This window comes from Pedobacter sp. B4-66, from assembly GCF_018492665.1.
In the GTDB taxonomy this organism is placed as follows: domain Bacteria; phylum Bacteroidota; class Bacteroidia; order Sphingobacteriales; family Sphingobacteriaceae; genus Pedobacter.
Map to the genome: position 1 here is coordinate 57,672 of NZ_JAFVME010000010.1, position 57,671 is coordinate 115,342.

The following is a 57,671-nucleotide window of genomic DNA, read 5'->3' on the forward strand; positions in this document are numbered from 1 at the left end:
TTAAGCCTTCCTCATCACGCAAATCAAGCGAAGCATAGGACACAACGGAGCCTTCTTTTTCAAGTGAAGTAATAGTTTCCAGAATCTGATTATTTTTATAAATGCGACTCGTTTCCTTTTCTATTTCTGATGGTTTTTTAATCCCACCCTGTTTGATTAGGTAAGCTCTGATCTCTTCTGTAGTTTTCATAGCCGCAAACTGCTCCAATCCATTAGTTCGTGGATCAGGAGAACGACCGACCAAAATATATCTGCAAGGATATTCCTTTGCAAAATGCGTTGTTAACTTAGCAGTAATACCCTGTGCCCCCCCAAGAACCAACACCACAGCATCTTTACTCAATTGAATATGAGAATCGGACAATCCTGTTATCAATTGTGAAGGAATAAGTTCAAGTGTTTGCCTTTGAGCCCCATCATATATAACCTCAGAAGGCACATCAGGATTCAAAATCTCATTTAAGGTAATCACAGCAATTTCCTCTGCAGAAGATTTTGTTGTTAAACTAACAATCCTGCATTTAGTGTTTTCGTATTCCTTATCTAAACTTTTAAACAAACCTGAATAACCCTGAAAATGCCTTAACATGGCAGTATCTGCTTCATTATTCATATGACCTTTGGTATCCGAAATCAAATACACCCATTTCATCTCCTCAAAGTTCAACTCTTTAATCATTGCAATATTGTCAATAATAGTAGCCTTATCCGGCGAGGCAAACATGTTCAGCATGATTAAACCTTTATAGCCTGTTAAGCTATCTTTAGCAGAAACAATATCTACAGTTGCACCTTGCGCCTCAAACAATTCTTTAATAGCTCCCGCTTGTAAACCAGCATCATCAGTTACTGCAAAATGAATTCCTTTTAAGGCCGAAGTATCTTTATTTACAAGCTCTGAAGGCGTAAGCTCAAAGCGAAGTCTTGACAAAGCCTCATTATAGCTGTTAGCACTTTCTTGAATAATCTTTTTAGCTTCTGTAACAGTTTCTGCACCTTCAGTTTCTATTTCAGAAATCCAATTTACCAGACCATTAAGCGTTTTAATAGCTGCAAGTTTTTCCATTAAATCGTCGCCACTATCCTCACTTTTATTAAAGCCAATCTTTACTTTCAGCTCGCCGATGATTTCCATACGTTTAATAGAATCTATACTTAAATCCGCTTCCAGATCAAGATCCATACCTAGCATATCCTGAGGATAACCGGTCTTGTCACTAACAACCGAAAGTATAGCTGATTTAATATCGGCAAGTGTAAATTTCACATTACTTACTGCTACGTTTACATCTAATGCTTCAACCTCCTCCGCAACTGGCAATGCCGACGCTGTATTTTCATTAATCCAGTTTACTAAACCATTTAGGGTTTTAATACCTGCCAGTTGCTCCATAAAAGCATCTTCATTTTTATCAGCATTACTAAAACCACCCAGTTCTGTGCGCAAAGAGCCGATAATCTCCATACGTTTAATAGAATCGATGCTTAAATCAGCCTCTAAATCCATTTCCATACCAAGCATTTCCTGAGGATAACCAGTTTTATCGCTTACAATGCTCATTAAAACTGCTTTAACATCAATTTTTACGGCTACCGATTTTACAGGAGCGGCAACTGCCGACTGAACTGCAACTACTTGCGGTGCAGCTGCAATCTGTACACTTGATGTAGGTTGCACTACGGCTGGCGCAGGAACATACATTTGCTGAGGCATTTGCATGTTAGGCGACTGCTGAGCTAAAAACGTTAACATTACATCACGTTGCGCCTGAATCATCATCTTCATGCTGTTCAGATACTCCTGCATCATTTGTTCGGCCCCATTAGAGGGTGTATTTATATATTCTGTTTTCAATTCTGTTCCTTTTAGTTTAATTGGCTGTACTATTGGCAAAGCTCCGTTAGCAGGTAGCTTCCCTACAGATGGAATAGCGTGCTGCCCATTCACATACCAAACTGTTTTACTCCTTTTGTACTGTCCCGGTTCATCAAGATTTAAAAGTTTGCCATTACGTCCTTCAAACAATTTTTCCAATTTAACATCACGTCCTGTCGCCATATAGGTAGCAATTGTACAAAGCAGGTGCGTTATCTTATTATGGCTATTGTCCTCTGCGTAAAGCAAAAGTTCATCTCTGCCTAAACATGCTTTTGCAAGAGCAGTCAATACCTTCCCAGGCCCAACCTCAATAAATATTCTTGCCCCATCCTGGTACATCTGTTCTACCTGCTCAACAAATTTCACAGGTTTTACAAGGTGATCGGTAAGTCTTTCCTTTACGGCCTCAGCTCCTGTAGGATAACGAGCCGCAGTGGTATTAGACCAAACCGGCAGGTTCAGGTTAGTAAATTCAACCTCATCAAGTACATTTTTATAAAGTGCTTTTGATTTAGCAACCAACGGACTGTGGAAAGCACAAGCAACTTCTAGCGGTCTGAAAGAAATTTTAGCAGTCTTAAGTACCTCAGCAAGGTTTTTAATTGCCGGTGTTGTACCTGCAATTACCAATTGAGTGGGCGAATTATAGTTTACAGCATAAACATCCTTCATTCCATCAATAACCTTGAATATTTCATCTTCCTTACTTGTTACCGCAATCATAGCGCCGGTATCTTCACCTTCTACAGCATCCAGAATAGCTTTAGCACGTTGTTCACTTAAAAACACCAGTTGATCTTCATCAAAAGCACCTGCAAAACACAAAGCAGGTAACTCCCCATAACTATGACCGGCAACCATATCAGGTTCAATACCTAAATCTTTAAGGAAATTGGCAATTGCCAGATCAACAATACCCAATAGCGGCTGAGCCATACGGGTATCCTTAATTCTTTCTTTTTGAGCTTTTAAAGAAGCTTCATCAAATACGGTATTAGGGAAAAGAACTTGCTCATATTCAATCTGGTTCTTTAACAGTTTGCGCATAGCAGGGAAAATCACAAACAGATCTCTAGCCATATTAATACGTTGACTGCCCTGACCAGGGAACATAAACGCAACCTTACCTTCTCTCCTTTTAGTGATGTAAGTATCTTTACTTTCAACACCAGACAAAGCCAGATCAATCTTCATGATTAGGTCTTCAACCCTATCAGCCACAATACTTAATTGTATCTGTTTAGTGTTTCCAAGCGCCAAACTGAAGGCAATATCTTTTAAATCTATATTGTCATTTTCATCCAGTAAAGCCTTCACATTGCTCAATTGCTTTTTGGCTTCTTCATAAGTATCACCTCTAAAAACGAAAAGCTCAGATGGTAATGAAGTTAATGCTGGAGCCTGCTCAGAAACTTTATGATCACTTTCAATAACCGCATGGAAGTTAGTCCCTCCGAAACCAAAAGCACTTACTCCTGCGTAACGCTTATCTTCCATCCAAAGACCGGCTTCGGTATGGAAAGCAAAAGGACTTGTACTACTATTATAATAACTGTTCGGCTTTTTTAAATTAATGGTTGGAGGTTTTACCCCATGGTAAACAGACAGTGCAGCTTTTATTAAACCTGCTAAACCGGCAGCACATTTCGTATGTCCGATCTGAGTTTTTACTGATCCGAGGTGAGTTTGATTAGCCCTTGCGCCCGATTCATTTAACATATCGGTTAACGCACTAAGCTCAGTTCTATCACCCACTACTGTACCTGTTCCATGAGCTTCAACTAACCCAAGAACTGATGGCGAGATACCTGCCTGGCCATAGGCACGTTCAAGTGCCCTAACCTGACCCGATTTACGTGGTGCAGTTAAACCAAGACTCTTGCCATCACTAGAACCACCAATCCCCTGAATTACAGCATAAATTCTATCGCCATCTCTCAAAGCATCTTCATGCCTTTTTAATACTACCATAGCAACACCTTCACCCAATGCAATGCCATCTGCCTCAGCATCAAAGGTTGCACATCTTCCCTTGCGGGATAAAGCATGTGTGCTGGAGAACATCAGGAAGTCGTTGATGCCATTGTGCAGGTCGGCACCACCGGCAAGTACCATATCTGATTTTTCAAGAAACAATTCCTGACAAGCCAAATCAATAGCTGCTAAAGATGAGGCACATGCCGCATCTACAGTATAATTACGCCCACCAAGATTTAACCTGTTGGTAATACGTCCTGAAATCACATTCGCTAAAATCCCCGGGAAAGAATCTTCTGTTGTTTTTGGCAACAGCTCATCCAACTCTGCCGGCATTTCGCCAAACACCTGTTTAAAGAACCCTCTGAAACTGTAGCTGTTCGCAAGGTCATTTCCACCTTCAGCACCAATAATTACAGATACATTCTCTGCATTAAAGCTGCCATCTTTATAACCGGCATTCTCCATTGCCTGTTTGGCCACCATTAAACTCAATAATTGAGTTGGTTCAATTGCAGCTAACGACTGTGGAGGAATACCATATTCCAGTGGATCGAAATCAATTTTAGGAATAAAACCACCCCACTTAGAGTGAGACATATCTTTATCTGTTGATTCCGGGTTATAATACAGCTCTTTATTCCAGCGTTCATCAGGTACCTCAGTAACCGAATCATTACCCAAAATAATATTACGCCAGTATTCTTCAATATTTTTTGCTCCCGGAAAAATACAAGCCATACCTACGATGGCTACATTTAACGATTTTTCTTTAGCCTCAGGAATTGCAGACAACTCTGCATTTTCGATATATTTATAGTTGCCCTCGGCAACATCCTTATGTAAATCTAAAACAGAAACAACCTCATTACGCATTGCCGCTATCTGGCCAATCATGTACATACCAAGATGTAACTGATCCGTTTCAGCAATTGTCACCAACTTATCACCCTGGCGTTCAATTCCTTTTGCAGCAATACGAAGACGACCAACATTTAAACCTTCCAGTTTTGCCCAGATTTCTTTTTTATCTATACCCTCTTTCTGAAGCTTTTCTTTTTCTTCATTAAAAAATGCTGCAAATGGAGAATTTAAGCATCTTGTTTCATGACCCGGTGCTGTTTCAAGCAACACTGTATCGTTAGATGCCATAGCTTGCTCCTGAAATTTATCCTGAATAGCACCTGTAGCAACCGCTTCTTTAGTATACAAATAAGAAGTACCCATTAACACCCCAACCTTTACACCTTTTGCTGCCAGTGACGCCGCCATTACAGCAATAAATGCAGTAGATAAAGCATCATGGATTCCTCCAGCAAAAAACACACTGATCTGTTCCGGCTGATCTTCTTTTAATAGTCGCTCAATTTGCTTCTCCCAAAGCACCATGCTCGACAATGGACCGACGTGCCCACCACATTCTCTTCCCTCAAAAACAAAACGTTTGGCACCTTCCTTTAAAAACATATCCAAAAGAGATACCGATGGCACATGAAGAAAAGTTTTAACACCTAACTTTTCAAGCGGTTTAGCTTGCGATGGTCGGCCACCCGCAATTAATACCACAGGAGGCATTTCTTGTTTTATATACTCCAGCTGCTCATCGCGCAGCTCTTGAGGAGCAAAACCCAATATACCAACACCCCAGGTTTTATTTCCGGCAAGTTTTTTTGTTTCACTAATCAGTTCCTTTGCACGATCACCTTTCAGCAGTGATAATGCCACAAAAGGCAATGCCCCTGCCTCAGCAACCGCATTGGCAAAAGGTGCAACATCACTAACCCTTGTCATGGGCCCCTGTGCAATAGGATAAGTAATATTTAAATCCTTAGCCAAAGCATTACGAGGACTAATCACATTGATTGATTTAGCTTGATTAAGGTGACCGTAAACAGCTTCTTGTATGCCAAATACTAACTTATCTAATTTTTTATAACGATTTACAAGATCTACTGAAATAGAAATATCTTGTCCCATCGGGAGGAACGATTTCTCCAAATCAAAACCATTGAAATAGGGTTCAAGGTCTTTTTCTGTAGCATTATCAACAAGCACAGGTGAATTTGGACGTACCAATACACGGCAATTCCCAATAAGTCTGGTCTCATTACCGCTTAGTTTTTCGCAAGCTTGCTTTATGACTGTGGGCACACTGCATTCAGGGAACAATGTAAGCTGACTATCTAGCACAACTCCTGTTGCACCTGAAGCAATTAAAGCAGCAGCGGTATGTATACCAACTCCACCCTGTACATATATATCTATATTTTTAACTTCTTTGGCGATGCGTTGAAATAATACATACGACGATTCGTAAGCTACCTTTCCGGCACCTTCATTACCTTTTACGATGATACCATCAGCACCTTCTGCCTGGGCTTTTTTAGCATCTTCAACACTGCAAACCTGATAAAACAGTTTTACCTGCTTTTTTCTGGTGATTTGTATTCCGTAAGGTAAGATGATCATTGTTACCTGTTCTGGCAAAATGATATCCTTAAAATCGTCCGAAATCAGGCACACGCCAAATCCTTTCGAACATTTGTTTGACAACTGCTCTAACGCATCAGCAGCTACGGCTTTATCTCTTCCGAGATGAAGCACAGGAAATGCCTTCGCATTTGACACCGCATGAGCAAGATTTACATCAGGCCGTTCAAGTGGAGTTATTCCAATAATTATGGGAGTTTTCATGTTGTTGAGGGATGATTAGGGTTCAACTTCGAGTATTCATCGAATATCAGTTAAGATATCCTACAGAAGCAGGATTTTTATACAGAAAAACACCATGATTTTATTCAAAGTAGCTCTATATCAAGAAAATTATGCGTTTTCAACTAAATATTTCAACAACATTTTAAAAAACACATTGAAAAGCTATAATCCTACGCTCTTGTATGCCCAAAACTACAACTATAAAGAATCAATACCTCCAAAACAACAAAAATGAACAAAAAGAATAAATGCAAAAAAGGCCAAATAAATGCATTTGAAGCGATAATTTAACAAACCTTTAACTCCCAGATTAAACCTGGTAATAAAGACAATAAAAATTCGTTTTGGCCGGTGCTTAATTAAGGATTTAAGCCTTTATTTTCAAAAAAATTCAGCGAAACACAAGTTCTTAATATAAGTCGCGTTATTAATGCACGAATGTATTGGCATTTTAAGATATAATTAATACCTTTTGTGCACATAACAAATGAACTAAATTTTATAAAACTCAAATGAAAATTACAAAAACACTTTCGCTCCTTGCAGTTATCGGACTTTTATCAATCACGATGTATTCGTGCAAAACAAAAAAAGTAATAGCGAAACCTACTCCGGCTCCAGTAGAGAAGCCAGCACCTGTTGAAGAAAAACCAGCACCTGCACCGGCACCGGAACCTGAAAAACCAGCTCCAGCACCGGAACCTGATTTTAACTTCAAAAACATCCAGTTTGAATTTAACTCTGATGTTCTAAAAACGGCTTCTTTCCCGATTTTAGATAAAGCAGTTGCTGAAATTAAAAAAGACCCAACAGCTAAATTTGTTTTGAATGGTCACTCTTCAGCAGAAGGAAGCCCGGCAAGAAACATGTCCTTGTCAGTTGACAGAGCAAACTCTGTAAAATCATACCTTGTTAATGCAGGTTTAAATGGCGCAAACTTTACAGTTAAAGGTTATGGCGAAAGTCAGCCGGTAACATCAAATGATACCGAAGCTGGAAGAATGTTAAATAGAAGGGTTGAAATTAAAGCTAATTAATAACCCTATTAAAATTTAAAAAAGGAGGGAATATCTTGCCAAAATCAGCAGATTAATCAAACTTAATCTGCTCCGGTCCATCAACTTTGGATATATGGCAAGCACAATTCCCTCCTTTTACTTTTATTATTGCCGACTTAGTTTGTGTACCAAGCGTTCCACTGACTTTAATCTCATCCCCAGTTTCTGAAAGTTTTTTAATATAGTTATCACTCACTACTCTATATATACCCGCTTCAGAATTAATATCACTACCAGAAGCAGTGCTTAGCGTATCCTTGGTCCTTTGATTTACGGCACTGTATTTTTCAACAGCCACCCCTTCTCCATTCTTGTTTACAAACTTCACAATTACCGTTGCAAAGCTTTCATCGCAAATTTTATCCTGACAATTTGAATTATCCGTTTTACTACATGCTGTCAGCAATATCATACAGATTCCAAAAAGAGGAATAATTGTTTTCTTGATCATAAACGACTATTTTACCCTTAAACGTTAAAAGTAACCAAAACGCTACCAGCAAAATTTGAGATTGTTATTCCCACCTATAATATATAGGCCTAGATGTTATCCCCTTTTGATTTCAAAGTAGAAAAGATTTATTTGTCGATTCGCAGGGCTTCAATTTCCGACATATACTTGGTTAAAGCTTCTTGATAGGTAAGTTTTGCATGCTCAGGATCTGTTAGGAACGTCTTAAAGTCTTCGAGATCATTTACAGTAAAACCCATTCTTACAAACAGTTCTTTATCTGTATCCCATTCATCCAAATTCACTTTTTTCGCTTTCATAGTCCTATAAAGCAACATTCCCTTAGCGAAATCTTTATAAGATTCGGTTTCCCTAAATGCAGTTAACATTTCGATCAATGTTCTGTAGGTTGCAGGCTTTCCTAACCTTGCCTGATCCAGCATTAAAGCACCCAAAATTGGTCCTTTAAAAAACGTGCTGTCTATGCTATCAAAATTACCGCAATGTTTTAAGATCTGTATATCTCTCTTAAGCATCACATCCTGTTCAGCAGTTTTATGCTTTACAAAATAGGGTTCAGTATCAAGTATTTGCTCACAGTCGATTTTATCTTGCTGAGCAAAAGACGAAGAATTTAAAGACGCTACCAAAAGGGGTGCAAGTAGAAAAAAGACAGATAATTTCATAAGGCACAACAAAGTTAAGTAACTCGGCCATACTCCCAACACAAAATGATCGTTGTAGTTGTTAAATCTTAGAGATCACTGACCAGGAGAGAATTATTGAGTTCTAAAGACACGCCGGTTTTTTCTCCATAAATTTGGGGATGAGAAGCGCAATGTTTTTTTTCCTTATCTTACGATCTAATTTATTACAGCAATTATAAATGAGTACAAAACCTTCTATATGGCAGCGCATGGGCATTCAGGATTGGTTCTTAACCAATAATGGAAGCACATCATCGGGCAAGTCGAAACCGCTTACACCTAACCTGGTTTACAAATATATTATTGAAGAATTTCGCAAATCCATTGCAGAATTGTCATTTGCAGAACGGGTAGTTTTTTATCATGAATTTATTGTTTGCCTTAATCCGGATGATTATCGTGAATTTATAGACAATAAAAAAGGTATTCTTGGTTTGATATCGCAGGAGTCTGTAAACAACTTCTACCAAATACTTAACAAGCAAGCTGAAGATGGTAAAAAGGTTGAACCCTCGAGTAATAAATGGGTATTCAGGTTTGTGTCTCATCCAGATTACAAACCGGGCGACATTAGTTTTATTGGAAAACTATTGCCAGACAGCCAGCAAAAGGAAGAGAACCTCAGGGTTACTTTTATACCGCGCCAAACCGGACTGGCGCAAACATTTGACATCAATAATGACATCCTTAAAGACTTCATTTTTTATAGTGAAGGTTATTATGAGATTCCTTATGTTGACATCCAGAAACCTGAAGATAAAACACCAAGTGATAGTCAGAGAGTTGTTTTGGCACGCTTCGAAACTACCATACCAGATAAAGCTTACTCTGGTCAGAAATTAGAATATCTGATGAAATCAGATGATATTGTGGTTTCGGGCAACGAAGAAACGAGAGAAGAAAGCAATGTATTCAAAATCCCATCCGAATGGGTAAATACGCCTCATTTAAAAATAAGGTACAACAGAGCTGAAGATAAATTCTACCTTGCCTCTTTTGGCGAAAAAACAATTTTAAATGAAAACCTGATTGAAAGAAGCGACATAAACGGCCCTAAATGGTCAGAATTGCCTGTTAATTCAAGGATTATATTAAATGGAATTATTGGTGTTAACATATTTAAGTCCTAATATATGTCGCACATCTTATCTATAGCGTTATTCATTATATGCATCATTTTATTGATTGCACATTTTAGAGACATAAAAAATTCGCCCAAATAAAATGGATAGAAATTATTTTGGACTAACCGATACAGGAAAAGTAAGGGACAATAATGAGGATACTTTTATTGCTGAAACAACGGCAACAAACGATCTTGTTATTGCCTGTGTTATAGATGGAGTTGGAGGTTATTCTGGAGGGGAAATCGCTTCGGGGATTGCCAGACAGTCAATTTTGCAACATTTGAATAGTCAGCGTAAAGATTTATCCTCGCTGATGAAGGATGCCATTATTGCGGCCGACGAACAAATTATGATCGAAAAACATAAGGTAAAGGAACATGAAAACATGGCCTGCGTACTTACTTTAGCTGTTATCGATCTTCAAAAAAACCAGCTGCATTATGCACATGTAGGTGATACCAGGCTGTATCTTTTAAGAGATGGTTCACTTATTAAAATATCAAAAGACCAATCTTTTGTAGGTTTTATGGAAGATAGTGGCCGACTTACTGAAGAGCAAGCCATGAGTCATCCCAAGCGTAATGAGATTAACAAAGCCTTAGGCTTTGGAGCAAAAATAGCCGCACAGGATGATTATATTGAAATTGGCCAGTCCCCATTCCTACCAGGTGATCTGTTGTTACTATGTAGTGATGGGTTATCTGACATGGTTAACAAACAAGGGATTACAGATATTTTAATTAAAAAAACCACTTTACAGGAGAAAGCAACTGAGTTGATACAAGCCGCTAACAATAATGGCGGACGAGATAACATCACTGTTGTATTGGTTCAAAACAATAAGCAATCATTGGTACACGAGGCTACGAAACCGTCGGTAAAAATGGAAAAGCCAAAACCTGCAGTTAATCATCAAGCTGTTGCAACTTCCACACCAAAACAAGAAATCTCTATACAGCGGGATCTCTCACCTACCGTAATTCCTGTTGTCCAAAAAAAGAACACAGGCTTGGTAGCTTTATTATCTGTATTGTGTTTAATTCTGCTAACATTCTCGCTTTACATGCTTTGGCAAAACCACATTCGTGCGAACTCCATAAAGCAACAAAAGCTTTCAGCGTTACAGCCGATTCGTAATGCTCAGGAAACGAAACTTCAGGACACGATTAATAAACTGATTGGAAACACGCTGATTATCTCAGATTCGCTATTCAAATCGCCAATTATATTGAATGAGGATATCCATTTTAATAAGGATACGCTTTTTATAATTGCCAAAACGCCTATCATCATCAGAAGCGATTCTGCATATAAAGGCAGTGCGGTTTCCATTAAACCCATCAGTAAATATGTGTATTTAGAGAATATTACTTTTGAGAATTTCCCTACTGCCATATTATCGCAAAACAATGTGTTACAGCTTAAAAACATACAGTTCAACAACTGTATTAAATCCATAGAAACTACTTACACATTGCCTCCAAATAAGTACATCAATGGAAAAATACCTGCCACCACTTTTAAAATAGATTCTTTACCAACACCTGTAACTCATTAGTATGCAGAGCAGGAAAATAGAGCGTATTTTTATTATACTGATATCCATCGTATTGGGATCATTATTCTTTACACTTTTTAATACACTACAAAACAATTTTTCAGATGTGGATACCCGTTTAAACAATGGGACTATGATGAATCTGAATGAGAAAAACCCAGGTGAGCAAATAAGGACGCTACTTGAAAAGGGCTATTATTTTGAAGACAAGAAGGATGTTAACCTCATTGCACAAACTGTAGCAAAAGGGGTAAAATATTTTAAAGAACCTCTGGACAATGTTGGGGAGCTCAATAAAAGTAAGTTCTTTGTTGAGGCAGATTATGCTTTTACAGTAGGTGGGCAAAACTTTAAGAAACGTGTTAGTGACTCGAGAGCGTTACTTGGATATACAGGAGAGGATTCTTTACGCTTTACGCAGGAAAGAAACCACCCACCTCAACTGCCTGCACAAACAGATCTTAAACTCGGCGTTCATAACATATCAGGTAATATTATAGACACTGCAGGTAAGAATGTATCGGGCGTTCTGATTAAATTGCAAATGATACTGCCACAAGATAGTGCATACATTGATGATGAAGTAGAAGTAAAATCTGCAGGACTAACGGCATACGCGCGGACAGACGCCAACGGTAAGTTTGCATTTTTAAACTTACCGGAAGACAAAGCTTTTGAATTATTACCACTAAAACCCGGCTTTCAATTCGGGAGATCACAAGGAATACAAGAACTTCAAAAAGATGCCTCATTCACATTTAAACAAACACAACATACCATAAGGCTATTTTCGGCCAGAGACTTTAAGATTCTAAAGAAAGAAAAATCGTTAATCGTACGAACACCCATTGAGTTCAACAAATGGTTTTGGATCATTACAGGAAGCTTTTTTGCCGGTTTTTTAATATTGCATTTTCTATTAAGTATTAAATTCCCTCAAGCTGATCAGCTGATTTTGCCCATCATTATGCTGATGACGGGTTTGTCGTTTATCGCCCTGCTCAGTTTACAAGACCCATTACGAGATCGGTTTTTAGCTAAGGATACACTTGTTTTCTTTGGCATGGGCATTCTTACCATTATTATATTGATGCTGGTTAAATTCCGGAAATTTAATGTCGACTCCAGATTTTATCGGATGCTTGTGCTCAATAAAAACTCCGGAAAGGCCAACGGCTGGCAATGGGCAGGATTAGCTTTGGCGCTACTTGCTTTAACAATCGTTTTTGGTAGTGGCCCTGAGGGTAGCGGCGTAAAAGTCAACCTATTTGGTGTTCAACCCAGTGAAATTGTAAAATATGCCATTATTTTATTCCTTGCAGGCTTTTTTGCCAGTAATGAACGCTTTATCACCGAATATCGCAGCTGGCAAAAAAGATGGTATTTCTTTTCTTTTGCTTTGATTGCAATGGGTATTGCTATTCTGATGTACCTAATTCTTGGCGATTTGGGTCCTGCAATGGTGGTGTGTTTTACATTTATCATCCTATTCTCTTTCTCCCGCGGTGATTTTATGATGATGCTCATCGCCATCATTACTTATACATTAGCCGTTTGGTTTTTAAACATCTGGATAGCCAGTCTAATAACTGTAGTAGTGATTGGCCTAACGATGTTCTTTAATAAAAAACAGACCAGTGAATCGGCAATAATGGTAATCATGATTATCGCAGGTTTTTTACTGATAGATCAGGTTCCATATCTTGATAAACTTATCCCCGGCCCTGTTAACCGACTTACCGAGCGTAAATCTATATGGCAAGACCCATGGAATAATGAGGTTTATGGTGGAGACCAGGTAGCAAACGGCATATGGGCAATGTCGGGTGGGGGCTTAACCGGTCAGGGTGTTGGCGAAGGCTACGCTAAAACAATACCAGAGGCCCATACCGATATGATATTACCTGCCATTGGCGAAGAATTTGGCTGGACGGGTATTGTGAGCATATTCGTGCTATTCCTCATTTTCCTGAACAGGTCAATAATTATAGGCCGACAAACGGGCACTCCATTTCTATTTTACCTCTGTGCGGGTATTGGCATAAGTATGTTTGTTCAGTTTCTGCTCATTGCGGGAGGTTCCACAGGAGCCTTACCCCTATCAGGAGTGGCTTTGCCTTTTATCAGCTATGGAGGTTCATCACTGGTAGCCAATATGATGGCAGCCGGCATTTTGCTTTCGGTTTCTTTAATTAGAGGAACCAAGGTACAAATGGACTTCATCACCAAACAACAGGACAAGAATTTGGTACCGGCTCTTTTATCGGCCAGTATTGCAGTTCTTCTTTTAACTGTAACCATATCAAAATATATTGCCAACAATAAGAAATGGGTGGTACAACCTTCACTTGTGGCTGATAAAAGTGGTTCGCGGATGTTCAGTTACAACCCTCGTATTGCTATTCTAATGAATAAACTAGAGGCAGGCCAGCTGTATGATAGAAAAGGAAGAATCCTTGCAACAAGTAATCCTGATTTTGTAAGAAAACAGGAGGATACCTTAAGAACCTCAGGCATTAACTACAATCTTGATTCGGCAATGCACAAAAGAGTAGACCGATATTACCCTTTTGAGGAGCAAACTTTTTTCTGGGTAGGCGATGCAAACACAGGGATATTTAACGGCAGTACTAACGGCTATTTTGCCGAGTACGAGCATGCGGCAGAGCTTAGGGGTTTCCATACACCGATTACCTCTTTCAATACAAAGGCAAATAAATACAGGGAAGATCGTTTTCTGCCAAGGGGTGTAAAAGAGATGACGGTAAGCAAAAGAGACTATGCTGCGCTAGCACCTTTATTACTAGCAGGTATTAACAGTACTGAAGTTGCATCTTTCAAAAAAAGAAACAGGGATGTAAAATTGACTATAGATGCGCGTTTACAATCAACCATACAGCATTCTGTTGCATTGGATACCTCAGTGAGAAAAAGCAGAGTATCCGTTGTCATTATGGAAGATTTGACAGGAGATGTACTTGCATCATCAGTGTACCCTTTACCTCCGATTAAAGATTGGGAGCTTTTAAACATGACCGCCAACGAGCAGAATAAACTGTCGGGATGGTATACCAATGCTGATCTTGGATTTACTTATGCCACACAACCCGGTTCTACAGCTAAGGTATTAACAGCAATGGCAGCCTTCAACAAGTTAGGTATAAATGCAGCAAAAAGATCGTTTACGGTAAGCTCGTTTGAAAGAATAAGAACCAAAGGCATTGAGCCCGATGAAACAGGAAATATTAATCTTGAACGTGCAATTGTAAACTCAAACAACGTTTATTTTATTAAATTAGCTAATGAGGAGCATTTGCAGGAAGATATGGCTGCGCTATATATGAAAACCGGGATGTTCCTTAGAGGTGTAGGTGGTTATTACTTTGATAAAGACACCAACAATACCAAACAGGAGAACAAATGGATGGATCTTTGGCGTAAAACTGAGTTTAATACCAAACCAAAATATGATCCTTCAAATATCCGTCGCACCAGAGCTAAAGGTATTTCGGGAATGGCCTGGGGACAGGGTGAGCTAATTGCTACCCCGGCATCTGTAGCAAGATTGATATCGGGTGTAGCCAATAAAGGCACATTAGTTGCTAATCGTTATGTCTTAAAGATCAGCGACTCAACTACTTCTGTTAATCCGGGTATTAAATTGGCTAATGATCCGCAATATGCGGCCTTGCTTACAGATTATATGTTGAAGCAAAGCGCCAATAAAAGATATACGTTAGGTATTACTGTAGCCGGGAAAACAGGAACACCTGAAAGGATCTGGAAAAAGGAACGAATTAATGATGGCTGGTATGTATTCTTTGCACCAAAGAAATCAGATCCGGGACATATTGTTGTTTGTATACGCATTGAATCGACCAGAGGCTCTAGCAGAGCTGTTCAACTTGCAGGAAAACATGTAGTCCCAGCATTATTGAGCCTTGGATATATTAAAGATTTTAAGCCGGAACCTGTTAAGGTTATTGCAAAAGAAAACATAGAAGTTAAAAAAGACAGCATCAACTAGTATAAAGAAAGGATATAAAATATGTTTAACCTATTTAATAAAAATGCCTCCGAAAAGCCTCAGGATGTAAAAGCCATCAGAGAGGCTATACTTGTTTTCATAAAACAGGAACTCCAAAAAATGGAAGGCGGAGAAGGAAAACATATTAAAGGTTTCCAGCTATACATTGCATGTATGCCGGTAGAAAAATTCATGTACGAATCAGCCGTTTTTGCTGAGGAGGAGGATCACTTTAAAAATGAAGTGCAAAGGATAGCAGATGATTTCGCAATTGACCTACCTCATACCTGGACAATGGAAACAGTCTTTATTGACGAATTGCCTCCGCAGTCTATTAAAATGGTTAACCTGGAAGTAGCACTTCATATAAAAACACCTGAACATGCCGCTGTTCAAAAATCAGGAACTGCATACATCAGAATTTTAAATGGCGAGGCTGAAAAAGTGGAATATGTTCTTAGTTCTGCAGATGGAAAGATTAATATTGGTCGCGAAAAACAAGCGCAGGATAGTGATGGCTTCATTAGGATCAATAACATTGCCTTTCCTAATGCCAGCACCAATGATTGCAATAAATATATCAGCAGGCAACATGCACATATTGAATGGAATAATGACAATGCCGCTTTTATGCTATTTGCAGATGAAGGTGGTGTTCCTCCACGAAATAAGGTAAAAATACGATCCATCAGAGATCATAATTCCGTAAAACTTACGTTCACAGAACTTGGGCATGCCTTACACGAAGGAGATCAAATAATTTTAGGAGAATCAGCTGTTTTAGAATTCAGTTATCACTCAAATCAGTAATTAATAAAACCAATGGCAAAAGTATTTACTATAACAGAGGGGTTGGAAAATATGGGTGCATTGCGCACCGGTGGGCAGGGTTCTGTATATAAAGGTAAGAGGATGGGTGCTATTCTTTCTGCCGTAAAACTACTGCCTACACCTATCCACGCAGAAAATGCAGAGGATAAGAATTTTAGGGATTTCCAGAATGAGGTAGAGAAACTAAAGAAAGTTAACGAAGATCCTAGCCCTAATGTGGTGAAAATATTAAACTCAGGGCTTACAGAAAGCGGGTCGCTGCCATTCATAGAAATGGAATACATAGAAGGCCCTGATCTGGAAGATCTGTTAAAACCTCCGCACAGTCCGATATTTACTATAAGAGAAACCATAAAACTGGCCGACCATTTGGCCAATGCCCTTGCGCATTGCCATAAAGTAGGCGTTAAGCACGGCGATATTAAGAGCAACAACATTAAATTTAATACAGAAACGGGTAATTACATACTGCTTGATTTTGGTTTGGCTGTAATGTCTGATGAGCAACGTCGTTCAAGTTTACGTCATGCAGGGGCAGTAGAATTTATGGCGCCTGAACAGCATGATGGCATAATGCTATTCCAATCAGATATTTATAGCTATGGCATTATTCTTTATGAGCTATTAGCCGGCACTGTGCCTTTCCCTCTCATCAATAGAGTAGAAACATCACGTAATATGGTGATGCTTTCGCATATTGAAAAGCAAGTACCGGATTTGATGGAGCTTCGCCGAAACCGATTACCTGCAGAATGGTCTGAAGAAAAGAAAGCTAATGAAATGATGGTTCCTACCTGGTTGCTTCAAGTTATCGAAAAATGCCTCCAAAAAGATCCTGAGAAAAGGTTTCATGATGGTGTTAGTTTATACGAAGCGGTTAACAATAACAATCAGAACGTACTTAACAACAAACAGGTTACTGCTGTAATAAATGAGTTAAAAACTGAGAATGAACGACTAACCAATTTGGTTGAGCAGTACGAAAAAGCGAGCAAAGCAAAAGCGTATATGATTACCGGAATTATAATATTTGTTTGTTTAACTACCTTTGGCATAAATTTAGTCCTGAATAAACGGAGTACAAATGCGGTGACCGATAGCACCAATATTGTAAACAAACCAATACAACCGATAAAGAATCATTCTAAAACTGCACCTAAAAATACAGTTTCACCCGTTATACCGAAACAGAACAAGGATAGCCTACGTACTGTTCCGGTAAGTAAAAAGGATTCTATCAAACCAAAAACAACCAAGGACGGATTGAGCAATGATGTTCCTGAATTTTAATAAAATAGCAAAATCACTATGAGCAAAGTATTTACCATAACAGAAGGATTAGAGAACATGGGTGCCCTACGTACTGGAGGACAGGGTTCTGTTTATAAAGGTAAAAGAATGGGGGCCATCATTACTGCGGTAAAGATACTACCCACTCCTATTCATACTGAAAATACTGACGATAGAAATTTCAGGAATTTTAAGAATGAGGTTGAAAAACTAAAAAAAGTAAATGAGGTTCCTAATCCAAATGTGGTTAAGATTCTCAATTCGGGCTTAACAGAAAGCGGATCTTTCCCTTTTATTGAAATGGAATATATTGAAGGGCCAGACCTGGAAGAGCTGTTAAAACCACCACACAATCCAGTATTTACCATAAGGGAAACAATAAAACTTGCAGAACAACTTGCTAATGCACTTACCCACTGTCACAGGGTTGGCGTTAAACATGGTGATATAAAAAGTAATAATGTAAAATTCAATACAGATACTGGCAACTATATTTTACTGGATTTTGGACTTGCAATCATGTCCGACGAGCAGCGCCGCAGCAGTGTAAGGCATGCAGGAGCTGTGGAATTTATGGCCCCTGAGCAGCATGACGGCGAAATGTTTTTTCAAACTGACGTGTATAGCTACGGGGTAATACTTTATGAACTTCTGGCAGGAACAGTTCCATTTCCACTTATAAATAAGGGAGAAACTGCACGTAACTCGGTTATGCTTGCACATATGGAGAAGCAGGTTCCAGATTTGTTAGCACTGCGAAGAGCACAATTGCCGGAAAACTGGTCTGATGATGTAAAGGTCAGAGAAATGAACGTACCTGGCTGGCTCCTAGACGTAATAAAAAAATGTTTAGAGAAACAACCTGAAAGGAGATTTGCTAATGGAATGGACCTCCAAGAAGCGATATTACACCACAGCCATCACAATCCACCTGTAATTGCAAAACCAACAGAAACAATAGCGAGTGCAGTTTCTGTACCAAAATCTTCCGGAGTACGCGTTTCAACACCTTTGTTTGTTTTAATGATATTGGCAATTGCGGGGCTAGGCATGGTTTCAGCCTATTCTTTATTTTTTAAAGATATTGAACCTAAAAAGGAGCTGGTAATCGATTCTCCACATGTTGCTCAACAGGACACTACTACTCAAGCCGAAGAGGTTTTTCCGGATGCGACCACAGAAATTAAACCTATTATTTTGGATACGGCAGCTCAGCAAGCAGACCAGGATAGCTTAAAAAAGGAGTTTGAACGTCAAACAGGTGCTAACACACCTAAACCTACGCCACCACCAGTTACGAAGCCTAAAGAAGGGCCGCAGGAGCCAGTGATATTTAGTGAAGGCAAAAAATACAGAATCCCCAAAACCACACTTTACTTTCATGAATCCCCAAACAATGATGCGCCAAGACAAGGAATATTCGGACTATGGGTTAATTCAAAATTCGAGGTAATTGATGAACAGGGTAACTTTATTTATGTAACACTTACAGATAATGATGGACAGGTAACAAAGGGTTGGTTAAAAAAAACAGACTTGAAGGAAGTTCCACAATAAATGCTTAAATTTCAGTACCAAATATTAAGCATCTCATTCTATGGCAAGGACTACTCCGCTTTCCGTCAATTATGCTGTACTTAAAAGTGCGCTGGATCGTCGTTTCCTTATACTTAACTCTTCTGTTAATAAAATAATATTTATTAGTCTGGTTACTGTAATCAGTCTGCTTTTCATGTACACCTTCGTCCCGTTCAATATTAACAGATGGTATGAGGACGTAAGTAAACTTGATTTACTTAAAATATTTAGCATCTTTTCGCTTACTGGAGGCTTGACTCTTATGCTTTCTCAATTTGTATTGAGGAAGTGGCTGCGTTTCGAATACCTTACTTATGGGCAATATTTCTTCTGGTTCCTCGGAGAAATAGTAATTTTAACCTTTGGCATTATGGGTTGCGACTGGCTGCTTAACAATCATCCTGACCTATCAATAAGTAATTACCTGGATACCTTCAATTATACCCTGCTAATAGCCATCCCGCCGTATATAATTTCACTGCTTATTTTGTTTGGTGCACAGCAGTACAAACTTGCGCACAACCTATCTTTGATAGCAACTGAGCCTAAAACATTTTCAGATAATCTGCTAATCGGTGATGAGAATGGAAAAATCATATTAACCCTTCATCCCAATAACATTTTGTTCTTTAAATCTGAAGACAATTATGTTGATGTTCATTACCTTCTAGGTGGAGAAGTTAAAACAGAGCTTATCCGTACCACATTAAAAAAGATTGAGTCTACTTGTAGTTATTCCGGACTAATAAGAGTTCATAGGTCGTATACCATCAATATTAAAACAGTTTCCTCCTCAAAGAAAACACATAAAGGTTACGTGCTTCAGTTTGATCCTTTACCTGAGTTACAGATTCCTGTATCGGCCTCACATCAAAAACATTTTGAGCAATACCTTAGTAACACAACTTCTACGTTCCCACTCACCCCATTATAACCCTATTTCGCCCCAAACATATTCTAATCATTGTTAGGAGATAGTTTTGCAATCTATATTGCACTAACCAAAACCAAACACAATGAAAGTAACCAGACTATTTTTATTGATCCCTTTTCTCTTTTCATTTGCCAACCTAAACGCTCAGGTTATCAAAGGAACGATTAAAAACAGCGCCACACAGGAAGCTGCACCGGCGGTATCTATTCTTGTAAAAAACTCATCGGAGGGCACTTACTCCGACGACAGAGGAAGGTTTCAACTGACCATTAAAAAGAAGCTACCTGTTGTCCTAGTCATCTCTTCTATTGGTTTTGAAACTAAGGAAATCGATGTACAGAGTACCTCTACCCCATTGGAAATCTCTCTTAATCCGAGCTCTATACTTGGGCAGGAAGTGGTGGTATCGGCCAGTAGAGTTGTACAGAAAAAGCTTTCATCTCCTGTAACGATAGAACAAATCAGCAGCAAGGAAATCAGCAACTCGCCCCAACTAAACTACATGGACATGATTCAGGGTTTAAAAGGCGTCGATGTAACTGTTTCCAGTATTGGTTTCACCAGTATTTCTACCAGGGGATTTAATACCAGCGGTAATACCAACTTTACCCAAATTGTAGATGGGATGGATAATCAGGCACCAGGCCTTAACTTCCCTCTTGGTTCTGCTATTAGTTTAACCCAACTTGATGTAGATAATATTGAGGTACTTTCAGGTGCTTCATCTGCACTTTACGGTTCAAGAGGTTTAAATGGAACTATGGTAATGACCGGAAAGGATCCATTTAAATACCAGGGCTTAAGCGTCCTGATTACGCAAGGGGTAAACCACGTTAAAAATAGTAATACTTATGATCCCGTATCTCCTTCTCCATATTATGATTGGGCAATACGCTATGCAACAAAGATCAACGAAAAATTGGCCTTTAAAATTAACTCTCAATATACTCAGGCAAACGACTGGGTGGCTACCGACAGCACCAACAAAAACGGCCCGGGCAACAGATTTACTGACCCCAATTATAATGGTGTAAACTTTTATGGAGGAGCTACCAACGCAGATATTAATCCGTTCTTACAGGGAGCACTGGCAGGGGATCCGTCCCTTGCTCCACTTATTGAACCTTTGCTGGCTAAACCTAACTACGTAGCCAGAACAGGATATCCGGAATATGGATATCTTGATAACAAGGCCAAGTTGTTTAAGGTAAATGCAGAATTAAGGTATAAAATAAACTCTAAACTGGAAGCCATCATGTCTGGCACCTACGGTACAGGAAACATTGTATACACCAATGATACCCGCTACCAGCTAAAGAATTTTAAAGTTGGACAATACCGTGCAGAACTGAAAAGTGATAACTGGTTTGTACGTGCTTATACCACTTCAGAAAACTCTGGAAACACCATAATTGCCGGCCCAACAGCCCAATACATTAATGAAGCATGGAAAACAAGTTATGATGGCGCTACAGGAGGGTGGTATCCGGAATATACCGGTGCTTTACTGGCCTCACTTGCCGGAGGCGCAAACTTAAACGATGCACACCTGGCCGCCAGAGCAGCTGCAGACCAAGGTCGCGCGCAGTTAGGCTCGCCAGAGTTCCTTGCACTTAAAAACAAAATTACCAATACCCCAATTTCAGAGGGCGGTACTTTATTCTTAGACCGCAGCAAGCTTTACAATGCTGAAGCACAATACAATTTTACAGACGTAGTTAAGTTTATGAGCGTAATAGCCGGAGTTAACTGGCGCTTATATAGCTTAAACAGTAAAAACACTTTATTCCCAGATAAGGATAAACCAATTAATGTAAAAGAGTACAGTGCGTACATTCAGCTTGCAAAAAAACTAGCAGACGACAGATTAAGTTTAAGCACCTCTTTCAGGTACGATAAAAACACATTGTTTTCTTCACCTAAAGTAACATCAAGAGCTTCGGCTGTATATGAACCTGTTAAGGAAAACTTTATCCGCTTCTCTTATCAAAATGCTTATAGCTTTCCATCAAACATTCAAGCTTTACAGAATACCCTTAGTGGATTTAACAGCTACTCATCTGGAGGATCTTCATTCTTGCTAAACGATACTTATCAATTCAATAAATACCCACCTTACACGCTAGAAAGTGTAGGTAAGTATCAACAATCAGGCAATGCATCAGACTTAAAGAGATTTGAGTATAACGATATTAAACCTCAATCTGTAAATGCCTTTGAATTAGGTTATGCCGCATTAATTGGCAAAAGGGTAATGTTTGATATATTAGGATATTTCTCTACCTGGAAAAACTTTATCGGTTATGCCAACGTAGCAAATACCCCCGGAACTGATGATGTAAATGCCTTTAAAGATCACAGCACTTATGTGCAGTATAACATTGCTTTTAATGGTGGTCAAATGGTAAATACCTATGGCTATGCAGCAAGTGTAAGTGTTGACTTATCGCATAACTTCTTAGCCAAAGTAAATTACTTTTCAGACCATATTAAAAACAAAAACAACAGTCAGATAAACAACTTTAACACGCCTAATTACCATGTTAACATGGAATTTGGTAACAGCGGTTTTGGCAAAAAGCAGGAATGGTCATTCGGCACTACCCTACGCTATAAACCAGGCTACTTTTACGTTGTTTCCGGAGGCTTAGCCGCAGGTAAAGTACCTAGTTCGGCAGTTATTGATGCTCAGGTAAGTTACAAACTTATTAAAGCACGTTCTGGAATTAGACTAGGCGCAACAAACATCACCAACAAATACTATTCAACCGGCATTGCCAACCCAAATATTGGCGCTGTCTATTATGTAACTTATGCATACAACATCCTTTAATATGAAAACCATACCTTCATTACTAATAGCGTTTCTTGTTACAGCATCCTTATTTTCCTGCACAGGAAATAAGTCTAAGCAAGATGGAAACTATAAAACAACACTAACCTTTAAACCAGGAGAAGAGCAAAAGATTGCTGAGGCTTTCTTGTCGATAAAAGACAGCACCCTCATTTTACTAAAACAGGGTACTTATAAATTCGACAACCTGAGTATTGCACAGGTAAACCACATCATGATTCAGGGTGAGGGACATGACAAAACTATTCTGGACTTTAAAGAGCAGAGCCAGGGTGGAGAAGGCATTAGGGTAACTGATGTAAAAGGTTTTGTAATTGATGGAATGACCATTCGCGATTCAAAGGGAGATTTATTAAAAATCAACAAGAGTCGTAATGTAGTTGTCACCAATCTACATGCTGTTTGGAGTAAAGCAGATTCGACCAGTGGTGGCTATGCCATCTACCCGGTAATGTGCAAAAATGTGTTGATAGAAAACTGCTATACAGAAGGTTCTTCTGATGCAGGTATTTACGTAGGACAAACAGATAGTGCAGTAGTAAGAAACTGTAAGGCGGCCAAGAATGTTGCCGGTTGTGAGATCGAAAACACTTCTAATGCACAAGTATATGACAACGAATTCTACAACAATACCGCAGGTTTCTTAATCTTCGACCTACCAGATCTTTCCAAAAAAGGTGGTCATGTTAAAGCCTATAACAATTACATCCACGACAACAATTTCAGAAACTTTGCTAAGGCCGGTAGCTTTGGCACCTCATGGGGCGTAGGTAATGCCTCGCCAGGAAGTGGAATTATTATATTGGCCGCATCAGACATCGAGATTTATAACAACAGAATTATTAACAACAATTCATCCTCTATAACTATCGCTTCCGGCTTTGCTGTTGATGAGAAGGCCGCAGAGAAAATAAACGACAACTACTTCCCTATTTCTAAAAACATTAATATTCATGGCAATACAATTGAAATGGGTCCTAAATTTCCTGAAGCAGCTTATGAGCACCGTATCGGAAAAATACTGGTAGCAGTTGAGCAACAGCTAAATGCAAGTGATCCAACAAGAAAAAACAAACGAATCCCTTTCATTATGTATGATGGTATTTCGAGCAATATCTTAACTAAAGGAACAGGGATTAACCCGGATTCTATTTGCATAAAGCAAACGGGCGACAACCTATTTGTAAACGCTGACTTTTTAAACATCAGCAATCCTAAAAACTGGAAACCAAACACCGACATTACCCCTTATATCTGCAAGTAAAACTAGTATCAATGCGTAAAACTTATCTTCTAGGATCTATTCTTCTTTTCAGTATTTCACTTTCAATTTTAAGCGGACAGGGATGTAAAAACAATACAGGTCGGGCAGTACAAAACAGTGGCTTTGTATTTAAAGAAAAACTGTCTGATTATGGTTTCTTTAAAAACAAACTAAAGGATCTTGATCCTAATGAAGGGGTTTTGCACTACGACATCAGCACTGCTCTCTTTACTGATTATGCTGTTAAAGACCGCTTCATTGTTTTACCAAAAGGCACAGCAATGAAGTATACCAAAGAAGGTGCACTTGATTTTCCAGATTCAACCATCATTGTAAAAAACTTTGCCTACACCAATGTTAGTCATGAGAAGATAATGATTGAAACCAGGCTATTGGTTAAAGACCCTACTGACAAGAACTGGAAAGTGATGAATTATTTATGGAATAAGGAACAAACAGAGGCAGTTAAACACATTACAGGAGCTAAAATTCCTATTACCCTATTGGACAATGATGGCAATAAGCTATTAACAAATTATCAGGTGCCAAATACCAATGATTGTAAGCGCTGCCACATTAAAAATGATGTGTTGATTCCTATTGGTCCAAAGGCAAGAAACCTTAACATTACTGTTGCCGGGCAAAGTATCAATCAACTTAAGGCATGGGTAGCAAAAGGAGTATTAAAAGGATTACCTGATACTGGAGCCGTAGCCGTGTTACCAAACTCATTTGATGCAAAGCACTACAGTCTGGATCAGCGCGCAAGGGCCTACCTCGACATCAACTGTGCACATTGCCACACCAAAGGAGGTGATGCGTACAACACAGGATTGTTTTTAGAATACGAGCAGACTAATCCTAATCATTTAGGAATAAGAAAAGCCCCAGTATCTGCAGGTGGTGGTGCAGGTGGCTTAGATTATGATATCATCCCTGGAGATGCTACTCATTCTATTTTGGCGTATAGAATGAATAGCACTGAGCCGGGTACAGCAATGCCTGAGCTTGCCAGAACCCTTCCTCATAAAGAGGGTATAAAGTTAATTAGGGACTGGATCAACAATTTAAAATAATTACATAAACACTTCACTATTTAACCACCATTTGCTTTTTGCTAACTGTATGTGCGCTAAAGTAACCCAATGCATTACCGCTAATATTTGAAGGTGGATTACCCGGTGTTATTCCTCCAGGGCTGCCTTGCGTTTGCTGACTTAGCGTATTCCAATAAGTAAATAGGTTCTTATCTATACACTGCATTTCAACATCTACATTATCCCCTGTTTTTAGCTCATTATCATCATCATTTTTCCCGGCATAAAACAAAACAGTAGGTACATCATTTCCATCGGTAAAACGATCATTTTCTGCATAAACACGCTTTGATTGATTCCCATTAACTTTTAACACAAATCTGTACTGATTGGCAACTCCGGCAGGGTCTTTATAATGTACTTGCGTTTGCTTCTGTTTTTCACTTCCAAACGCAAACACCTTAACATCGAGCGAATCAATTACCACTGAGTCGGGCATGGTTGAAGAGGCCGTATAAAGCGTATTGTTTACATTTACTTTAAGCGTATAAGTACGCCCTGGCTCTCCTTTTAACTGCCCAAAGGTATAGCTACCCGGAGCACTTTCAGTAAAGATCCATGAACTACCTTTATCATCAGTTACATTTACTATAGCCCCCTTAACTACAGGATAAGTATTAGTTTCAGTATAAGGTACCGACTGGCTTATTTTAATAGTTTGTTGCCCCAATTGATTGGTTATATTACCCTCTATCACCAATTGGTTTGCAGAAGTATTAAGCTTAACATCTATTACCTTTTCACATGAGCTGATGCTAAAAGACACGGCAATTAATAGACTTAAATATTTGATTTTTTTTAGCATCACTGTTAAAATTTAAAGTTATAGGTTACTGAAGGAATAATACCAAAAAGACTGATTTGTACTGCTTCAGTACGTGTTGGATCATTCTCTTTATCTCTGAATTGAATAGCATAAGGATTCTTACGGTTTAATGCATTGTACACACTAAATGTCCAGCTTGATTTGAATTTCTTAGTTTCCTTAGCTTTTAATGTTGCACCGATATCCAAACGAGAGGTATATGGCATTCTGTTAGCATTTCTTTCAGTATAATAATAAGTGGTAAGTCCACCTACATTATATTTTCCGGCAGGATAGGTAACAGCATTACCCGTGCTATAAATGTAGTTGGCAGACAACGACCAACGGCGACTAAGGTTGTACATGGCAACTAAAGCCAGGTCATGTGTACGATCTTGCTTTGCATTAAAATACTTGCCGTTATTGATTTTATCAAACTGACGCTCAGTTTTTGAAAGCGTATAGCTAAGCCATCCGGTAAGTTTACCTTTACTTTTTTTACCATAAAGTTCCAGGCCATATGCCCTCCCTTGTCCATACAGCAATTCAGATTCAACATCTTTATTTGCGGTAAGTTCGGCAGCATCTTTATAGTCTATTTGGTTTTGCAGCCATTTATAATAAACCTCGGCCGAAAACTCAAATGTATTGCTCTCACTATTTTTGAAAAACCCTAGTGCTACCTGATCTGCAATCTCCGGCTTAATATTATTACTGCTCATCACATATTGATCTGTTGGAGAACTAGTGCTCGAATTAGTAAGGATATGAATATTCTGTGTATTGCGGTTGTAAGATGCCTTTATTGAGTTTTTCTCACTCAAACTATAACTCGCTGAAAAACGTGGCTCAAGATTAAAGTAATTTTTAACAAACTCACCGCTTTTATAGGTTGATGATGAACTAACCTCTCCTGAACCGTTGTAAGTATTAATTGTTCCGGGCCCTAGAAGGGAAAACTGACTAAGTCTTAAGCCATACAAGATATTGAATTTATCACTGATTGTCCATTCATCTGATACGTAGGCTGCAAACTCCAGACCGTAACGATTCTCTATTGAAAGTGGATTAAAGCTTGAATTGGCCGATGTAGTAATATCAGATGGTGCTATTCTATGGTGTGTTGCGTGTAATCCGAACCTTAGAATGTGATTACTACTATAATACTGGAGGTCTTCTTTAAAATTGAAATCTCTGATCAGCGATTTTACCTCTGCACTGCTTTTTTCGTCGAGCAATTGAATGGCATAACTGTACTTGTTAAAAATCAATGATGTATTTGAAAACAGTCTGTTGTTAAACACATGATTTAAACGGACGGTGGCTGTTGTATTGCCCCAATCATTAGCAAAAAGATCTTTAATTCCAATATTGTCCTGCCCAAAATAACCTGAAAGAAACAGTGTATTTTTATCATCAAACTTATAATTCACTTTGGCATTAATATCATAAAAGTTCAAAGTATTGTTCTTTAATGCCGAATCGCCTGAAGCTTTAAGCAAAAGATCTATATAAGTTCTTCGGGCACTAAACATAAAGGAGCTTTTATTTTTAACGATTGGCCCCTCAGCTTTTATCCTGGAAGCGATAAGCCCTAATCCTCCTTCTACCCCATATTCCTTATCATTACCATCCTGCATTTTAACATCAAGCACAGAAGATAATCTGCCACCATATTGTGATGGCATCCCTCCTTTATACAAGCTTACGTCCTTTATCGCATCGGCATTAAAGGTTGAAAAGAAACCTAAAAGGTGTGATGAATTATAAACCGTAGCTTCATCTAAAAGTATCAGGTTTTGATCTGCTGCACCTCCACGAACAAAAAAGCCGGTATTTCCTTCTCCCCCAGCTTTTACTCCAGGCAATAATTGTATAGTTTTTAAAACGTCTTTTTCTCCTAACAGTACAGGTACATTGTCCAAATCTTTCATATCGATTTTATTCAAACCCATCTGAGGACTCTTTACATTTTCATTCTTCCGTTCAGCTGCACTTATTACAACCTCCTGTAAATCCGAAACCGCTTTAAGTTCGATATTAAACTTTAACGCTTTATTTAATGTAATGTTTTGGGTATTCGTTTGATAACCACTATAACTTATAACTAGGCTATACTCACCTTCAGCTGAAGTAAGCGAATAAAATCCATAAGCATTTGTTGCTATACCTGTATTTTGAGATGGGCTTTGCAATTTTACTGTAGCTCCAATTAACGTTTCTCCAGTTGAAGCATCCCTCACGGTACCGCTTATGGCAAAACGTTGTTGTGCTGATAAATAAAATGGAGCAGAAGCGACAGAGAATAATAGAAAAAAGAGAAATAGTTTCATGCTGTTTTAATAATTAACAGCACAAAACTATCATATTAACTCATTATCACACTCAAAAAAGTGATGAGGCAAGTAAAATAAGTGATGAAGTGTACAAAAACCCTTTCGAACTGTATTTTAAAAGAGCTGAATACAATAAAACACCTAACTATCAGGAAAAAGTAATGTTTAAGCTTTCATTAGCTTTAACATTAATCTTCTTATTACTCATAATCCGCAATTCAGCACCATCCTGCTTTAATTGAACGGGAATATTTTGAGCGCCTAACATTACTGAAACCGACTTTACACTGCCAGAATCTATTTTATTAAAAGCAAGCTCCTGTAATTGCAACTCTCCATATTTCAGGTTTATAGTATGCAACTGCTTAACCCCTGTCTTTTTCTGTGTGTAACTGCCCCAGCCATTAGCCGAAGTAAAAGGTGCTTTAAAGTTTTCTGCATTCCAGGCAGGTGAGAATTTAATATAGCCTTTGGGCCCATGATACTCAAAGCCACAGGCATTAATAAATGTACCATAACTTGCCATAGCTCTGGCATAATGATCACTACATTCAATCTCATTAAATGGATTTCTTTTAGCCGCATGATATCTGTCATGAATAGATCTGGTTAGAACCAAACTTTCTTCAACCATACCTTCTGCCATCAAATGTGCAGCTACCTGATGTTCAAATCCGCTCATGCATTCATGAAAATATCCAAGCTGCCAGGTTACATTCTCTCCAAATGGTCTAGGCTCATTGTGAGGGTTGGTGTTCATTATCATTCCCCCTTCGCCCGGCAATGCATACGGTCTGCCGCCTACATGGGTTTTTATATATGCACCAACATCAGTAGTATAGTTATATTTCCATAAAGCTTTTAGTGCAGCAACGGCTTTATCCTTGCTCAATACTCTTGGTAACCCTACCTGAAATGCCCAGCTTTGACCATAAACCTGATCAATATGACAGGTGTTATAAGAACCCAGATTTTTACGCCCCTGAATCTTATCTGGTCTATGGATAAAATATTCTCCATTAAATAGTTCTTTTTCCATATTCTTACGACCATTGGCTACATAAGTTTCGCAAGTTTTAGCAAATGAGGTATCATTCATTTCTTCTGCCATTGCCTGACCCGCCCTTGCTCCTGCTATGCAAAGCCCAACAATCCATGCAATCTCACCTTCCCATACCGCATCCAATGTATTCTCCATTGGTGTATCGGTCATACCATCCCCATTCTTATCCTGATCAAGCATAAACTGCGTTGCTTTTTTAATTCTTGGCCAGTTAGTTTGCAGAAAAATATTATCGCCACTCATTTGGTGCTCACGGTAAAATCTAAGAACAGTACCTGCCTGTCCGTCAATTGCAGGTCTACTTTCATTCTCTGCGCGGAATATAATCGCTCCGCTATCTTCCTTAAACCCAACACCTAAATCTACACGATGCCTTAAGTCTCGCTCCAACTCTGGGAATATTCTGGCTACAGCCTGTGCATACTGCCACACGTGAGTACAAGTTCCGGCACAAGCGCCAACACCCTCCCAACTCCAAAATCTACCGTCAGCGAATCGATAAGTATTGGCTGTTGCAAGTGTATCAATATTAATAAAAGTACGTTCCAAGAACCAATACGGCAGCGTAGAGTCATTCCATGTGGTACTCCACAGCTCTGTTGTCTTTGTTAATTTTTCAAAATTCGATTGCAGATAAGAACTTACTGCTCCGGCGTCTTTAAATCTGGTAGCATAATGAAATCCTTCTTCCGCATCCTTAACTATTTTTTTGAGGTTAACATTTGCATTGTTAAAATGCCAGCTGATGGAATAATCAGCCTTAACTGACTTTCCAGGGCTAAGCACTTCTGTAATTTCAATTCCTCCCACCAATTTCCCTGGTGCATCCTCAGAACCTGAGCTGGTAACCGCAGCATTAAAGTGTTTGTCGGTAATTGGCCAAGGTTCAATAGCAGCATATGTTTTTCCCTTTGCTTTATGTAGGCTAAAACACATTGTTCCACTATCCTGTGCATTTTTCACCTCATCGTTAGCGGCGTCAAATGAAGAAAAAATACTACTTGAATTTTCAGCTGTTAAAACTTCATTCTTTCTTTTCCCTGTATTTACCTTTCCGGTTAACTTATTGACCCCATTTTCCATCCAGCCTAACACTGAAACATTAATATTGCTAGTCGTGGTATTCTTTACTTCTACGCGTAGAATGGTTGCCGGTAATGCAGAATTCTGTGCATCTAAGGGAATAAATGGAGAATAAACCTTTAGTTGTACTGCCACAGGAAAATCCTTACTAATGTATTTTATGGTAGCCATTGGATAAGCAGGCTTAAAAACTATCTCATCCCAATGCTCTTCGCTTAATTCTTTAATAAACGTTTTACCGTTAAAAACAACTTTTACAGCGAAGCCCTGCTCTAGAACTCGCCTATTGTTAGCAATAGCAGGCTCTATATAAGCAGAGCCATCCCTGGCACGGATTTTTCTAACTTCGGCTCCATCATTCCAATTCACAGTTTTAGGATCTATACCTTCCTGTGCACCTTCAAAAGTTTCGTTATAGATTTGCCATAACCATAATCTACCATCTCCGCCAACATACACTGTTCCGGCATGGAGGCCGCCGACTGGCATTCCAATATATTTAAATTCATTTTTACTTTTAAAATAAGCAGTCTCTTCGCCTCTCTTGTAAAGTGACCTTACCCATTTAGCATCTAGTCCTTTATTTTCGGGGATGTTGTGCAATGGGTAATCCAGGGCAAAAATACTTTTACCCCATACAGGGAATTGTACAGCTGCCAGACTAGCTGTAAGCAAGCCTGCTTTTTTAATAAAATCTCTTCTATTGGATGATTGGTTAGGCATATAGATATATCTGGTTCAATTAACTAAAACTAAACAGTTTATATCAAATTATTTTGGATTTGCCAAAATCGCTTAACATTATGGCAAAATTCTCAACTGAATAATAGGTGATTCCAAAATGAGCTTAACTCCTCAAGTGCCAGGCTTTAGGTTTGGTAAAAGCACGCAAGCCCTGATGGGATAAGGTAGCTCCTATTCCCGAATGTTTTCTACCGCTCCAAGGCACACCCGCACTTACCCTGTCGCAGCAATTCCAATACCCCGTGCCGGAATCAATTTGAGAAAGAATCTGTTCTGCCCTATCTCTGTTATCAGAATAAACTGAAGCTGTAAGCCCATAGGCGGTATCTTTCATCATCTCCAAAGCCTCATCATCATCTCTCACTTTCATAATTCCAATGATGGGGCCAAAGCTTTCTTCCTGCATCACTTTCATATTATTAGTTACATCGGTTAACACCGTCGGCTCAAAATAATGCCCAACATTGCCTTTCCGTTTACCTCCATGCAATAGCGTGGCGCCTTTTTCTAAAGCATCCTCAACCTGTTGTTTCAGTACACTAATCTGCTCCTTTCTTGTAAGTGCACCGATGTAAACTCCTTCTTCTGTAGGTAGCCCCGATTTCCATGACTTTACTTCTTTTACAAAAGCATCTACATAATCATCATATACATTTTCATGTACATAAATGCGCTCAACAGCACAGCAGCTCTGTCCATTATTATAAAAAGCCCCGTCGGCAGTGCCTGCAGCAACCGAAGCAATATCTTTTACATCATCGGCTACATAAAGCGGATCTTTACCACCCAGTTCAAGCTGACAAGGAACCATCTTTTTTGCTACCTTTTCATAAATATACTTTCCTGTTTTGTAAGACCCGGTAAAGAAATAACCATCGAAATCCATATCCAACAATTCCATTCCTGTTTCTTTAGCTCCAATAGCTATCTGAAAAACGTTTTCAGGAACACCTGCTTTTTTAAGCAATCGCTCAATTTCCAACCCTGTTAAAGAAGCATACTCCGAAGGTTTATACATTACCGCATTTCCGGCAAGTAAGGCAGGTACAAATACATTTACACCAACAAGATAAGGGTAATTCCAGGCAGATATATTACATATTACACCAAGTGGATCATAGGAAATCTTTTCCTGGAGTTCCTCAGAATCAGTCACCAATTCATCCGAGAGATATTTCTCTGCATTATTAATCATCCATTGAATCCTTGTCCTTGCACCATTAAGCTCATTCCGCGACTGCTGCAAAGGCTTGCCAACTTCGGAAGTAAGTATAGATGCAAGCTTTTCTTTTTCAAGATCCAACAGATCATAAAACCTCTGGATAACTGCAATGCGCTCTTTTAATGATTGCTGAGCCCAATGTTTTTGAGCAGCTTTAAGCAGGCTGTATTTCTTATCTAACGATGCTCTGTCGTTTTCTATTAATAGGGTAATGATTTCTTCGGTGGCCGGATTTACAACATTCATCTTTTATGATTTTTAACTGCTTCTATAAACTGTTCTTTAACTTTTTGAGAGAGTGGATTCGATTCTTTCTCTTTCATTCTTTCAGGATGCCATTGTACGCCAAGCATAAAAGCTTTATCGGTTTTATCTTTAAATTCCAATGCTTCAATAATCCCGTCCGGAGTATCTGAGTAGGCACTAACCATTAAATTATCGCCCAAATAGCTAGGATTTACGCCTTGATGATGAGCGCTATTTACCTCACCTTTTTCTACACCTGTTACGCTATACAACAAACTGTTTCGTTCAATCTTTACGCCATGAACTTTATCCTCAATGCCCTTTTTATGGATCTGATTTTTCTCTTCCCCATTATCCTCAAACACTTTTCCTCCCTCAAGGATGTTAACATACTGCATCCCCCTGCAAATGCCAAGAACGGGCACCTGATGATCTTGTGAATAGGTATAAATCTGCAATTCAAATTGATCCCTTTCTGGCAGAAACCTATCTGGCTTGTGCGGGTAATCCTGGGCACCGCCATACAATTCAGGCACTACATCTATTCCTCCGGTTAACACAAAGCCATCACAAAGCTGAAAATCGTAGATGTTATCTTTTTGAAAAGAAAGCTCAATGAGCTCAAGTTCATCGCCCAACTCTTGCGAAGTAAACCAATTCCAGTAGTTCTGAAAATTGGTTTCGGTGTAGCTTATTCCAATCTTTTTTTTCATCAGAATATATTGTTATTTAAAGCGCCTTTAAATACAGTTGTTTAAAATCTTCCCTACTTACCGGCTTAGGATTATTAGGATGTGCAAAATCGGCAAGAGCCAGATCAGCAAGCGTTTCTATGTGCTCAGGTTTTACACCAATATCTCTTAAATGATGAGGGATATTTACTTTGGTATTCAGTTCGAAAAGATATTTCACAACAGCTTCACCTGTTTCGTCTTTTAACTCCAGAGTTCTGGCTATTCTGCGGAATTTATCTTCAAAACCCACGATATTAAATTGCATTCCGTAAGGGATATTTACCGCGTTGGCCAAACCATGATGTGTATCAAGCAGCGAAGAAAGTGGATGTGCAAGAGAATGTACTACACCTAGTCCTTTTTGAAAAGCAATTGCACCCATCATAGATGCCATCAGCATTTTACTTCTGCTTTCTATATCTGGTTTATTTGTAGCCCTTTCCAACGAATCTTTTATTAACGAGATACCCTCTAGCGCTATACCGTCGCACAAAGGATGCGGATTTTTTGCCAAAAATGCTTCCATATTATGGGTAAGTGCATCCATACCTGTTGCAGCGGTAATAAAGGGAGGCAAGTCCATTGTAAGTACCGGATCGGCAAATACAATCTGGGCCATCAGTTTTGGTGAGAACAGAATCTTTTTTTGATGTTTTTCATCATCAGCAATAATGGCGCTCCTGCCTACTTCACTCCCAGTTCCTGAAGTGGTCGGAATGGTTATGAAATGAGGGACATCATTGGTCACATATACATCACCACCAATCAGGTCATCGTACTTAAATAGATCCTCCCGGTGATTTACCCTTAATACAATTGCTCTGGCTACATCCAAAGCTGCACCACCCCCAATACCGATGATACTATCTCTGGAAGTATTATCCCACACATCTCCACCCTTGTATACATCACTTTTAACAGGGTTTTTATGTATATCATTAAATATCTCTACAGAAATATGATGCGCTTGCAGATCATTTACAATAGCCTTAAAAAATGGCAATGAAGCTATTGTTGGGTCGGTAACGATCATTGGTCGCTTTAATCCTTTTTTTTGTAAATAGGCTGGTAATTCCTTTATAGCTCCGGCTCCAAAACGAATGGTAGTTGGAAAATTATACTGATATACTTTATCGAATGTCATATCTATTATTACTAAATAATCAATTAATGTTTGAGGTTAAATAATTTCAAAGTAGCGTTTAAGCTCCCAGTCTGTTACTACTTTGGCATACTGTTTCCATTCCCACTCTCTTGTTAACGTAAAATGCTCAACAAACTGATCGCCAAACAACTCTTTTGCAACAGCAGATTGCTTCATTTTTTGGGTTGCCTCATGAAGATTCGCAGGCAATACACCGTTTGAAAGATCTTTGTAGCCATTCCCCTCTGTGGCCTCCTTTTCTAGTTTCATTTTATTTTTAACCCCATACAAACCAGCTGCAAGGCAAGCGGCCAAGGCCAAATAAGGATTGGTATCAGAACCTACAACTCTTGTTTCTAAGCGTGTGGCTTTTGCATTGCAAGGTAATGCCCTTAAGGCAACTGTTCTGTTATCGATACCCCAGGTTAGAGTAGTGGGTGCCCATGCTCCTTCTACCAATCGTTTATAACTGTTAATGGTCGGGGCAATCATGGGTAGTATCTGTGGCAGACAATGCAATTGACCAGCTATATAGCTTTTCATCAGATCACTCATTTTATGAGGATCCTTTTCATCGTAAAACAGATTCTTCTTAGCATCCTTATCCCATAAACTTTGATGCACGTGACCGCTACAACCCGGTAAATTTTCGGTGATTTTTGCCATAAACGTAGCCAGTACACCATGTTTATAAGCAATCTCTTTTACAGAAGTCTTAAACAACACCGCCTGATCTGCAGCCTGCAAAACCGGAGCATACTTAATTGCAGCTTCATAAACTCCTGGTCCCGTTTCTGTATGCAAACCCTCTATAGGTATTCCAAATTTGCTGAGCAGATCAAAAAGATCTGTCATGTATTCATTTTTTAATGTGCTACGTAAAATAGAATAGCCAAACATTCCCGGAGTTAACGGTGTAAGGTTTTGATACCCTTTTTGATGAGCCGTTTCTGGGGTTTCAGCAAAATTGAACCATTCAAACTCCTGTGAGAAATAGGGGAGAAAACCACTTTGTTCTGTATCTGCCAATATCTTACGCAATAACTGTCGCGGACAAGTGTAACCGGCCTTTTCATTGTCATCAACAAAATCACCAAGAAAAAAAGGAATATCATTTTCCCATGGTATTTTACGGAAAGTGCTTAGATCAAGTTTTACCAGTGCATCCGGATAGCCGGTATGCCAACCTGTAAACTTTACGTTATCGTAAGCAACATCGCCCATATCCCATCCAAAAGTAACATCGCAAAATCCTAATCTACCTTCTGCAACAGAGGTAAACTTTTCTGCAGAGATGTACTTGCCCCTTAATACGCCATCAATATCGGCAACGGCTAGTTTTACTTTTCCTGATGGATGCTGCTTTACATATGCTAATATTTCTTGTGTTGTCATGCATGGGATGGTTTAAAGATTCTGTACAGCAAAAAGGTTACTATCAATATGGAGAAATAAATAAGTCCTAGTTTAAAATTGAAAATGAACATCGCAACAATCGATACCGTTGCAATTATTAATGAGATAATCGGAAATGCCGGATAAAAGGGAGCCCGAAAAGGTCGTGGAAGTTCAGGTTCCTTTTTTCTCAGAATAATAATAGATATCATGGAAATAATATACAGTGTAAGCGCTCCAAAAACTGAAACTATAATAATCTCTGCAGTTTTACCTGAAAGCAAGGCCAGAATACCAATTACCATATTTCCCATCAATGCATTTGCAGGAGTATGGAAACGTGGAGATATCTTGCCCAAAAACGACGGTATGTTATGCACCCTACCCATTTCATAAGTTGACCTTCCGGCCGCAAGTATCAATCCATGAAAAGAAGCAACCAATCCAAACAAACCAACGGTAATCAGCAAATGATACATGAGGTGATTACTTCCTGTAATTTTCGCCAGCGCAAGAGGAAGCGGTGAGTCTGATGTTTCTCCGCTTATTCCGTTTTTATACACTATTGCTTCCCATCCGGCAATGCCAGTTGCCGCGACGAATATTAATATACATAGTATTGCCAGTGTAAATATGGCCCATCCAAATCCTTTACTTATATCTTTTTGCGGATTCTTAGTTTCTTCGGCCACATTAGCAATCCCTTCTATCCCTAGAAAAAACCAGATGGCGAAAGGAATAGCAGCAAATACACCTCCCCAGCCATTAGGCATTGCGTTGTGCGTAAGGTTTGCGACTTCAAACTTTGGCAATGCGATTCCGGAAAACAAAAGCAACTCTCCTACCGCCAGTACAGTAATAATTACCTCAAAAGATGCTGCGGCTTTAACACCGTAAACATTGAGCCCTGTAAATACAAAGTAAATGGCTATGGCACTGGTTAATATGGGCACTTGCGGAAAAAATGCATTGAAATAAGCCCCTATTGCAAATGCGATGGCCGGTGGAGCAAGTATAAACTCTACAATCTGTGCAATACCGGCTATAAAGCCAATATTTTTACCCATCGCTTTGTTTGCATAATCAAATACTCCGCCTGCTTTGGGTATGGCACAAGCGAGCTCCGCATAACTAAATGTAAAAGTTACATACATTACCATAATTACTATGGTGGCAATGGCCATTCCCCCAGTCCCGCCTTTTTCCAGGCCGAGATTCCATCCAAAATACATACCCGAAATGACATACCCAACTCCAAGTCCCCAGAGCATAAAAGGGGTGAGCGTTTTTTTTAGACCTTTGTTTTCTGTCATTTGACGATTTTGGTTACATGATTATAAATATCATTTTACTAGCACCTTAACAATCTCCGTTCACAAACATTCTCTAAATTCCAATCAGAAATGTGGCTTCCAATAAGAATTAGATCAAAAACAGGTAATGAGCATTAAACTTGAGGTATTTAATTTTACTAAAAATAGATTTTTTGTCAGGCAAAACCAAGAGATAATCCGTTGAAAAGGAATTATTTAAAATTTATTTTCAAATAAAGAAACTTTTTCACAATATCAAACGTTATAGAAGTGGTTTGTTTGGTTTAGGTTGATCTGTGGTGGATCAACCATCTTAAAACAGGGATAGCTTCATACGCTCATCCCTGTTCCTTTTTAACAGGCAACTGCTCTGAATTCCAAAACTTTCGCATATAATATAACAAATAGTTGGTCATAAATAATACCCATTAATGGGTATTTTTTTAGTGAAGCTAGAGCGCTTAATTTGTGGTGGATAATTTTTACAAATTAAACTTCATCATGAAATTAAAATCTTTACTAATCGCCTCCATGTTTTTAGTTGCACCTTTTGCAATTAAAGCTCAAACCATCCAAATTTCAGCATCAGAAGCTGATGCAAAAATCATTGTAGATGGTCAAATCTTAGGTACTGGAAATGCAAAAATCAAAGTTCCTAAGAATTCTTGCGTTAATGTTAAAGTCCAAAAAGCTGGATTTTTAAGGTACGAACAAACTTTCTGCAATAAGAAGGGAATGGCTGAACCACCAAAGAAACAGTTTTTTGACATGAAGAAGGATGATGCAGAAGAAGCTTCAATAAAAACTGATCAGGCTAACATTGACTTTTCTATTGAAATCAATAAAAGTCAGGATGTAGGTGAGGTCTGGAAACGTGCAAATCAAATTGTAACTGATTATTTTGATGCCATTGAAGTTGCAGATAAAGAAACATCTTATTTACGTACATCATGGAGTATTCAAAGTTTCCAACAAAATACGATTAGAACAAGATTAATCATTAAGCTATCTAAAAGCGAACCTCTGACCTATAAAGTTAAACTTGTGAGTGAATTTTCTGGAGCTCCTTTAACAAGTGTAAAAGCTGACGAACAGTTTCACGATTGGGATCGTGTATTGAGAAAATATCAAAATGTGATTTCTGATTTTACAACCCGTTTAGGAAACCAATAATTATTAAATACCCTCTATACACAAACGCCACACTGAAATAAACTCAGAGTGGCGTTTGTACTTATAATCTATCTGTTTTACTATTTTACCTATTCGGCTTTTTTGTTAGGTAATATACTGGTATTCCTATTAGCATAATCAACACCCCCCAACCACAAGTATCTGTCTTATAGATTAGCAATGCAATACTAAGCGCAGAGGCTACAATGATATAAAGCATAGGGAGAACCGGATAGCCAAAAGCGCGATAAGGACGCTCTGCATCAGGCATTTTTCTTCTTAAAATAAATATCCCGTAAATGGTAAGAATATAGAATATCAACACAATGATCACTACAAAATCCAAAAGGGCACCATATCTTCCTGTTAAACACAATGCAGATGCCCATGCACCTTGCACCCATAACGCCCATCCCGGTACATCAGCCCCATTTAAGGTAGCTGCCTTTTTAAAAAACAAACCATCCTTTGCCATCGTATAATATACACGGGCGCCTGCCATAATTAAACCATTGTTACAAGCAAACGTAGAAATCATAATCATCACTGCGATGATAATAGTACCTGCCTGCCCAAAAATGTACTGAGCTGCAACAACAGCCACCCTATCAGATTTTGCTGTAGTAATCTGATCTAATGGCAATACGGCCACATACATCAAGTTCGCCAAAATGTAAATTATGCTGACAATTAAAGTCCCTAAAAACAGACTTAAACCAACATTACGTTGAGGATTTTTAATCTCACCTGCAATAAAGGTTACTCCCGCCCAGGCATCACTAGAAAACAAGGACCCAACCATTGCTGCAGAAATCCCTGAAAGTAACAAGCTTCCGCTAATAGGGCTCCAGGTCATAGTATCTAGGCTGAAAGAGCGTGTTTCCCAGGCATTGGCCCAGTTTGCGTTCCAAACCTCAGCCTTTGCCGCAAGTGTAAACCCAAAAATAATGAGGCCAAATAGTGATAGGATTTTTATAATGGTTAAAACTGTTTGAAGAATTTTACTGTCTTTAACACCACGACTATTTACGAATGTTAGAAAAACAATGGTTACAATAGATACCAATTGGGCTGCACTAATAGCGTAATGTTCTGGCACTCCCTTGTCGCTCACTCCAGTTTGAATTTGCCATAGAACATTGTTCTCGCTAAAGGGTTCATACAAATAAGCTGCAAACTTCGAAAAAGCTACCCCCACCGCAGCTATAGTACCTGTTTGTATCACCGCAAACAGACTCCAGCCGTATAAAAAGGCAATCAGCTTATTGTAAGCTTCCTTTAAATAAACGTATTGTCCGCCAGCTTTTGGAAACATTGCACTAAGTTCTCCATAACTCACTGCGGCAATAATGGTAATTATGGCTGTAACAACCCAGATAAGAATTAGCCAACCCGCAGAACCGACTTGTCGTGCGATATCGGCACTTACTATAAATATCCCGGACCCTATCATAGAGCCGACTACGAGCATAGTGCCATCTAACAGTCCCAGTTCTCTCTTAAAAGAACCGTCTTGATTTTCTTTATCCATATGGTTGGTTTGATTGGTTGTTTTTTTGCATAATTCAAAAACACTGATTTTATACAGGTTAAATATGATACTGCTCTGCTAAGATATTTAAAAATACAGAACAATGGGATGACCTGAATATTAAAATTTTTGAGGAGGAGTTGTGATTTGCGTAGTTCTTTAGGATCAGGGAACCATAGGCAGATCAACCAGAGATAAAGCAGGAACGATCATTGTTTCATTCATCCCTAATTAGGTTAATAGCAATCATAACTCCCTGTTCAAAAAACCCGATTAAAAGCAACCAATGGCATAAATCCTTAGTCTCTAAAAAAGGTTAGTAATCAATTCATTAAAAATTTGGTAATTTCATAAACACGCTTATTTTTGTAAAGCCCGGTCTTGCCAGCTAAATGACTTAAGTGCTTTAAGGTAATGGCGAAAAAGGGTAACCAGCCAGCTACAAACAAATGACTTTAGCCATTCTGTGAGCAACTAAAGTCGACAACTAACAACCAAAATAAACTAAACAATTAATCAAAGTATGGAGTTTTTACAGAACAATTTAATCTATTTTATTCCCGCATTGGGTTTAATTGGCATCATTGTGATGGCAATTAAAAGCGCATGGGTAAACAAACAGGATGCAGGTGATAAGAACATGCAGGAACTGGCTGGCTATATTGCAGATGGTGCAATGGCATTTCTAAAAGCTGAGTGGAGAGTCCTTAGTATTTTTGTTGTATTTACGGCGGCTTTGCTTGCCTACTCCGGAACTGTACATGAAGTTAATGGTGTAGCATTACACTCTAGCTGGATCATATCTATTGCTTTTATTATCGGTGCTGTGTTTTCTGCAACCGCAGGATACATTGGCATGAAAGCAGCAACCAAAGCGAATGTGCGTACTACACAGGCAGCAAGAACTAGTTTAAAACAAGCTTTAAAGGTTTCATTTACCGGCGGTACTGTAATGGGCTTGGGTGTTGCAGGTTTGGCCATTTTAGGTTTAGGTGGTTTGTTTATTGTTTTTCTTAACATCTTCAATGTTGTTGCGCCAAACAGCACTGAAATGAAAACAGCGATAGAAGTACTAACAGGATTTTCACTTGGAGCTGAATCTATTGCACTTTTTGCACGTGTTGGCGGTGGTATTTATACAAAAGCAGCCGATGTTGGTGCCGATTTAGTGGGTAAAGTTGAAGCAGGTATTCCGGAAGATGACGTTCGTAACCCGGCAACTATTGCTGATAACGTGGGTGACAACGTGGGTGATGTGGCTGGTATGGGGGCAGATTTATTTGGTTCTTATGTAGCAACTATCCTTGCTACAATGGTATTAGGACAAGAAATTGTGGCTGCAGATAATTTTGGTGGGATGTCTCCTATCCTACTACCAATGGTGATTTGTGGATTAGGGATTATATTTTCGATAATAGGAACTTGGTTTGTACGTATTAAGGGTGAAGACTCGAACGTACAAACAGCTTTAAATCTGGGTAACTGGGGGTCAATTGTAATTACCGCCATTGCTTCTTATTTCATCGTAATGTGGATGCTGCCTTCGAACCTACATTTGCGTGGTGTAGATTTTACAAACATGGATGTATTTTGCGCAATCATAGTTGGTCTTGTAGTTGGTACTTTAATGAGTATTATCACAGAGTATTATACTGCGATGGGAAAAGGTCCTGTTAATTCAATTATCCAACAATCTGGGACCGGACATGCTACAAACATTATTGGTGGTCTATCTGTAGGTATGAAATCTACTGTTGCTCCTATTTTGGTTTTAGCTGGTGGTATCATTTTCTCTTATGCTTTTGCAGGTTTATATGGTGTAGCAATTGCCGCAGCGGGTATGATGGCAACTACAGCCATGCAATTGGCAATTGATGCTTTCGGTCCGATTGCTGATAACGCAGGGGGTATTGCTGAAATGAGTCAATTACCTCCTGAAGTACGTGAGCGTACTGATAATCTGGATGCGGTTGGAAATACCACGGCCGCTACAGGAAAAGGATTTGCAATTGCTTCGGCAGCCTTAACTTCTCTTGCTTTGTTTGCAGCGTTTGTTGGTGTGGCCGGCATTTCTGCTATCGACATTTATAAAGCGCCGGTTTTAGCTGGTTTGTTTGTAGGGGCAATGATTCCTTTTATTTTCTCTGCATTGTGTATTGCGGCAGTTGGTAAGGCAGCTATGGATATGGTACAGGAAGTTCGTCGCCAATTCCGCGAAATCCCTGGTATCATGGAATATAAAGCAAAACCGGAATACGAAAAATGTGTAGCTATTTCTACTAAGGCTTCTATTCGCGAAATGATGTTACCCGGTGCAATTGCACTTTTAGTCCCTATTATAGTAGGCTTTGGTTTCAAAGGCGTTTTCCCTTCGGTAAGTTCTGCTGAAATATTAGGTGGTTTATTGGCTGGTGTTACCGTATCAGGAGTACTTATGGGAATTTTCCAAAGTAACGCAGGTGGTGCATGGGATAACGCAAAAAAATCATTTGAAAAAGGTGTAGAGATCAATGGCGAGATGCATTATAAAAAATCTGAACCACATAAAGCATCAGTAACAGGTGATACCGTTGGAGATCCTTTTAAAGATACATCTGGACCTTCAATGAACATCCTTATTAAGCTGATGTCTATCGTTTCGCTGGTTATCGCGCCATATATTGCTGTCAGCCCTAGTAATGCCACCTCAGCAAAAGCAGAAATCACCAATTCAATTCAGGTTTCCCCAAAAAAATCGGCATTAACACAGGAAATGGCCAAAAACGTAAAAGCTTTACCTAACGAAATATCTAAAAGCATTGAATTAACTCAAATCAAAGTGGACAACACTCCAGAAACAGCAGACAAACGATTGAGAAAGTCAATTACCGACATTAAAACTCAACCTTAAACATCATTAGTATTAAAACAAAAGGGATTTTGAAAAAGAATCCCTTTTATTTTTAGATATATTTTATTTAGGTTTGAGACTTGTAATATAAACTAGACGAGTTATAGATACACTTTAACTAAACTTTAAACTATGAATTTTAGAAAGTCAATTGACTTACTTACACAAGAAGCTGCTGAAAGTGGTGAAGGAACCTTAAAACGGACCCTTGGCCCCGTCAATTTAGTGGCTTTGGGTATTGGTGCAATTATCGGGGCGGGACTATTCTCGATAACGGGATCTGCGGCAGCCAATAACGCCGGACCCGCAATTACCATCTCTTTTGTTATTGCAGCTTTAGGTTGCGCTTTTGCAGGCTTATGCTATGCAGAATTTGCATCAATGATCCCTGTAGCAGGTAGTGCTTACACCTATTCGTACGCGACAATGGGTGAATTTATTGCCTGGATTATAGGCTGGGATTTAGTACTGGAATACGCACTAGGTGCCGCAACCGTTTCAATTAGCTGGAGTAGGTATCTGGTCAAGTTCCTCGCATATTACGACATCCATCTACCAGCGCAGGTAACCATGTCACCTTTTGAAACAGCAACGCTACTTGATGGAACAGTAGTTTCTGGTATGTTTAACTTACCGGCTGTATTTATTATCGTCTTAATGTCCTTTGTGCTGATAAGAGGAACCAGCGAATCAGCATTTATCAATGGTCTTATTGTAGCAATCAAAGTAGTTATCGTGTTTATTTTTATCTTATTAGGATGGAAATACATTAACGCAGATAACTATTCACCATATTTTATTCCGGCTGATAAACCAGGTCACGAAAGTATGTTTACGCATGGATGGGGAGGTGTTATACGAGCCGCCGGAATTGTTTTCTTCGCCTACATAGGCTTTGATGCAGTTTCAACTGCTGCTCAGGAAGCTAAAAACCCTAAGAAAGACATGCCTATTGGTATCCTGGTTTCTTTGTTCATCTGTACAGTTCTTTATATCCTTTTTGCTCACGTAATGACTGGTGTTGCTAATTTTGACATGTTTAAAGGTCAGGATGGTATCGCTCCGGTTGCTGTTGCAATTGATAACATGGGTGTTAAAAATGCGGCTGGTGTTGTTGTCCCTGCTTATCCATGGTTAAATAAATTGATTATCCTGGCCATTTTAGGTGGTTATGCGTCAGTTATCCTGGTGATGCTATTGGGTCAATCAAGAGTATTCTTCTCTATGAGTAAAGATGGTTTATTGCCTAAGGTATTCTCTAAAGTACACCCTAAATACAGCACTCCGGCAAAAAGCAACATATTGTTCATGATATTTGTAAGTTTATTCGCTGCCTTTGTACCTGCAACCGTAGTTGGTGAGATGACCAGTATTGGAACCTTGCTTGCATTTATTTTGGTATGCATTGGCATTATCATTTTAAGGAATAGAATGCCTGATTTACCTCGCGCATTTAAAGTGCCATTGGTACCACTTATCCCTATTTTAGGTGTTGCGGTTTGCTTAGGTATGATGGTATTTTTACCTCTTGATACCTGGGTTCGTTTATTGGTGTGGATGATTATTGGTATTAACGTATACCTTTTCTATGGTATCAAAAACAGTTTACTATCCGACAATATTCAAACTACGATTGCAAGAAGCAATAAGGTTGTTTCTTACGTAGGTATGGGACTTGCTGTTTTGTTGATTATAGTGGCGTTAATTCACCATAAAATCACTGATGGTAAAGATGTCGGTCTATACTATTTTTCTTTAGTATTTGCAGTTGCACATATCGGCTTATACTTATACCGCGCTTCAACCTCTAATCAGGTTAAAGCAAAGTAACAAGGCATAATCATATAATAATAAAAGCCACCTCTACAGGGTGGCTTTTTTATTGTTAATTAATTTACCTTTGTAGCGTAAATTAACTGCTATGGAATTCAATTTTCGACAAATTCTATCTACTTCAATGGTGCTTTTTGCAATCATTGATATTCTGGGAGCTATACCTGTAGTAATTGAGCTTAGAAGGAAAGCCGGACACATTGAATCTGAGAAGGCTGCCATAGTTGCAACCATACTTATGGTTATCTTTTTATTTGCTGGTGAAACGCTTTTAAAAGTTATCGGACTTGATGTTGAATCGTTTGCCATTGCAGGTTCTTTTGTAATCTTCTTTATCGCTATGGAAATGGTACTTGGTTTAACTATTTTTAAGGAAGGTGATGCGCCGGAAACTGTATCTATTGTGCCACTTGCATTTCCTCTAATAGCGGGCGCAGGAACCATGACTACCCTCCTTTCATTGAAAACTGAATATGCCACTCAAAACATCATTGTCGGCATTATCATCAATATGCTTTTTGTTTACTTCGTGTTAAAGAATACAGAACGTTTAGAGAAGCTCTTTGGGAAATCGGGCTTAAATGTTTTAAGAAAGGCTTTTGGAATTATTCTTCTTGCTATTGCCATCAAATTATTCAGAAACAACACCGGCTTGTAACAAAACGCCATTTTGATGATCTAAAATAAAAAGGCTATGAACAGCTTCGAACAATTCACGTTGATTATTGGTGTGCTGGCCATATTATTTGAAACCATAGGCCACATGAAGGGGAAGATTAAGCAATGGTTTGGTACCCACGGGCAAAACCATTGAATTATTTCTTAATGAATCGGGCAATGAACATGGTATCGGCTTTATCCTTATAGCCTTTGATCACTTCCATTGTTTCGAGTTCTAACGGTAAATTTTCTTCAATCCACGCAACCACTTCTTCATTTTCCTGTTTAAATACTGAACAGGTAATGTACACTAAAGGCTTTCCGGTTTTTAAATACTTAACTACATTGGCTGCAATTGCAGTTTGTAGTTTGGAAAAATAACTGATTTTATGGTTTTCAAAATAGTAAAGCATTTCTGGTGTACGTCCCCAGGTACCTGAACCTGAACATGGCGCATCCAGAATTATCCCATCAAATTCGTAGTGGTGAAGATCCTGGTCGTTGTTCTGAAGTAGATCTAATACTTTTTTCTGATACTTTTTTAATCCAGCTTCTCTGAAACGCTCTTCAAGGTTATTTAAGCTATTTTCTCTTACATCGCTAACCAACAACTGCACATTAGGCTCAAGATCGTGTAGAAGCAAAGATTTGCCGCCTGAGGCTGCACAGCAGTCCCACCAGTAATCCCAGGTTTCAGGCTTAAAGAAATCTCCTGTTTTTTGCGAGGATAAATCCTGTATCTGATAATATTGTTGAGAAGGCACAATCTGTTCTAATTTAGTGCCATTTGGCAAAGCCAACGTAGTCGTACTAATTTCTTCAACAGCTATTTCCGCGTCTTTTATAGTTTTAACCAGCTGATTTATATAACTCGATTTAACTCTTATAAACAAATCAGGCTGTATAAAAAAAGACTCATAAAAATCTTGTTTTTCGACTTCCTTACTCAGGTTTTCATTAAAGATAAAAACCTCAGAGAGTTTAAAAGCAGGAAATTCATCCTTTACTAAAGCTATCTTCTTTTGAACAGATAGGTTTATGTGATCCTTTAACTTAGGCAGTTTCTCTTCAACTACCAAACTTAAGGTTTGATTGCAAAGGAAATCGGCAATTGCCAAACGAAGTACAGTATCTTCATTTATTAGTGCCTTACCTAGTCTGAAAAAACTATAAATATATCTGGTAGCCCAACGCCTATCAGATGACCCCATTTGTTTATGCTGCTTAAAATAAGTAAACAAAAACCGATGTAATGGCTGTGTGCCATCGTAGTTTTTAAAAACTTGTTCAAATGCTCTGATTTGGTGTTCTAACCTCATTCAATAAGATTTAAAGAAAAATTCTGGTAACGTAACAACATTAAACTTGCATTAATATACCCTAACTTTTCATCATGATAAAATGAAAAATCATTGTGAAGTCCCTTATATTTCTCTTCTGTGATGTGTTTTAGATAATCTTTTCCATGCTTGGAAATGAGGTTACCAAAATAGAAGCCTATATCGAATCCTTTAAAAGAATACTCGCCCGGTTCAAAATTAAATGCCGATCTGTACTTCTTAATAAACGAAATCACAACACTACTCTTGTAATCTACCTTATAGGAGGATGTTACAGCAGTATTTAGCAACTGAAGCTTATCTGTATTGTAGTTCTGTTTTATCCAGTCCGGATGGCCATACAGGTCGACATCAAGCCCTGAGTTTTTCAGTTTCACCAACTTATCTAATGTTGGAATTACAAACTTTCTATCTGGAGAAGCTACAATGATGATGTATTTTTTGTTCTTAATCAGGTTAAGCTCCATAGTAAAAACTGATGCATATTCCTGAAATGTAAACTTCTTTTTATTGCCTTCAAAATAAGCTTTTAAAGGAGCTGAGAGCACTAAACTACCTGGATCTTTTGGATTAATTAACACTAAGACTGAATTTTCAGGATTGTAATGCTTAGTAATATAAGCGCCTAATTTTTCTGCATGAAGGTCAATATTATTTACAATTGAAATAAGATTTGGATTGTTAAATTCCTCTGGATGCGTAGCTGCGAGTGGATTAACAACAGGAATCCCCTTAGCTATTGAATAGTCTTTAATATATTTTAAACCATCAGGGTAAACAGGCCCAACAATTAAATTACTAGCATTTAATGCATCGTTTTTAATCAAGCCCTCTACTTGAGAATTGTTATCACGAGTATCGTAAACATTCAATTTAAAGTTCAGACCTTGTGCTGCTGCAGAATCTACACCAAGCTTAAAGCCCTGGTAAAAATCTATAGCCATAGCCGATTTCTCAACTTCTGCTTTGGTAGCAGTCTTAAGTCGTATCTCATTTAATTTAAATGGGATGAGTAGAGAAATGTTAGCCTGCGTAAATTTAACCGCAGGCTTTTCTTTTTTCTCTTCTACCTTTTTAGGAACATCGGGTGCTTTAGTATTGTTCTTTTGGATTTTAGGTGAACATGCAGCTAAAAAAAGTCCAACAAAAGCGATTAGCCAATATTTACTCCCACTCAATTGTAGCGGGTGGTTTTGAGCTGATATCATATACGACGCGGTTAATTCCTTTTACCTTGTTAATTATTTCGTTAGAAATTTTTGCGAGTACGTTATATGGCAAGTGGCACCAATCAGCTGTCATACCGTCAACTGATTCAACTGCGCGAAGGCAAATTACGTTTTCGTAAGTACGCTCATCACCCATTACACCAACAGATTGAACCGGAAGGAAGATCGCTCCTGCCTGCCAAACTTTGTCGTAAAGACCAGCTTCTTTTAAGTTGTCAATATAAATAGCATCTGCTTCTTGTAAAATAGCTACCTTTTCAGCAGTTACTTCACCAAGAATTCTGATAGCCAATCCTGGACCAGGGAAAGGGTGACGGCCAATAATAAAGTCTTCAAGACCTAATGATCTACCCACTCTTCTTACCTCATCCTTAAACAATGTATTTAGAGGTTCTACAACCTTTAATTTCATAAAATCAGGTAATCCACCAACATTGTGGTGAGATTTGATAGTTGCTGATGGTCCTTTAACAGACACTGATTCAATAACATCCGGATAAATGGTTCCTTGTGCTAACCATTTCACATCCTGAACTTCGTGTGCCTCATCATCAAACACTTCGATGAAAACGCGACCGATTGCTTTACGTTTTAATTCAGGATCTTTAACTTTTGCAAGCTGGCTTAAGAAACGTTCTTTAGCATCAACACCTTTTATGTTTAAACCAAGGTGTTTGTATTGTTCTAAAACTGCTTCGTACTCACCTTTACGCAATAAACCATTGTCTACAAAAATACAGTGTAGATTTTTGCCAATTGCTTTATGTAATAAGATAGCAGCAACGCTTGAATCAACACCGCCTGAAAGGGCAAGAACAACTTTATCATCACCTAGTTTAGCTTGAAGCTCAGCAATGGTAGTTTCAACAAATGCATTTGGAGTCCACTCTTGTTTACATCCACAGATGTCTACAAGGAAGTTTTCTAACAGTTGTTTACCATCAGTACTATGCGTTACTTCCGGGTGAAACTGAATTGCATAAGTTTCTGAATCCTTAACCTGATAAGCCGCAACTTTTACACTATCAGTGCTAGCTATTAATTCTGCATTTGCAGGCATTGCAGTAATGGTATCACCGTGTGACATCCAAACTTGTGACCCAGTACTTATGTTTTTAAATAACTTATTGTTTTCTGCTACGAAGTTTAAATTAGCTCTTCCATACTCACGTGTTGAAGAAGCTTTAACCTCTCCTCCTGAATATTGAGCAATATACTGAGCACCATAACAAACTGCTAAAACAGGATAGTTTTTATGGAACTTTGCAAGATCTATCTGAGGTGCATCTTCCTGACGAACTGAGTATGGACTACCTGAAAATATGATGCCTTTAACGTCAGTTGAGATTTCAGGAATATTATTGAAGGGATGAATTTCGCAATAAACATTTAACTCGCGTACCCTACGGGCAATTAATTGTGTGTATTGAGAACCAAAATCGAGAATTATGATTTTTTCTAGCATGGCCAAAGTTAAGAATATTTAATTACCTCCACACCAAATCTTCGCAGAAAATCAACACCTTCATCGCTAGGCAGCCCCTTGTACTCCGCATAGGAATCTTTATAGTAAACTAATTTAATGCCAGACGATAAAATTAACCTCGCACAAGCGATGCACGGCGATAAAGTGGTATACAAAGTTGAGCCTGATATTTTTGAACCATTTTTTATGGCATACAAAATCGCATTCTCTTCTGCATGTAATGCCAATGAACAGCTACCACGAGAATCTCTATCACATCCTGTTTCTGGCCATTCCTCATCACAGTTATGGGTACCGGCAGGCGGGCCATTATAACCTATAGAAATAATTCGGGTATCTTTTGTTAGTACAGCACCAACATGAGCACGCACACAATGTGAGCGGGCCGCCAGGTCGGTAGCTAAATTCATAAATATATCTTTAAATCCTTTCTTCATCTGATACGTTTTAAGTCAAAAAACAGGCTGGCAAATATAGGGTAAAAAAAAACTTCCCTCCTTTATACAAAGAGGGAAGTTTTTATGCAGAGAGATTATTTTAGTGACCTCCTGCTATTTTTTGATCGAAATCAATTCCTTGCTTTCTAAGGATGCCACTTACTTTCCATGCATAAAATGCAAGGTAGGCGAAGCAAAGTACTCCTACTATATAACTGTATTGGATGCCTGTAAACTCAGAAACATATCCTTGTAACCAGCTAATAATTCCGCCCCCCATGATCATCATGATTAAGAAACTACTTCCCTGACTTGTATTTTTTCCTAAACCACTAACTGCCAAAGTAAAGATACAAGGCCATAATGTACTGCAGAATAAACCTACACTTGTAAGTGCATAAACACTTACCATGCCTTTTGTAAACATACCTATCATGATTGCGACGATACCTATAATTGAAAATATCAACAACATCCTTGCAGGGTTTCCTTTACTAGCCATATCAGCAGCAATTAATACCAGAATAATTAATCCGTAAACATAGAAAGGAGCTAAATCATGGTGAAATATTGCATTAACACCTAAGAAGATTCCAAAAGCTAAATAAGGTGCAACAAATCTTAATATTTTTTGTGTACTTACATTATCTGTAAAGGCCTCAACAGCACCTGTCCATCTACCAATCATCATACTTGCCCAATATAAAGATATATACGGTGCAATATCTTTAATTGAGAACCCAAGATCTTTCTCCATGTAAGCAGGCAAATTACTTGCTGTAGATACCTCAACACCAACATATACAAAAATGGCGATCATGCCCAATACCAACTGAGGGTATTTTAAAGCAGAACCTTTATGGCTTGAATCTTCACCTGTAGATTCAACTAAAGTAGGTCTGTCCGGAAGAGAAGATAGCTTTAAAAATATAGCCACTGCAATAAATGCAACTCCTAAAATTAAGTAAGGCACTTTAACACTTTCGATACTGACATCTTCACTAGCAGTTGATAATGAACCAAAAATGGCAAAACTAACAATTAGAGGGCCTATTGTAGTACCAAAATTATTAATACCACCGGCTAAAGTTAAACGTTGCGAACCTGTTTTAATTGGGCCTAAAGCAATAGCTAATGGATTTGCAACTGTTTGCTGCAATGAAAACCCTAATGCTACAATGAATAACCCAGACAACATTAAGGGAAACGAGCCCATGTTTGCAGCCGGATAGAACAACAATGTTCCAACAGCAGAAATAACTAAACCTAATGCTAACGAATTTTTGTAGCCTAGTTTATTTACAAGATCCTGTTTCATTAGAACTGAAATTCCATTATAAATTAATGCTCCAACTGTATAAGCAATATAAAATGCAAGTGATACCCACTGGCTCTGGCTTTGAGTTAAGTCAAATGCTTTTTTAAATACCGGTATTAATATATCATTACTGGCAGCAACAAAGCCCCAAAAAAAGAATACGGTAACTAAGGGAATGAACTGTCCCCACTTGGTTTGAGAATTTTCTGAACTCATTTTTAAACTTGGTTTTTTAGAATGCTAAACATAAATAAAAAAAACTATAAGCTAAAGTGTAATGTTTACACATTAGAGGGACTTACCTAGACGCATGAAAACTAGTAAAAAAATAAGACCACTTTATGTTTAAAATCGCATATTAGCGCATTATATATGTTAAACTGAATGTTTGAAGCAATATTACAAGGGATTGGTGCGGGGATTTTATTTTCGTTTTTAACAGGTCCCGTATTTTTTTCAATGATAAAAACCAGCATAGAAAAGGGCTTCAAAGCTGGGTTCTCTTTAGCTATTGGAGTAATTTTCAGTGATATAATATTTATCTCGCTTACTATTTTCAGCTCCCAATTTGTAGATTATAATTCTGAATACAATCAATATATTGGCATTATTGGCGGGTTGTTTCTTTTCGGAATTGGACTGTACTATCTTTTCCATAAAGTGAAAGTAAGCTATGATATTTCCGAAACAGTAAAAATTAAAAAAAGGGGCTACATCTTAAAAGGTTTTTTAATGTGCCTTTTATCTCCTTCTACTCTGATGTTTTGGATTATGGTTGGAGGTATTATTTCAGTACAACTACATTACGACATGGCCGAAAAGGTTGTGTTTTTTGTAATTGCTATGGCTACACAGCTATCAGTTGATTGTGTTAAAACTTATTATGCTGCCAAATTAAGGTATCGCATTAAAGAGAAAAGCATTCAGAACCTAAACAAAATAGCAGGGGCTGTGATTTTAATCTTTGCAATCAGATTATTCATTCAGGTAATTATAAAATATCACATGTAAATAGGGCTAATAAAAAAATCCCGTTGCATTTGTAAATGCAACGGGATTTTTAATATTTGCTAATTAAGCTATTAATAAGCTCTTTGATTGTTTCCTTCTTTCCAATTTACAAAAGCTTTGTTGACAACCCTATTTCCACCCGGAGTTGGGTAGTTACCTGAGAAATACCAATCTCCTGTATGATTTGGACAAGCCACATGCAAATTATCTAAAGTCTGATAAATTACCTCTACTTCTGCATTGATATTTTCCGGAGTAATAATTTTGGTGATTTGTGCCGAGATTTCTTCTTGTGTAAATGGCCTATAAATGTCTTTTACATGATTTACAATCTGTTCTTTAGGAAGTAACAATGAAGCTTTACACTTCTGATATACTTCTTCTATAATATGCTCCATGCCACGAGCTTTCAACAGTTGAATTGCAGCTTCAAAAGCGACAAACTGTCCCATCTTAGACATATCTATGCCATAACAATCAGGATAACGTATCTGAGGTGCTGATGAAACGATAATAATCTTTTTGGGATGTAGTCTGTCGATGATTTTGATGATACTCTGTTTAAGAGTTGTACCTCTAACAATTGAATCATCAACTGCCACTAAAGTATCTGTATCATTTTTTATTACTCCATAAGTTGTATCGTAAACATGGGCTACCATATCTCCTCTATCCGCATCCTGAGTAATAAATGTTCTCAACTTAACATCTTTAATCGCTAATTTCTCAACTCTTGGAGTCATGGATAATAACTCATCCAATTGCTCATCGTTCAAGGTATCTTTACGGTGTAATAAGGTGTCTTTTTGTACAGTTCTGATATAACTATGCAACCCTTCTACCATTCCATAAAATGAAACTTCAGCTGTGTTAGGTATAAAAGAGAATACGGTATTTTTTAAATCAGAATTTACGGCATTAAGTATTTGCTTACAAAGCAATGCACCTAAATGCTTTCTTTCTCTATAGATTTCTGCATCACTGCCTCTTGAGAAATAGATACGTTCAAAAGAGCAAGCTCTTTTTTCTTCCGGCTCTCTAAAGATCTCTTGAGTTACCCTTCCATTCTTCTTAACAATAAGTGCATGACCTGGCTCAATTTCTTTAACATCTTTAAATGGAATATTAAATGCAGTTTGAATTGCCGGGCGCTCAGAAGCAGCTACGACAATTTCATCATCCTGATAATAATAAGCAGGACGTATGCCTGAAGGGTCACGAAGAATAAATGCATCTCCATTCCCTACAATACCAGAGATTGCATAACCACCATCCCAGTTTTTTGCTGAGCGTTTTAAGATTTTAGCGATATCTAAATTCTCAGAGATTTTATGAGTGATCTGAACATTATCAAGCCCTTCTTTTTTGTATTCATCAAAAAGCTCTTGATTTTCATCATCAAGAAAGTGACCTATTTTCTCTAAAACAGTAACGGTATCAGCTTGTTCTTTTGGATGCTGACCAAGCTCATAAAGCTGCTCTAGTAACTCGTCAACATTAGTCATGTTAAAGTTACCGGCAATAACAAGATTACGAGTCATCCAGTTGTTCTGACGTAAAAATGGATGGCAGTTTTCTATACTGTTTTTGCCATGTGTTCCATAGCGTAAATGGCCAAGTAGAACTTCACCAATAAAACTCACATTAGATTTTAACCACTCCGCATCCTGCATCAATTCGGGAGTTTCGTTTTGAATATCAACAAATTTATTCTGAACGTAACCAAAGATATCCGCAACAGCATTTTGTGCCATCGAACGGTATCTGCTAATGTAGCGATGACCTGGTTTTACATCTAGTTTAATTGTTGCGATCCCTGCCCCATCCTGCCCACGGTTGTGCTGCTTTTCCATTAACAGATAAAGCTTGTTAAGTCCGTAAAGTGCAGTCCCGTATTTTTCCTGGTAGTATGAGAGAGGTTTTAAAAGGCGAATAAAGGCTATTCCGCATTCATGTTTTATCGAGTCACTCATTTGTTGTTATTTGAGCGGCAAATTTACCGTTAATAATAATTAGAACCTAGAAAGAAATACAATCTTTAGGTCAGATTATAATTATCGGGTTTTCAGGTTGATACGCTCAGAAACAACATCTGTTCCAAAAAATATCGAGGCATGCGTATTAAACATTTCCGCATCTCCAGAGGTAAAAAATGATTTCTTACCCTCTACACCAACCTTTGAGGCTATTTCAGGATGATTTTTCAAATATTGAACTAAACTATTCGCAACGATATCCCCTTGCCCCAATAGGCTTACATTTTCGGGTAGCATTTCTTTTATTTTAGGAATAAGTAATGGATAATGGGTGCAGGCTAAGAGGATACAATCAATATTATTATCCTTATTAAGCAATTCATTAATGTATTTTTCTACAAAATAATCTGCTCCCGGATCCAGATGTTCATTGTTCTCTACCAAAGGCACCCACATCGGACAACTTTGCTGTGACACCTTTACTTCCGGAAAAAATTTATTGATTTCTATAAGATAAGATTCCGAATTGATGGTGCCACGGGTCCCCATCACTCCAATCGTTTTTGACGAAGTGAATTCTCCAACCACTTCAGCGGTTGGCCTGATCACTCCAAGAACTCTATTATTAGGATACTTAACAGGAAGCACTTTCTGTTGTATTGAACGTAAGGCTTTTGCTGAGGCAGTATTGCAGGCTAGTATAACCAACTGGCACCCCTGAGCAAATAACCATTCAACGCACTCTAAAGTGTATTGATATACGGTATCAAATGAATGGTCTCCATAAGGTGAACGCGCATTATCACCAAAATAGATATAGTTGTATTGCGGCAACTTTTCAGCTATTGATTTAAATACGGTTAAACCACCATAACCTGAATCGAAAACACCTATGGAATGCTTAATATTCATTGTAAAAAAAACGGGATTGAGTTTTATCACTCAATCCCGCAATTTAAATATTTTTTCCTCTACAAACTGTTTTCTTTCGAATGTTGTGACAGAGGTGTGATTTTGATTATTTCTTAGGTGCTGGCGCTGTTGCAGTAGCAGTAATACCTAATTTAGTTTTAACAAGTGGAGTGATATCTTCGCCACCATCCCAATAAACTAAAGATTGGTTTGCAGTATCAAATACATAAGCAAAACCTTTTTCTTTTGAAACAGCTTTAATAGCTGCATCAGCTTTAACTTGAATAGGGTTAAAAAGCTCTGCATTTTTAGCTTCTAATTCTTGTTGAGCTTTTGTTCTTGCATCAGTGATACGTTTTTCTAAATCTTGTAATTCAGCACCTACTGTTTGTAATTCTTTGTCAACGGTTTCTTTGTTAGCTTCACTTCTAGTTTTTTCTTTAGCCTGAGCAGCTTGAAGTTTAGTCTGATATTCAGAAATCATTTTCTCAATATCAGCCTGTTTAGTTTTTTGGTAGGCCTCTAAAGTAGTTCTGGCAGTTTTAACTTCCGGCATTGCTTCGATAATCGCAGCTGAATTTAAGTGTGCCAATTTTTGTTGTGCATTTGCGATGTTGACAGTGAACAATAAGCCAGCTGTTACAAAAAATGCGTTCATTAACTTTCTCATCTCTATTTTTCTTAATAATTGTTTTTAATTTATCTGTTTGTGTGTTCTATTTTAACATTGTTCCAGGTTTGAAACCTAGTCTTACAATAACGTCATTACTTACATCATAAGTACTGCTTGCATAGATCATCATTGTTGCCTCGCTACTCTTATCAAAAATAAAATCGAGAATTTTAACTTTCGCTACTTCAGAAATGGCTTTAGTTACCTTTTCCTGAATAGGACTTAATAGTTTCGAACGGGTCTGAAAAAGATCTCCTTCAGGACCAAATATTTTACGCTGAAAATCTTTAGCTCCTTTCTCTTTTTCTATAATCTCGTTCTCTCTTCTCTTGCGCATATCTTCAGTTAACAATACCTGATCAGCCTGATAAGCTTTATACATCTTATCAATTTCTGTAAAGTTTGCATCAACCTTCTCTTGCCACTGTTGCGACAATACATTCATTTGATCAAGAGCTGATTTATACTCAGGTAAATGTTTAAGGATATACTCCGTATCTACATAAGCAAACTTTTGCGCAGATGCCCCAAAGCCTGCTAAAAGTAAAAAGCATATTAAAAAGTATTTTTTCATTTTTAAAAGCATTAATTAATTAAAATCCTCCCAATTGTTGAGCAATACTGAAAGTAAAGTTTTGTTTTCCTCCATCAGCAATTCCAGGAATCTTATCAAAAGCATGCCCGTAGTCAATACCCAACATTCCAAATATCGGTAAAAATATTCTAGCACCAACACCCGCAGTCCTTCTAATGTTAAAAGGATTAAAATCAGCGAACTTATTCCATGTATTACCACCCTCAGCAAATGCCACTATAAATGCTGTTGCTTGCTGACTTGCAATCACAGGGTATCTTAATTCCATTACATACTTTGTAAAGATAGGACTTCCTGAGTTTTGTGCAATATTGGCATCAGATCCTTGCGGAATAACTGCATTATTTGCATATCCACGCATTTTAATTACTTCCGAACCTTGTAAGAAATCAAATCCTTGCATTCCATCACCCCCTAATTTAAAACGCTCAAATGCTGATTGGCCAACTGCTGAGTTATAGGTTCCAAGGAAACCAAACTGGGCCTGTGCCATCACTACAAATTTTCCGGCTAATCTTTGGAACCACTGAGATTCAAACTTCCATTTGTGATACTCAGTAAACTTGTAACGCTGTTTATCAGATGCTGTTGCATAATTAAGGCCATTTAAAAGAGAGTATGGTGGCGTCGCCTGAATTGTAAACTTAAAGTATGATCCTTCAGTTGGGAAAATCTGATGATTTCTTGAATCTCTACTCAACTCTTGAGTTAAGTTAAGGTTATATGAAGTACCAGTGTTAAATAAATATCCTGGATAGTTATTTAGGATATACTGTTGAACATTAATCGCGTGAGTTAACTGGAAATAGTTATCCGGAAAATTCAACCTTCTACCTAAACTAACCGTAACACCATTCAAACGAATCTTCTGGAATCTAGCATCTGCAGATTTCAAACCGTTTGACTGTAATGAGGTAAATGCACTAACACCAAAACTTATTGGTTTCTTACCACCAAGCCAAGGCTCAGAGAAAGAGAAGCTATAAGATTGATAATATTTACCGTTGGTTTGTCCACGAAGACTTAACTTCTGACCATCCCCTTTTGGTAATGGTTTATAAGAATCAAGATTAAATATATTTTTTAATGAGAAGTTATTAAACGTTAAACCTAATGTTCCAATGATGTTACCACCACCAAAACCACCTGACAATTCGATCTGATCTGAAGGTTTC

The 57,671-nt window shown here is 38.3% G+C and carries 38 protein-coding genes (2 of these 38 cut by a window edge); 16 read left to right on the forward strand and 22 right to left on the reverse strand.

Annotated features, from left to right (window positions below; genetic code table 11):
• On the reverse strand, positions 1-6,550 hold the 5' portion of the coding sequence (locus J1905_RS17005) for a type I polyketide synthase (RefSeq protein ID WP_214228489.1). The gene continues 485 nt to the left of window position 1, outside the view; the window shows 6,550 of its 7,035 coding nt (coding positions 1-6,550); it begins with the start codon at positions 6,548-6,550; the stop codon falls past the left edge of the window.
• 533 nt (positions 6,551-7,083) lie between these two features.
• Here J1905_RS17005 and J1905_RS17010 point away from each other — a divergent pair.
• Positions 7,084-7,608 carry an OmpA family protein gene (locus tag J1905_RS17010; protein WP_214228490.1) on the forward strand — a complete coding sequence of 175 codons (525 nt, stop codon included), beginning with the start codon at positions 7,084-7,086 and terminating at the stop codon, positions 7,606-7,608.
• 52 nt (positions 7,609-7,660) lie between these two features.
• On the opposite strand, the gene J1905_RS17015 is transcribed toward J1905_RS17010, so the two are convergent.
• Positions 7,661-8,080, reverse strand: a complete 420-nt coding sequence (locus J1905_RS17015) for a hypothetical protein (RefSeq protein WP_214228491.1) — start codon at positions 8,078-8,080, stop codon at positions 7,661-7,663.
• Between the two features lie 128 nt (positions 8,081-8,208).
• Positions 8,209-8,766, reverse strand: a complete 558-nt coding sequence (locus J1905_RS17020; RefSeq protein ID WP_214228492.1) for a hypothetical protein — start codon at positions 8,764-8,766, stop codon at positions 8,209-8,211.
• Between the two features lie 200 nt (positions 8,767-8,966).
• Here J1905_RS17020 and J1905_RS17025 point away from each other — a divergent pair, with 200 nt between their 5' ends.
• From J1905_RS17025 to J1905_RS17070, 10 genes are all read left to right on the forward strand, one after another.
• Positions 8,967-9,917 (forward strand): hypothetical protein, encoded by a 951-nt coding sequence (locus J1905_RS17025; protein WP_214228493.1) that lies wholly within the window; start codon positions 8,967-8,969, stop codon positions 9,915-9,917.
• 94 nt (positions 9,918-10,011) lie between these two features.
• The gene (locus J1905_RS17030) at positions 10,012-11,472 is read left to right on the forward strand and encodes a PP2C family protein-serine/threonine phosphatase (protein ID WP_214228494.1); all 1,461 of its coding nucleotides are present in this window, start codon (positions 10,012-10,014) and stop codon (positions 11,470-11,472) included.
• A gap of 1 nt (position 11,473) precedes the next feature.
• Positions 11,474-15,499: an FtsW/RodA/SpoVE family cell cycle protein gene (locus tag J1905_RS17035; protein ID WP_250318132.1), complete on the forward strand. Its 4,026-nt coding sequence runs from the start codon at positions 11,474-11,476 to the stop codon at positions 15,497-15,499.
• 21 nt (positions 15,500-15,520) lie between these two features.
• Entirely contained in the window at positions 15,521-16,309 is a 789-nt protein-coding gene (locus J1905_RS17040; protein WP_214228495.1) for an FHA domain-containing protein, read from the forward strand.
• A 12-nt stretch (positions 16,310-16,321) separates the two neighbouring features.
• Entirely contained in the window at positions 16,322-17,620 is a 1,299-nt protein-coding gene (locus J1905_RS17045; RefSeq protein ID WP_214228496.1) for a serine/threonine protein kinase, read from the forward strand.
• A gap of 18 nt (positions 17,621-17,638) precedes the next feature.
• On the forward strand, positions 17,639-19,177 hold the full coding sequence (locus J1905_RS17050) for a serine/threonine protein kinase (RefSeq protein ID WP_214228497.1): 1,539 nt from the start codon (positions 17,639-17,641) through the stop codon (positions 19,175-19,177).
• A gap of 40 nt (positions 19,178-19,217) precedes the next feature.
• Positions 19,218-20,132 (forward strand): LytTR family DNA-binding domain-containing protein, encoded by a 915-nt coding sequence (locus tag J1905_RS17055; protein ID WP_214228498.1) that lies wholly within the window; start codon positions 19,218-19,220, stop codon positions 20,130-20,132.
• An 82-nt stretch (positions 20,133-20,214) separates the two neighbouring features.
• Complete coding sequence (locus J1905_RS17060) at positions 20,215-22,965, forward strand: TonB-dependent receptor (protein WP_214228499.1); 2,751 nt, start codon at positions 20,215-20,217, stop codon at positions 22,963-22,965.
• 1 nt (position 22,966) lies between these two features.
• On the forward strand, positions 22,967-24,250 hold the full coding sequence (locus J1905_RS17065) for a parallel beta-helix domain-containing protein (protein WP_214228500.1): 1,284 nt from the start codon (positions 22,967-22,969) through the stop codon (positions 24,248-24,250).
• 11 nt (positions 24,251-24,261) lie between these two features.
• On the forward strand, positions 24,262-25,326 hold the full coding sequence (locus J1905_RS17070; RefSeq protein WP_214228501.1) for an SO2930 family diheme c-type cytochrome: 1,065 nt from the start codon (positions 24,262-24,264) through the stop codon (positions 25,324-25,326).
• Between the two features lie 16 nt (positions 25,327-25,342).
• Here the strand turns inward: J1905_RS17070 and J1905_RS17075 are convergent, their stop codons facing one another.
• The 8 genes from J1905_RS17075 to eat all read right to left on the reverse strand — a co-directional run bounded on the left by J1905_RS17075 (position 25,343) and on the right by eat (position 37,432).
• On the reverse strand, positions 25,343-26,152 hold the full coding sequence (locus tag J1905_RS17075; protein ID WP_214228502.1) for a DUF4249 domain-containing protein: 810 nt from the start codon (positions 26,150-26,152) through the stop codon (positions 25,343-25,345).
• Between the two features lie 5 nt (positions 26,153-26,157).
• Entirely contained in the window at positions 26,158-28,485 is a 2,328-nt protein-coding gene (locus tag J1905_RS17080; RefSeq protein WP_214228503.1) for a TonB-dependent receptor, read from the reverse strand.
• 151 nt (positions 28,486-28,636) lie between these two features.
• A complete protein-coding gene (locus J1905_RS17085) occupies positions 28,637-31,357 on the reverse strand; it encodes a GH116 family glycosyl hydrolase (protein ID WP_214228504.1) in 2,721 nt (906 codons plus the stop codon).
• Between the two features lie 124 nt (positions 31,358-31,481).
• Positions 31,482-32,846 (reverse strand): aldehyde dehydrogenase family protein, encoded by a 1,365-nt coding sequence (locus tag J1905_RS17090; protein WP_214228505.1) that lies wholly within the window; start codon positions 32,844-32,846, stop codon positions 31,482-31,484.
• Positions 32,843-33,559 carry a gamma-glutamyl-gamma-aminobutyrate hydrolase family protein gene (locus J1905_RS17095; RefSeq protein WP_214228506.1) on the reverse strand — a complete coding sequence of 239 codons (717 nt, stop codon included), beginning with the start codon at positions 33,557-33,559 and terminating at the stop codon, positions 32,843-32,845. Before J1905_RS17095 ends, J1905_RS17090 begins: the two co-directional genes overlap by 4 nt.
• A 16-nt stretch (positions 33,560-33,575) precedes the next feature.
• A complete protein-coding gene (locus tag J1905_RS17100) occupies positions 33,576-34,724 on the reverse strand; it encodes an iron-containing alcohol dehydrogenase (RefSeq protein WP_214228507.1) in 1,149 nt (382 codons plus the stop codon).
• Positions 34,725-34,760: 36 nt separating this feature from the next.
• A complete protein-coding gene (locus tag J1905_RS17105; protein ID WP_214228508.1) occupies positions 34,761-36,119 on the reverse strand; it encodes a glutamine synthetase family protein in 1,359 nt (452 codons plus the stop codon).
• Positions 36,116-37,432, reverse strand: coding sequence for an ethanolamine permease (gene eat, locus J1905_RS17110; RefSeq protein ID WP_214228509.1), 1,317 nt, complete (start codon positions 37,430-37,432; stop codon positions 36,116-36,118). Before eat ends, J1905_RS17105 begins: the two co-directional genes overlap by 4 nt.
• A gap of 501 nt (positions 37,433-37,933) precedes the next feature.
• Between eat and J1905_RS17115 the strand changes: the two genes are divergently transcribed.
• Entirely contained in the window at positions 37,934-38,605 is a 672-nt protein-coding gene (locus tag J1905_RS17115; protein ID WP_214228510.1) for a hypothetical protein, read from the forward strand.
• Positions 38,606-38,690: 85 nt separating this feature from the next.
• Here the strand turns inward: J1905_RS17115 and J1905_RS17120 are convergent, their stop codons facing one another.
• Positions 38,691-40,136: an APC family permease gene (locus J1905_RS17120; protein ID WP_214228511.1), complete on the reverse strand. Its 1,446-nt coding sequence runs from the start codon at positions 40,134-40,136 to the stop codon at positions 38,691-38,693.
• Positions 40,137-40,659: 523 nt separating this feature from the next.
• Between J1905_RS17120 and J1905_RS17125 the strand changes: the two genes are divergently transcribed.
• The 3 genes from J1905_RS17125 to J1905_RS17135 all read left to right on the forward strand — a co-directional run bounded on the left by J1905_RS17125 (position 40,660) and on the right by J1905_RS17135 (position 45,517).
• Positions 40,660-43,026: a sodium-translocating pyrophosphatase gene (locus J1905_RS17125; RefSeq protein WP_250318133.1), complete on the forward strand. Its 2,367-nt coding sequence runs from the start codon at positions 40,660-40,662 to the stop codon at positions 43,024-43,026.
• Between the two features lie 132 nt (positions 43,027-43,158).
• Entirely contained in the window at positions 43,159-44,856 is a 1,698-nt protein-coding gene (locus J1905_RS17130) for an amino acid permease (protein ID WP_214228512.1), read from the forward strand.
• 91 nt (positions 44,857-44,947) lie between these two features.
• Positions 44,948-45,517, forward strand: coding sequence for a MarC family protein (locus J1905_RS17135; protein WP_214228513.1), 570 nt, complete (start codon positions 44,948-44,950; stop codon positions 45,515-45,517).
• A 157-nt stretch (positions 45,518-45,674) separates the two neighbouring features.
• On the opposite strand, the gene J1905_RS17140 is transcribed toward J1905_RS17135, so the two are convergent.
• The 5 genes from J1905_RS17140 to J1905_RS17160 all read right to left on the reverse strand — a co-directional run bounded on the left by J1905_RS17140 (position 45,675) and on the right by J1905_RS17160 (position 51,545).
• The gene (locus J1905_RS17140; protein WP_214228514.1) at positions 45,675-46,838 is read right to left on the reverse strand and encodes an RsmB/NOP family class I SAM-dependent RNA methyltransferase; all 1,164 of its coding nucleotides are present in this window, start codon (positions 46,836-46,838) and stop codon (positions 45,675-45,677) included.
• The gene (locus tag J1905_RS17145; RefSeq protein WP_214228515.1) at positions 46,835-48,067 is read right to left on the reverse strand and encodes an ABC transporter substrate-binding protein; all 1,233 of its coding nucleotides are present in this window, start codon (positions 48,065-48,067) and stop codon (positions 46,835-46,837) included. Before J1905_RS17145 ends, J1905_RS17140 begins: the two co-directional genes overlap by 4 nt.
• Positions 48,024-49,553 (reverse strand): glutamine-hydrolyzing GMP synthase, encoded by a 1,530-nt coding sequence (gene guaA / locus J1905_RS17150; protein WP_214228516.1) that lies wholly within the window; start codon positions 49,551-49,553, stop codon positions 48,024-48,026. Before guaA ends, J1905_RS17145 begins: the two co-directional genes overlap by 44 nt.
• Before the next feature lie 8 nt (positions 49,554-49,561).
• Positions 49,562-49,984 (reverse strand): deoxycytidylate deaminase, encoded by a 423-nt coding sequence (locus J1905_RS17155; RefSeq protein WP_108206671.1) that lies wholly within the window; start codon positions 49,982-49,984, stop codon positions 49,562-49,564.
• 127 nt (positions 49,985-50,111) lie between these two features.
• Complete coding sequence (locus tag J1905_RS17160; protein ID WP_214228517.1) at positions 50,112-51,545, reverse strand: MFS transporter; 1,434 nt, start codon at positions 51,543-51,545, stop codon at positions 50,112-50,114.
• 168 nt (positions 51,546-51,713) lie between these two features.
• On the opposite strand from J1905_RS17160, the gene J1905_RS17165 reads away from it, so the two are divergent.
• Positions 51,714-52,340, forward strand: coding sequence for a LysE family translocator (locus J1905_RS17165; RefSeq protein WP_214228518.1), 627 nt, complete (start codon positions 51,714-51,716; stop codon positions 52,338-52,340).
• A 71-nt stretch (positions 52,341-52,411) separates the two neighbouring features.
• On the opposite strand, the gene J1905_RS17170 is transcribed toward J1905_RS17165, so the two are convergent.
• The 5 genes from J1905_RS17170 to bamA all read right to left on the reverse strand — a co-directional run.
• On the reverse strand, positions 52,412-54,313 hold the full coding sequence (locus tag J1905_RS17170; RefSeq protein WP_214228519.1) for an amidophosphoribosyltransferase: 1,902 nt from the start codon (positions 54,311-54,313) through the stop codon (positions 52,412-52,414).
• Positions 54,314-54,394: 81 nt separating this feature from the next.
• Positions 54,395-55,228, reverse strand: a complete 834-nt coding sequence (gene murI / locus J1905_RS17175) for a glutamate racemase (protein WP_214228520.1) — start codon at positions 55,226-55,228, stop codon at positions 54,395-54,397.
• A gap of 106 nt (positions 55,229-55,334) precedes the next feature.
• Positions 55,335-55,898 (reverse strand): OmpH/Skp family outer membrane protein, encoded by a 564-nt coding sequence (locus J1905_RS17180; protein ID WP_214228521.1) that lies wholly within the window; start codon positions 55,896-55,898, stop codon positions 55,335-55,337.
• Between the two features lie 46 nt (positions 55,899-55,944).
• Positions 55,945-56,475 carry an OmpH/Skp family outer membrane protein gene (locus tag J1905_RS17185; RefSeq protein WP_214228522.1) on the reverse strand — a complete coding sequence of 177 codons (531 nt, stop codon included), beginning with the start codon at positions 56,473-56,475 and terminating at the stop codon, positions 55,945-55,947.
• A 19-nt stretch (positions 56,476-56,494) separates the two neighbouring features.
• Positions 56,495-57,671: the final stretch of an outer membrane protein assembly factor BamA gene (gene bamA, locus J1905_RS17190; RefSeq protein ID WP_250318134.1), read on the reverse strand. The gene runs 1,364 nt beyond the window's last position; only the last 1,177 of its 2,541 coding nucleotides appear in the window; the start codon falls outside the window, past its right edge — the gene reads right to left on this strand; it ends in the stop codon at positions 56,495-56,497.

Excerpts from the sequence above, each read along its gene's own strand:
- J1905_RS17010 (WP_214228490.1), top strand. The coding sequence starts at position 7,084 with ATGAAAATTACAAAAACACTTTCGCTCCTTGCAGTTATCGGACTTTTA.
- J1905_RS17015 (WP_214228491.1), bottom strand. The coding sequence starts at position 8,080 with ATGATCAAGAAAACAATTATTCCTCTTTTTGGAATCTGTATGATATTG.
- J1905_RS17020 (WP_214228492.1), bottom strand. The coding sequence starts at position 8,766 with ATGAAATTATCTGTCTTTTTTCTACTTGCACCCCTTTTGGTAGCGTCT.
- J1905_RS17025 (WP_214228493.1), top strand. The coding sequence starts at position 8,967 with ATGAGTACAAAACCTTCTATATGGCAGCGCATGGGCATTCAGGATTGG.
- J1905_RS17030 (WP_214228494.1), top strand. The coding sequence starts at position 10,012 with ATGGATAGAAATTATTTTGGACTAACCGATACAGGAAAAGTAAGGGAC.
- J1905_RS17035 (WP_250318132.1), top strand. The coding sequence starts at position 11,474 with ATGCAGAGCAGGAAAATAGAGCGTATTTTTATTATACTGATATCCATC.
- J1905_RS17040 (WP_214228495.1), top strand. The coding sequence starts at position 15,521 with ATGTTTAACCTATTTAATAAAAATGCCTCCGAAAAGCCTCAGGATGTA.
- J1905_RS17045 (WP_214228496.1), top strand. The coding sequence starts at position 16,322 with ATGGCAAAAGTATTTACTATAACAGAGGGGTTGGAAAATATGGGTGCA.
- J1905_RS17050 (WP_214228497.1), top strand. The coding sequence starts at position 17,639 with ATGAGCAAAGTATTTACCATAACAGAAGGATTAGAGAACATGGGTGCC.
- J1905_RS17055 (WP_214228498.1), top strand. The coding sequence starts at position 19,218 with ATGGCAAGGACTACTCCGCTTTCCGTCAATTATGCTGTACTTAAAAGT.
- J1905_RS17060 (WP_214228499.1), top strand. The coding sequence starts at position 20,215 with ATGAAAGTAACCAGACTATTTTTATTGATCCCTTTTCTCTTTTCATTT.
- J1905_RS17065 (WP_214228500.1), top strand. The coding sequence starts at position 22,967 with ATGAAAACCATACCTTCATTACTAATAGCGTTTCTTGTTACAGCATCC.
- J1905_RS17070 (WP_214228501.1), top strand. The coding sequence starts at position 24,262 with ATGCGTAAAACTTATCTTCTAGGATCTATTCTTCTTTTCAGTATTTCA.
- J1905_RS17075 (WP_214228502.1), bottom strand. The coding sequence starts at position 26,152 with ATGCTAAAAAAAATCAAATATTTAAGTCTATTAATTGCCGTGTCTTTT.
- J1905_RS17080 (WP_214228503.1), bottom strand. The coding sequence starts at position 28,485 with ATGAAACTATTTCTCTTTTTTCTATTATTCTCTGTCGCTTCTGCTCCA.
- J1905_RS17085 (WP_214228504.1), bottom strand. The coding sequence starts at position 31,357 with ATGCCTAACCAATCATCCAATAGAAGAGATTTTATTAAAAAAGCAGGC.
- J1905_RS17090 (WP_214228505.1), bottom strand. The coding sequence starts at position 32,846 with ATGAATGTTGTAAATCCGGCCACCGAAGAAATCATTACCCTATTAATA.
- J1905_RS17095 (WP_214228506.1), bottom strand. The coding sequence starts at position 33,559 with ATGAAAAAAAAGATTGGAATAAGCTACACCGAAACCAATTTTCAGAAC.
- J1905_RS17100 (WP_214228507.1), bottom strand. The coding sequence starts at position 34,724 with ATGACATTCGATAAAGTATATCAGTATAATTTTCCAACTACCATTCGT.
- J1905_RS17105 (WP_214228508.1), bottom strand. The coding sequence starts at position 36,119 with ATGACAACACAAGAAATATTAGCATATGTAAAGCAGCATCCATCAGGA.
- eat (WP_214228509.1), bottom strand. The coding sequence starts at position 37,432 with ATGACAGAAAACAAAGGTCTAAAAAAAACGCTCACCCCTTTTATGCTC.
- J1905_RS17115 (WP_214228510.1), top strand. The coding sequence starts at position 37,934 with ATGAAATTAAAATCTTTACTAATCGCCTCCATGTTTTTAGTTGCACCT.
- J1905_RS17120 (WP_214228511.1), bottom strand. The coding sequence starts at position 40,136 with ATGGATAAAGAAAATCAAGACGGTTCTTTTAAGAGAGAACTGGGACTG.
- J1905_RS17125 (WP_250318133.1), top strand. The coding sequence starts at position 40,660 with ATGGAGTTTTTACAGAACAATTTAATCTATTTTATTCCCGCATTGGGT.
- J1905_RS17130 (WP_214228512.1), top strand. The coding sequence starts at position 43,159 with ATGAATTTTAGAAAGTCAATTGACTTACTTACACAAGAAGCTGCTGAA.
- J1905_RS17135 (WP_214228513.1), top strand. The coding sequence starts at position 44,948 with ATGGAATTCAATTTTCGACAAATTCTATCTACTTCAATGGTGCTTTTT.
- J1905_RS17140 (WP_214228514.1), bottom strand. The coding sequence starts at position 46,838 with ATGAGGTTAGAACACCAAATCAGAGCATTTGAACAAGTTTTTAAAAAC.
- J1905_RS17145 (WP_214228515.1), bottom strand. The coding sequence starts at position 48,067 with ATGATATCAGCTCAAAACCACCCGCTACAATTGAGTGGGAGTAAATAT.
- guaA (WP_214228516.1), bottom strand. The coding sequence starts at position 49,553 with ATGCTAGAAAAAATCATAATTCTCGATTTTGGTTCTCAATACACACAA.
- J1905_RS17155 (WP_108206671.1), bottom strand. The coding sequence starts at position 49,984 with ATGAATTTAGCTACCGACCTGGCGGCCCGCTCACATTGTGTGCGTGCT.
- J1905_RS17160 (WP_214228517.1), bottom strand. The coding sequence starts at position 51,545 with ATGAGTTCAGAAAATTCTCAAACCAAGTGGGGACAGTTCATTCCCTTA.
- J1905_RS17165 (WP_214228518.1), top strand. The coding sequence starts at position 51,714 with ATGTTTGAAGCAATATTACAAGGGATTGGTGCGGGGATTTTATTTTCG.
- J1905_RS17170 (WP_214228519.1), bottom strand. The coding sequence starts at position 54,313 with ATGAGTGACTCGATAAAACATGAATGCGGAATAGCCTTTATTCGCCTT.
- murI (WP_214228520.1), bottom strand. The coding sequence starts at position 55,228 with ATGAATATTAAGCATTCCATAGGTGTTTTCGATTCAGGTTATGGTGGT.
- J1905_RS17180 (WP_214228521.1), bottom strand. The coding sequence starts at position 55,898 with ATGAGAAAGTTAATGAACGCATTTTTTGTAACAGCTGGCTTATTGTTC.
- J1905_RS17185 (WP_214228522.1), bottom strand. The coding sequence starts at position 56,475 with ATGAAAAAATACTTTTTAATATGCTTTTTACTTTTAGCAGGCTTTGGG.